This window comes from Allobosea sp. Leaf344 (genome assembly GCF_001426225.1).
GTDB lineage: Bacteria > Pseudomonadota > Alphaproteobacteria > Rhizobiales > Beijerinckiaceae > Allobosea.
In genome coordinates this window covers 185,892-234,910 of the sequence record NZ_LMRT01000015.1, presented here as the reverse complement: position 1 = coordinate 234,910, position 49,019 = coordinate 185,892, and the positions used below count along the sequence as shown (strand labels likewise).

Below are 49,019 nucleotides of genomic sequence, written 5' to 3'. Positions count from 1 at the left end.
AGCAACCCAGCTCGTAGCGCTCCACGGCCCCCTGGGTTGCTTCGTCGCTGACGCTCCTCGCAAAGACGCTGATCCGTCATTGCGAGCGCAGCGAAGCAACCCAGCTCGTCGAGCTCCACGCCCCCTGGGTTGCTTCGTCGCTGGCGCTCCTCGCAAGGACGGTGATCCGTCATTGCGAGCGCAGCGAAGCAACCCAGTTCGTAGCGCTCCACGGCCCCCTGAGTTGCTTCGTCGCGTCGCAACACTCGCAAACCTCAGGCAGACGTGAGCGGTTACAATTGTAGGAAGAAGAAATGGTGCCCAGAGCTGGAATCGAACCAGCGACACTGCGATTTTCAGTCGCATGCTCTACCAACTGAGCTATCTGGGCGCCGGGGAGGCTGTGCGCTTCCCTGTTGGTGGGCGGGGTATAATGTCTCGCTTCCGCGCTGTCCAGTCGGCTTCGGGAATTTTGCCGGACAATCGTCTCGCATCCCGCGGCGCCGGTCCGGCCCGGCGCCCCTGCCCTCGCGGACAGGCTCGAGGCGCCGCGCCACCGCGGCCGGGCGGCCCGGCCATGGCGCGGGTCCGGTCAGATCTCGCGGTCGTCCTCGGTGCCGGGCTTGCCGGCTTCCGCCTCGTCCACTGGCGCGCCGGGGATGACATAGCTGCCCTTCAGCCAGCGTCCGAGATCGATGTCGGCGCAGCGCGACGAGCAGAACGGCTTGAAGCGGGGCTCCGGCGGCTTGCCGCAGATCGGACAGGGTTTCGCCCTCGCGGCGGGGGGTGGCGTGTCGTCGTCAGCCATGGCGGAGCTTCGCATGTCCTCGCTTCGGGTCGCTTGAAATAGGGAGAGCGGCGGGCCGGGCCAAGCGGCCGGCGGGTTCAGGCGCCGATGTTCAGCCAGCCGAAGCGCACGGGGTAGCCCTCGCCGCCGAGCAGATTCACCGTCTCGTAGAGCGGCAGGCCGACGACCGCGCTGTAGGAGCCGACGAGCTTGACGACGAAGGAACCGGCGATGCCCTGGATGGCATAGCCGCCGGCCTTGCCGCGCCATTCGCCCGAGGCGAGATAGGCCTCCATCTCCTCGCCCGAGAGCCGCTTGAAGCGCAGCCTGGTCTCGACGATGCGGTCGCGGATCGCGCCCGAGGGGGTGGCGATGGCGACGCCGGTATAGACGCGGTGGGCGCGGCCGGAGAGCAGCCGCAGGCAGGCGGCGGCCTCGTCGACGATCTCGGCCTTGGGCAGGATGCGCCGGCCGACGGCGACGACGGTATCGGCGGCGACGATGTAGCAGCCCTCGAGATCGGCACGCGCCCTGGCGCCGGCCAAAGCCGCCTGGGCCTTCTCCCGCGCCAGGCGGCGGGCGAGATCGCGCGGGCGCTCGCCCTTCAGCGGCGTCTCGTCGAGATCGGCGGGCAGCAGCGCGTCGGGCTTCAACCCGGCCTGCTCGAGCAAAGCGAGCCGGCGCGGCGAGGCCGAGGCCAGAACCAGCATGGGCCGCCAGCCCGGCGGCTTGGGAGAGGAAAACAGGTTCACGATCGGCTTGGGCTCTGACGCGGGGGGCTCGGTCTAGGGTCTAGAGCAGGACGAGCCAAGTGGAAACCGGATTTGCGGCCCTGCTCGTGGCGTATGGCATGGCCCTGTTCCGTCACGCGTCCGGCGCATGTGCGGAGGTTCCATGCGTCCCGGTCATTCCGCGCGCGCAAGGGAGGAGCCGCTATCGCATTGCATCATCGGGCGCGGGAGGCCACATTCGGGGCCTGCGACGCCGCATGTCCTGCAAGGCCGTCGCGGGAGGATGGAGCTCGATCCGGCATGGCCAAGACCGCGAAACCCCTGGAGATGATCGCCGGTGCGGGGGTCGAGGCGCAGGCCTTGACGACGCGCATGCTGGCGATGCAGGCCGATGCGGGGCTGACGATCGCCCTGCGCATGCCGATGCTGGTGAAGGGTGCGCTGGGGGACCGGCGCGGGCAGACGGAAGCGGCCAAGGCGGTGACCGAGAAGGTCACGGCGGTGATGGAGAGCGGCTTCGCCGCCGGCCACGCCACCGCGATGTTCTGGTGGGGCGTGGTCTTCAACCCGCTGGCGCAGGTCGATCTGCACGAGGCCACCGCCAAGGTGGTCAATCATTCCCTGGAGCCGTTTTCGAAGCGGGCCCAGGCCAATGCGCTGCGGCTGCGCGCCCGCAAGCGCTGAGGCTCAGGCCGGCTCGGGCGGGCGCTCCGCCGGCGCCGGCACCGTCTCGGGCAGCTTCACCGCATGCTCGCGCTCGAGCTGGCGGTAGCGCGCGACGCTGAGCGGCAGCAGGCCAAGATAGGCCACCACGACCAGCGCCAGCATCTCGAACGGATAGGCGAAGAGCAGCCCGGCCACCACCACGACGGCGACGAAGATCGGCAACACCTTGTCGCGCGGCACCCGCGTGCCCAGCGTCTTGCCGGCATAGCAGGGAATCCGCGAGATCGTCAGGAAGGCGATGAACAGGATATAGAGCCCGACGAAGGGGGCGCCATATTCCTGCACCGGCACGCCGATGAAATGCAGGTAGAGCGGCAGCATCGCGGTGATCGCGCCGGCGGGGGCCGGCATGCCGACGAAGAAGTTCTTCTGCCATTCCGGCCGGTCGGGATCGTCGATCATCACGTTGAAGCGCGCCAGCCGCAGCGCCATCGCGCAGGCCAGCGTCAGCACCACGATCCAGCCGAAGGATTTCAGCTGGTGGAGGTTGAAGATCCACAGGACATAGCCGGTGGCGACGCCGAAATTCAGGAAATCCGACAGCGAATCGAGCTCGGCTCCGAAGCGCGAGGTGCCCTTCAGCAGACGCGCCAGCCGCCCGTCGACGCCATCGAGCGCCGCGGCCACCAGAATGCAGATCGTCGCGGTCTCGAGCCTGCCGTCGACGACCAGCCGCATGGCGGTGAGGCCGAGGCACAGCGCGAGCAGCGTGACCAGATTGGGGGCGATCAGCCGGAAGGGGATCGCCTTGAACCGCGCCCGGCGCGTTTCGCGCTCGGGCTCGAAGGGGGGAAAGAGATCGCTCATCCTGCCGGAATACGCGGTTTCGGCCGGGGACGCTAGGCGGCTGATCGCAGAGCCGGAGTGCGCGGGCTCGACCGTCCTCGCGAGCGGAAGCGAAGTAATCCAGCGCGGAGAGCTCTACGGCCCCCTGGGTTGCTTCGTCGCTGACGCTCCTCGCAAGGACGGATCGTCATTGCGAGCGCAGCGAAGCAACCCAGCTCATAGCGCTCTCCGCCCCCCTGGGTTGCTTCGTCGCTGACGCTCCTCGCAATGACGGTGATCCGTCCTTGCGAGCGGTAGCGAAGCAACCCAGCATCGCAGAGCTCCACGTCCCCCTAGGTTGCTTCGTTCGCTGGCGCTCCTCGCAAAGACGGTACCGTCCTTGCGAGCGTAGCGAAGCAACCCAGATCGTCGAGCTCCACGCCCCCTGGGTTGCTTCGTCGCTGACGCTCCTCGCAATGACGCTTCACCCGTCATTGCGAGCGCAGCGAAGCAACCCAGCTCGTAGCGCTCCACGTCCCCCTGGGTTGCTTCGTCGCTGACGCTCCTCGCAAGGACGCCCACCCGTCATTGCGAGCGTGAGCGAAGCAACCCAGCTCGTAGCGCTCTACGCCCACCTGGGTTGCTTCGTCGCTGACGCTCCTCGCAAGGACGGATCGTCCTTGCGAGCGGAAGCGAAGCAATCCAGACCGTCGCGCCCGCCCGCACCGCCGAGCCGGGCTCAAATCCCGCGATAGCTGCGCTTCTCGATTTCCGGCGTGGTGGCGTCGGCCAGGACCGTCTCGCCGGCGATCGCCGTCTGGCCCTCGCCGACCAGAGGCACGACGCTGGTCGGCAGATAGACGTCGACCCGCGAGCCGAAGCGGATCAGGCCGAAGCGCTCGCCCGTCGCGATCACCTCGCCCTCCTTGACGAAGGGCACGATGCGCCGCGCGATCAGCCCGGCTATCTGGACGACGCCGACCGTGCCGAAGGAGGTCTCGATCGCCAGGGCGTTGCGCTCATTGTCGTCGCTCGCCTTGTCGAGCTCGGCATTGAGGAAGAGGCCGGGCGTATAGGCCATCTTGACGATACGCCCCGGCACCGGCGCGCGATTCACATGGCAGTCGAAGACATTCATGAAGATCGAGATCCGCGTCATCGGCTCGGCCGGCAGGTTCAGCTCCGGCGGCGGCAGCGCGAGCGCCACCTGGCTGACGCGGCCATCGGCCGGCGAGATCACCAGCCCCGCGCGCTGCGGCGTGATGCGGACGGGATCGCGGAAGAAATAGCAGACCCAGAGCGTGATCAGCGCGCCGATCCAGCCGAAGGGCGTCCAGAGATGGCCCAGGACCAGGGTCGCCACCAGCGCGATGGCGATGAAGATATAGCCCTCCTTATGGATGGGCACGATCACCTTGCGGGTGGAATCGAGGAGCGACATGCGGTGTCCTGGTCGTTCTGGCGCAAACAGGGCGCGCTATGGCGGGGCCGGCGGTCGGGGCCGCCGTGCGGATGCTGGTGTTTAGGCGGTTCGGCGGTCGGGGGGAAGAGGTGCGGTGTCGCGGCAAAGCACCCGGCCCGGGGATAAGCGGCCGCCCCGCGCGGACGCATCACCGGCAATAGCGTCAACATCGCTATAGGTATAGGCGCCGAATAAACGGATCGGTAAATCTTCTAACGTAGCGTCATGCAATTAATACGGAGATACGACCAACAGTCGACGCGGCCGGATCAATGCTGGATATCAAGACCCTGCTTTTCGCCAGCATCGCGGCCCGTGCCGGTTTTGCCCTGTTTTTCCTGCTGTTCAGCATGGTGGGCGGGGCCCGCACCGCCTTCCTGTGGTGGCTGCTCAGCATCTCGCTCTCCTGCCAGGGCCTCTGGCTGCTTTACGGCAGCTCGGCGAGTCCGAGCCCGGAGCCTCTGGAAGGCACCATCATCTACCTGATCTTCGGCCTCAGCATCGCCTGCGTCTGGAAGGGCGGCGCGGCCTATTTCGACCGCCGGATCCCCACCGCCGCGGTGATCCTGGCCGCGCTCGGGCCGGCCACGGCCTATGGCGGCGTGATTCAGGTGGCGCCGTCGGAGCCCTTCGCCCTCGTCCCGGTGCTGCTGCTGATGGCGTTCAGCCTGGTGCGCGCCGCGCTGGTCTTCTGCAACCGGGCGACCTGGCGCTCGCCTTCGCAATGGGTGGTGGTGGCGGCGCTCTTCGCCTATGCGGTGGCGCTCGCCAGCTCCGCGTTGCTGCTCTTCCTCACGCTGCAGGGCGCGGATTCCACCGCCGCCCCGCCTCCTCCAGACCACCGCCAATATGCGCTGTTCGTCGACCAGTTCTCGTCGACGCTGATCTATCTCGGGCTGATCGCGATGACGCTCGAACACGCCCATGCGCAGCTCAAGGCCCATGCGGCGACCGATCCGCTGACCGGGCTCGCCAATCGCCGCGGCGCGCAGGATCGCTCGGTCGCGCTGCTCGGCGAGCGCAGCCGCGGCGGGCGGCCGATGGCGGTGCTGCTGGCCGATATCGATCATTTCAAGGCGATCAACGATCATTACGGCCATGAGGCCGGGGATCTCGTGCTGAAGGCTTTCGCCCGCCGCATGGAGAGCGTGGCGCGGCCGCAGCGCGATATCCTGGCGCGCTGGGGCGGCGAGGAATTCCTGATCATCCTGCCCGATCGCGGCGGGGCCGCCGCGCTGCGGCTGGCCAAGCGGCTGTGCCGGGCCATCGCCTGCCAGCCTTTCCTGGCAGGCGACCAGGCCATCGCGGTGACGGTCAGCATCGGCGTCGCCGCCTTCCGGGCAAACGAGACGGAGTTGAGCACCGTCGTCAGCCGCGCCGACCGGGCGCTCTATCGCATCAAGAGCGACGGCCGTAACCAGGCCCGGCTGGATGACGAGGTGCAGGACTTAAAGGATGGCGGAGCCCCGGCCGCGCCGCTGGCGCGCGCTTCCTAGAAGCGGGAGGCCGCCTGGCGACGGTCAGCGCGTCAGGCTGACGCGGACGCTGGCGCTCTCCTCCGCCGCCGCCTGCTGCAGCGTCGCCTTCGCCTCGTCGACCTGGCGCTGGCGGTTCCAGAGCGCGGCATAGACGCCGTCCGCGGCGAGAAGCTGGGGGTGGCTGCCGCGCTCGACGATCAGCCCCTTGTCGAGGACGATGATCTCATCGGCATTGATCACCGTGGAGAGGCGATGGGCGATGACCAGCGTCGTCCGGCCCTCGCTGACCCGGTCGAGCGCGTCCTGGATCTCCTTCTCGGTGAAGGAGTCGAGGGCGGATGTCGCCTCGTCCAGCACCAGGATCGGCGGGCCCTTCAGGATCGTCCGCGCGATCGCGACCCGCTGCTTCTCGCCACCCGACAGCTTCAGCCCGCGCTCGCCGACGGAGGTGCCATAGCCGTCCGGCAGGGATTTGATGAAGCGGTCGATCTGGGCGAGTCGCGCGGCCTCCTCGACCTCGGCCTGCGTCGCATCCGGCCGGCCATAGCGGATATTGTATTCGATGCTGTCGTTGAACAGCACCGTATCCTGCGGGACCATGCCGATGGCGGCGCGCAGCGAAACCTGCTGCACATCCGCGATCGGCTGCCCGTCGATCAGAATGCGCCCCTGCTGCGGCTCGTAGAAGCGGAAGAGCAGGCGCGAAATCGTCGATTTGCCGGCCCCGGACGGGCCGACGATGGCGATGGTCCTGCCCGGCGGGACGGAGAAGGAGATGCCGCGCAGGATCGGCCGCTCCGGAATATAGGCGAAATGCACGTCCTCGAAGACGACCTCGCCCTCCGGCACCCGCAGCGGCGGCGCGCCCGGCTTGTCCTGGATCTCCGGATCCTTGCCGATCAGCGAGAACATCTGCTCGATGTCGAGCGTCGCCTGCTTGATCTCGCGATAGACGGTGCCCATGAAATTCAGCGGCTGGTAGAGCTGGATCAGCATGGCGTTGATCAGCACGAAATCGCCGACCGTGTGCGTGCCGGCGCGGAAGCCCTGCACCGCCATCACCATCGAGATCGTCAGACCCGCCGCGAAGATCGTGGCCTGGCCGAAATTCAGCAGCGCGAGCGAGGTGTAGGCCTTGATCGAGTTGCGCTCGTAGCGCGCCATCGACGTGTCGTAGCGGGCGGTCTCGCGCGCTTCCGCCCCGAAATACTTCACCGTCTCGTAGTTCAGCAGCGAGTCGATCGCCTTCGAATTGGCGTCGTTGTCGCTCTCGTTCATGGCGCCGCGGATGGCGATGCGCCATTCCGTGGCCTTGATGGTGTAGGCCATGTAGGCGGTGACCATCACCACCAGCACGACGACATAGAGCCAGTCGAACAGCGTGAGCAGCACGGCGATGATCAGCGTGACCTCGACGATCACGGGCACGAGCTGGTTGAGGCCGAGCCGCACCATCTCCTCGATGCCGTTGCGGCCGCGCTCCAGCACCCGGGTCAGGCCGCCGGTCTTGCGCTCGAGATGGAAGCGCAGCGAGAGGTGGTGGAGATGGCCGAAGGTCTGCAGCGCCAGGGTCCGCACGGCATGCATGAAGACCGGCGCGAAAAGCGCGTCCCGCGCCTGGATGAAGGCCGCCGAGCCGATGCGCGCCAGGCCGTAGAGCACCGTCAGGGCGAGTGGCGCGCCGACCAGGAAGGGCAGCCAGTTCTGCAGCGTCGAGGGCGTGTTGGCGAGGGCGTCGGTCGCCCATTTGAAGGTGAAGGGCACCCCCATCAGCACCACCCGCCCCAGCACGAGCAGGACGAAGGCGAGGACGACCCGCCGGCGCAGATCCGCGCGATCCGACGGCCAGAGATAGGGCCAGAGCGCGTGGAAGGTCGCGATGAATCCTGCGCCCGGTTTCAGGGCCGCCGAACGGGCGAAGTTCTGCGCGGGCGTCGGCACGACGGAGGGCGGCATTTTGGGATGATTCCAGATTGGCTGCCTGCGGTATAAGCGCATTCGTCCGGCAATGCATGCCCGGCGACAGCTGTGGACAGATTGCGCATCACAGCCTTGTTATTGCCGCGGGGCGGGTGTCACATTGGGACGTCCGGACCAATCCGCTCCATGGGGAAGCAGCAAGCATGAAACCGGTTCACACACTCGCCCTCGCCGCGGCCACGGGTCTCGTCCTGTCGCATGCCCCGGCCCTCGCCCAGCGTGCGGCCAAGCCGCCGGCCCAGGTCAACGTCACGAACAACCGCAGCGTCGCCTTGACCAGCCTCGAGATCGCCACCACCGGCGAGCAATCGCGCCTCGTGGCCAAGCTCTCCAAGCCGCTGGCGCCGGGCAAGAGCGTCGCGCTCAAGCTGAACAAGCCGGCGGGCTGCAGCTTCTACGTGCTGGCGAAGTTCGACGACGATGTGGAGAGCGATGCCGAGAGCATGGATCTCTGCAAGGACAAGGTGATCCGCCTGACCGAATGAGCCGATCCGTCTCTCCGGCCCGGGCCGGAGAGACGGCCTCCCTCAGGCCGTGGCGCCCTCGCGCACGAGCTTGTAGGTGATGGAATCGACCAGCGCCTGGAACGAGGCGTCGATGATGTTGGCGCTGACGCCCACCGTGGTCCAGCGCTCGCCCGTCTCATCGGCGGATTCGATCAGGACGCGGGTCACCGCATCGGTGCCGCCCTGGAAGATGCGGACCTTGTAGTCCACCAGCCTGAGCCCGCCGATCAGCGCCTGATAGCGCCCGAGATCCTTGCGCAAGGCGAGATCCAGCGCGTTGACCGGGCCCGTGCCCTCGGCGGCCGAGATCAGCACGTCGTCGCCGACCTTCAGCTTCACCGTCGCTTCCGAGAAGGTGACGAGCTCGCCATTGGCGTTGTAGCGGCGCTCGACATTGACCTTGAACCGCTCGACCGAAAAATACTCCGGCACCTCGCGCAGGATGCGCTTGGCGAGCAGGAAGAAGGACGCGTCGGCGCCCTCGAAAGCATAGCCCTGCGCCTCCTTCTCCTTGACCTCGTCGAGGACGCGGCCGAGGCGCGGATCGTTCCGGCCGATGGTCACGCCGATCCGCTCCAGCTCGGCGGCGAGATTGGACTTGCCGCCCTGGTCGGAGATCAAGACCTTGCGCAGATTGCCAGTCGCCTCGGGCGGGACATGCTCATAGGTGCGAGGGTCCTTCAGCACGGCCGAGGCGTGGATGCCGGCCTTGGTGGCGAAGGCCGAGGCGCCGACGAAGGGCGCATGGCGGTTGGGCGCGCGGTTCAGCATCTCGTCGAGGGCCCGCGAGACATGGGTGAGCTCGCCGAGCTGCCGGTCATCCACCCCCAGCGCGAAACGCTCGCGATAGAGCGGCTTCAGCTTCAGCGCGCCGATCAGCGTCACCAGATTGGCGTTGCCGCAGCGCTCGCCCAGCCCGTTGAGCGTGCCCTGGATCTGGCGCACCCCGGCCTCCACGGCCGCCAGCGAATTGGCGACGGCGCAGCCGCAATCATCATGGGCGTGGATGCCGAGATGCTCGCCCGGCACGGTCTTGACGACCTCGCCGACGATCGCGGCGACCTCGTTGGGCAAGGTGCCGCCATTGGTGTCGCAGAGCACGACCCAGCGCGCCCCGGCCTCATAGGCGGTGCGGGCGCAGGCCAGCGCATAGGCCGGATTGGCCTTGTAGCCATCGAAGAAATGCTCGCAATCCAGCATCACCTCGCGCCCGGCCGCCTTCGCCGCCTCGACGCTCTCGCGGATGCCGGCGAGATTCTCCTCGAGCGAGATCTCGAGCGCGACATGCACGTGATAATCCCAGCTCTTGGCGACGAAGACGATGGCATCGGCCCGCGCCTCCAGCAGCGCCGCGATGCCGGGGTCGTTGGCGGCCGAGCGCCCGGCCCGCTTAGTCATGCCGAAGGCCGCGAAACGGGCGTGTTTCGTCGGTTTCTCCGCGAAGAAGGCGGTATCCAGCGGGTTGGCGCCGGGATAGCCGCCCTCGACATAGTCGATGCCGAGCCGATCCAGCATCCCCGCCACGGCGCGCTTGTCGTCGAGCGAGAAATCGACGCCCGTGGTCTGCGCGCCGTCGCGCAGGGTGGTGTCGAAGAGGTGGATGCGTGCGGCGCTCATGGTTTGCGCCGCAGTTTGAAGCGCAGCACCTTGGGCATCACCATGGCCAGCATGACGAGCTTGATCGCGACGGAGAGCGAGCCGGCGGGGCGGATTTTCGGGGTCATGGGCTCTTCCTACCGGTGACGAGGGGGGCGCGGGCGGAGGCGCACGCCGCCGCCTCCCGGAATGGCGAGGGCCGACGGTCCTTCATCGCCGGACCTCCCAGATCGTGGTCGGCTCGCCCGTCGCCGGGTCCTTGCCGTCCTTGAGGGCGATGCCGAGCGCGGCGAGCTCGTCGCGGATCCGGTCGGATTCGGCGAAATCTTTGGCGCGGCGGGCCGCGAGCCGGGCCGTGACGAGCGATCCGACCTGAGCCTCGTCGATCGCGGCATCGGCGATCTTCCGGGCGCGCCACGCCGCGGGATCATGCTGGAGCAGGCCCAGGATCCGCGCCGCGGCCACGGCCGCGGAGGCTGATGCCGCAAATCCTCCCGCCTCGCCCGGTCTCGCCGCCGCGGAGCGGCCGGAGCCGAACAGGGGGTAGAGCTCGGAGACCGCGGCGACGGTGTTGAGATCGTCGAGCAGGGGCTCGACCACGGACGCGACGGGCGCGGCCGCCGCGTCGATCGGCGTACCCTCGAGCAGCTCGTACCAGCCGTCGAGCGTCTTCTCCGCCTCGTCGAGCGCCTTCACCGTCCAGTCGATCGGTTGGCGATAATGGGTCTTCAGCATGGCCAGCCGCAGGACTTCGCCGGGCCAGTTGCGCCCGCCGAACCTGTCGCTCTCCAGCAGCTCGTTGATGGTGACGAAATTGCCGAGGGATTTCGACATCTTCTCGCCTTCCACCTGCAGGAAGCCGTTATGCATCCAGATATTGGCCATGCGCCCTGCCCCCTCGGCGCCGCCGAAGGCGCAGCAGGATTGCGCGATCTCGTTCTCGTGGTGCGGGAAGACGAGGTCGATGCCGCCGCCATGGATGTCGAAGACGTTCTTGGCCGGATCGTCGCAGGAGAGCCCGCCGCCGAAAGGCTCCAGCAGCTTTGCCATCGACATCGCCGAGCATTCGATATGCCAGCCCGGGCGGCCGGGACGGGTGATGCCTGCGGGCGCGCCATCCGGCCAGAGCCAGCCCGGATCGACCCCCTCGCGGCTCGGCTTCCAGAGCACGAAATCCATCGGATCCCGCTTATAGGGCGCGACGTCGACGCGGGCGCCGGCGATCATCTCGTCGAGTGGGCGGCGGGCGAGCGAGCCGTATTTCGGCGCCGCGCGCAGATGCGCCACCGCCGGAACATGGAACAGCACGTGTTCCTCCGCGACATAGGCGACGCCGCGCGCGATCAGGCGGTGGATGATCGCCTGCATCTGACCGATATGACCGGTCGCGCGCGGCTCCTCATCCGGCGGCAGGCAGCCCAGCGCCGCGATGTCGGCATGGAACTGGGCGGTGGTGCCCTGGGTGACCCGGGCGATCGCCTCGTTCAGCGGCAGATCGGAAAAATCCCGCGCCGCCCGCGCGTTGATCTTGTCGTCGACATCGGTGAGGTTGCGGGCATAGGTGACGTGGTCGGCGCCGTGGAGATGGCGCAGCAGCCGGTACAGCACGTCGAACACGATGACCGGGCGGGCATTGCCGATATGGGCATAATCATAGACCGTCGGGCCGCAGACATAGATGCGGATGTTCCGCGGATCGATCGGAGCGAAATCCTCCTTCGTCCGCGTCAGCGTGTTGTAGAGCCTGAGCTGGGGCGACATCGCACGGATTCCCGAGACAAGACGACAGAAACGACCTGGCCGCTGGCCGGGGCGCTGTTGTCAGGTCTCTTCGGAAGACGAGGACGTGAGCAGCCGGCCAGCGAAAGCTAGCGGCAAATCCGACAAATGAGGATGGCGGCGCGCGTCATCTTTTCTGCTTGCCTGTGCGCGCGCTTTGCGTCAAGAGGGCCGCCCTTGCTGCACCGCACAATCGCGGGCCCGGCGAGTTCACCCAACCTTAACGGCTTGGAACCATACTCTCGATTCGAGGGTTTGCGTCCTGTCGTCTACGGGGACTTGATACATGCGTCGCGCCATTGCCTTGATCGGTCTGTTCGGAATGGTGGGCGGCGGGCTGTCGCTCGCGGTCCTGCCCGCCTCCGAGACGGTCGCCGCTCCCAAGAGCGCACAGACATTCCTGATTCCGGCGAGCGACGGCTACGGCGTCGCCGACTGCATCTCCAGCAAGTCGGAATGCGGCAAGATCGTCGCCAATGCCTGGTGCGAGGCCAAGGGCTATCGCCAGGCGACGGCGTTCGGCATCGCCAGCCGCGAGGATTTCACCGGTTCGCTCTCCAAGGCCAGCACGGCCAGCGCGCCGGCCGAGCAGCCTCTGGCGATCACCTGCGGCCCCTGAGCCCGGGCTACTTCACCCAATCCGCGCAGCGCGGCGGCTCGCCGCCGGCTCCCCAGGGCATGATCGGGACGCTCGACGTCGAATTCTTCGGCGAACCCTCGATCAGCCGATCCGAATAGACCATGTAGATCAGGACGTTGCGCTTGGTGTCGCAGCCGCGCACGATCTGCATCTTCTTCCAGATCAGCGAGCGCCGCTCGCGGAACACGACATCCCCCTGCTCGAATTTCTCTTTGAAGCGGACCGGGCCGATCTGCCGGCAGGCGAGCGAGATGTCCGAGACCTCCTCCGCCACGCCGAACATGCCGGAGACGCCGCCCTTCTCAGGCGTGGTGTAGTGACAGGCCACGCCTTCGACGAGCGGATCGTCGACCCCGTAGACCGCGAGCTTGTCGTCCGGGGTCAGCATCTTCCAGACCGTGGATTTCTTGAAGATCAGATCCTCCTGGGCCGCGGCGGGAAGCGCGGTCGCGGCGGCGAGAGCGAGGCCGAAGAGGGCGGTGGGGATCAGGCGCATGGCAGGGGCTTCTCCGGCAGGACAGGTCTCGCCCGCGGATATGGCCCCGCGACCGCGCCGGCGCTAGGGCCTCTCACTCAGATGGCGAGGGGGCGCCAGGCCAGCCAGGCCGCGGCGACGGCACCGAGCGTACCGAGGCTGAACAGGACGAGCTTGATCTGCGTGACACGCGAGGCGAAGGCGACGTCGCGCTCGGCGATCTCGGGATAGGTGTCGAGCAGCCTCGCGACCGAGAGGTTCTCCGCGACATCGAAGAGCGCGCCCAGCAGCCAGCCACCGCCGCACAGCGCCGCGAGCCAGAGCGGCTGGCCGCGCGAAACCAGCGCATAGATCGTCAGGGCGCCGACGATCCCGTAGAAGAAGGCGAAGGCGACATCCGCCGGCAGGACACGGTTGCGATAAATGCGCCGGCGCGTCTCGCCATAGGCGTCGAACAGCTTGTGGACATCGGCGACGGTGAAGCCGTTCCAGTCGTTCTCGAGCAGGCGGGGCACGCCCGCCCGGCTCGCCCATAAACCGGCCAGCCAGAAGAACAGCATCACGCCGACCGGGGCCCAGGCGAAGAAGGCGAGCGGAATCGCGTCGGAATAGAGCGGAGCAGGATCGATCATGCCTGTTTGTCGCGGCAGCCGGCGACAGCGTCAAGGCTCGCCAGCCGCATGAGCGAGTTCCACCGCTGCACGCAAGACTGCGAGATCCCCGATCTGGTTGGCGAGGATCAGCACCAGCCGGGCATTGAGCGCCGCGCTCTGCCGCTCGTCGAGGCCGCGATGCGCCTGCGCGATCAGGCGGAAGGCCGCGTCGGGATCGGCGAGCCGCATCTCCTGCGCCAGCGCCGTGGTCTGCGAATCCGAAAGCGCTCCCGTCATGAGGCCCTGCCCTCCAGCCGCTCGATGGCGCGGGTCACGTCGGCCCGCGTCGCATGCCGGAAGCGGGCGGCGACATGCCCGTCCGGCCGCAACACATAGGCATCGCCCGGCTCGGTCCCATAGCGCGAGACGAACAGGGCGGCATCGCCGCGCTCGGCCTCGCCGCAGGGTGCATTGGCCCAATGCGCGCCATCCGGCGTCAGCGCGGCACCATCCTCGCCATGCGACAGCACGACCGGCAGGCCCGGCCGCAATGCCTCGCTGAGCCAGGCCGAGGCGGATAAGGGCGCATCGCGAAACGCGGCGCCGGGGGCTACGCCGCCCTGCCAGCCGCGATCGGGAGTGGACAGCGGCGAGTCGCGATAGCTCGTCGGCACGGAGAGCCGCCCGGAATTGACGAAGCTGCGGGCGAAAGGCGCCTTGCCCGCCAGCGCCAGCGCCGCATCCCTCAGCACCCGTTCTCCCGGGGAGCGCGGGGCGATGAAATCCGTGGCCCGCGTCGAGTTGAGGATGTTCTCGTCGGCCGCCTCGATGCGCTCGCTGTCATAGCTCGCCAGCAAGCCGGCCGGGCTCCGGCCCTTGATCACCAGAGCGAGCTTCCAGCCGAGATTATCGGCATCCTGGATCCCGGAATTGGCGCCCCTAGCCCCGAAGGGCGAGACCTGATGGGCCGCGTCCCCGGCAAAAATCACCCGGTCATGGATGAAACGCGCGAGCCGCCGGCACTGGAAGCGATAGACCGAGACCCATTCCAGCGCGAAACGGTCATGGCCGAGCATCTGGGCGATCCGCGGCCGCACGATCTCGGGGCGCTTCTCATGGTCCGGATCGGCCGCGGGCCCCAGCTGCAGATCGATGCGCCAGACATCGTCCGGCTGCTTGTGCAGCAGGGCCGACTGGCCGTCATGAAAGGGCGGCTGGAACCAGAACCAGCGCTCGGTCGGAAATTCGGCCTGCATCTTGACGTCGGCGATCAGGAACTGGTCCTCGAAATGCTCCCCGATGAAGTCGAGCCCGAGCATGGTGCGGGTCGGCGAGCGGGCGCCGTCGCAGGCGACGACCCACTCCGCATCCAGGCGATAGGCTCCCTCGGGCGTCGCGATCTCCAGCGATACGCCCTGGTCGCGCGGCTCCACCTGCGTGACGCGGTGCGACCAGCGCAGATCGATCAGCGCCTCCGCCGAGGCGGCGTCGGCCAGCGCCGCCTCGACGTAATATTGCTGCAGGTTGATGAAGGCGGGCTGCTTGTGGCCGGGCTCGGGCAGCAGATCGAAGCCATAGAGCGGCTTTTCGCGGTGAAACACCTTGCCGGTGCGCCAGGTCACGCCCTTCTCGACCATGGCATCGGCCAGGCCGAGCCTGTCGAAGATCTCCAGCGTGCGCTTGGCGAAGCAGATCGCCCGCGAGCCTGCCCCGATCCGGTCGGAATCGTCCAGCAGCACCACGGGCACCTGCCGCCGCGCCAGATCCAAGGCCAGGGTCAGCCCGACCGGGCCGGCCCCGATGATGATGACGGGGTGATGGGCAGGCCGCGGCGCATCCTGGTCGCGGCTGCGCCGATAGGCGAATTGGCGGGCAGGGTTCATGGACGGCCAGAGCCCCTCACGGCGTCAGGGCGCCGCATATCGATCGCGCGGATCCTCACCCCCGCAGCTCCGCCCACATCTGCCGGTCGCGCTCATCCGTCCAGATCCTGGGATGGTCGAGCCCCTTCGCCTCGTCATAGGCGCGGCTGACGTTGAACGGCAGGCAATGCTCGAAGATGACCCAGTCGCCATAGCCCGGCTTCAGCGTCGCATGCACCCGCTCGAAGGTCTCGCGCAGCGAGCGGCCGGCGGCAGCGTTCTCCTTCACCGCCGCGTAGAGATCGCTGAGGAAGGCGCGCGTGCCGCCGATCCCCGCCGCGACCATCGTCGCATCGGTCAGCGCCGCGCCGCGCCCCGGCACCATGGCGGCCGAGCCGAGTTCGGAAAGCCGATCCAGCGTCGCCGGCCAGTCGCCGAAATGGGCGTCGCCGCAATAGGGGGTCGCGCCATACTCCACGAGATCGCCCGCGAAGCACACCTGCGCATCGGGTATCCAGGCCACGATGTCGCCGGCCGTATGGCCGCGGCCGATCTGCATCAGCCTGACCTCGCGCCGGCCGAGCCAGATCGAGGCCCGGCCGGTGAATGTGGCGGTCGGCCAGGTCAGCCCGGGCAGGATCGACTCCGCGCCCTGGAACAGGCGCGGAAACCGGCCGATCTCGCTGGCCTTGTCCTGTTCCCCACGCTCCACGATCATCTCGCGCGCCGCATCCGAGCAGAGGATGTCGCGCGCGCCATAGGCCGGGGCGCCGAGCACCCGCACCGCATGGTAATGCGACAGCACGACATGGGTGATCGGCTTGTCGGTGACGGCGCGCACCCGGTCGATCACGGTCTGCGCCATTTTCGGCGTGGCCTGGGCGTCGAAGACGAGGACGCCGTCCTCGCCGATCACGACGCCGGTATTGGGGTCGCCCTCGGCGGTATAGGCGAAGACCCCCTGCCCGATCTCGTCGAAGGAAATCGTCTTCTCGCCGAGATCGGCGCTGGAGGCGAAGGCGGGCTTGTCAGGCTGCATGGGGAAGGATGTCCTGTTCGATGGCACCAAAGATGGAATGGCCGGCCGCATCCTTCATCTCGATGCGGATGCTGTCGCCGAAGCGCAGGAAGGGCGTGCTCGCCCGGCCGGCCAGGATGGTCTCGACCATGCGCTGCTCGGCGATGCAGGCATAGCCGGCGCCGCCCTGGGCCAGCGGCTTCCCGGGGCCGCCGGAGGGGTCGCGGTTGGAGATCGTGCCGGAGCCGATGATGGTGCCGGCCGCGAGCGGGCGCGTCCTGGCGGCATGGGCGATCAGCGCGCCGAAGCCGAAGGTCATGTCGAGCCCGGCATCGGGATTGCCGAAGGGCTTGCCGTTGACCTGGCACTGGATGGGCAGAGCGAGCTTGCCGCCGGACCAGGCGGGGCCGAGCTCGTCCGGCGTCACGGCCACCGGCGAGAAGGCCGTGGGCGGTTTTGACTGAACGAATCCAAAGCCTTTGGCCAATTCGCTGCCGATCAGATTCCGCAAGCTCACGTCGTTTGCGAGCATCACCAGCCGGATGTGAGCGAGCGCCTCTTCCGGACCGACGCCCATCGGCACGTCGCCGGTGATGACGGCGATCTCGGCCTCGAGATCGATGCCGTCCTCCTCGCTGCGCGCCAGGATCGGCTGGCGCGGCCCCAGCGGCGAATCGGAGCCGCCCTGATACATCAGCGGATCGGTCCAGAAGCTCTGCGGCATCTCGGCACCCCGCGCCTTCCGCACCAGCTCGACATGATTCACATAGGCCGAGCCGTCCAGCCATTGATAGGCGCGCGGCAGCGGCGCGGCGCAATCATGCTCGTGAAAGCGGAAGGAGGGCACCGAGCCGTGCTCGAGGCTCTCCGCGAGATCGGCCAGCCGCGGGGCCAGCCTCTCCCAATCATCGAGCGCCGCCTGCAATGTCGGCACCACCGGGAAGGCGTCGGTCGCGCGGGTGAGGTCGCGGGCGACGACGACGAGTCGGCCATCCCGACCATGCATAAGCGACGCGAGTTTCATGACTTTTCTTTCCTTCCCCGACGCGCCACAAAGGGCGCAACAATTCCTTGGGAGGAGAGCTTATGAAACGCCGCGACTTTTTGAAAACAGGGGCGCTCGCAGCCGCCGCCACGCCGATCGCCATGCCGGCCATCGCGCAGGCGATGCCGGAGGTGAAGTGGCGCCTGACCTCCAGCTTTCCGAAGTCGCTGGACACGATCTACGGCACCGCCCAGCAATTCGCCAAGCTGATGGCGGAGGCCACCGACGGCAAGTTCCAGGTGCAGACCTTCTCGGCCGGCGAGCTCGTGCCCGGGCTGCAGGCACTCGATGCCGTGACGTCCGGCACGGTCGAATGCGCGCATACCCCGACCTATTTCTACATCGGCAAGGATGCGACGCTCGGGCTCGGCACCGGCATCCCCTTCGGCCTCAACGCCCGCCAGCAGCACAGCTGGTGGTTCTTCGGCGGCGGGCAGGAGATCGTCAACGAATCCCTGGCGAAATTCGGCGCCTATTCCATCCCCTGCGGCAATTCCGGCTGCCAGATGGGCGGCTTCTTCCGCAACGAGATCAAGTCGGTGGAGGATCTCAAGGGGCTGAAATTCCGCATCGGCGGCATGGGCGGCGCGGTGCTCGCGAAGCTCGGCGTGGTGCCGACGCAGATCGCCGGCGGCGACGTCTATCCCGCGCTGGAGCGTGGCACCATCGATGCGGCCGAATTCGTCGGGCCCTATGACGACGAGAAGCTCGGCTTCGTGCGGGTCGCCAAATACTACTACTACCCCGGCTGGTGGGAGGGCGGCGCGATGCTGCACCTCGTCATCGGCCAGGAGGCCTGGAACAAGCTGCCGAAGCACTACCAGGCCATCGTCCACCAGGCCTGCGAATCCGCCAATAACTGGATGCTGGCGAAATATGACGCGGTGAATCCGGGCGGCCTGCGCCGGCTCGTCTCCCAGGGCGCGCAGCTGCGCCCCTTCCCGCTCCCGGTGATGGAAGCGGCGCTGAAGGCGGCCGAGGAATATTACGCCGAGACCTCGGCCAAGAACCCGCAATTCAAGAAGGGCTACGATTCGATGGTCGCCTTCCGCGGCGAGAACCTGCTGTGGTGGCAGGTGGCGGAGCTGTCCTTTGACAGCTTCATGAACCGGCTGAAGAGCCGCTGAGGCTCGCGAGCGCCACGCCCTCCCCGGCGCGCGCGCCGTGGAGGGTCCGGGTTCGGCGCGTCCGCGCGGCATCGCGGCGCGGCCGGGTCACCAGGCGTCCTTGCGCGTCGGGTCGAAGCGCTTCTTCAGCCCCTCCCAGCAGGCGGGGTAGTTCTCCTGCAGCTGCGGCAGGCCGGCGGCATAGCCGGTGACGCGCTGGGGAAAGCGCGTCTCGAACATGAAGGCCATGGTGCCGGTCAGTTTGACCGGCTTCAGCTCGCAGGTGCTGGCATGCTCATAGGCCTGGGTATCGGGGCCGTGCGGCAGCATCAGATTGTGCAGGCTGAACCCGCCCGGCGTGAAGCCCTCGGGCTTGGCGTCGTAGACGCCGTAGATCAGCCCCATGAATTCGGACATGATGTTGCGGTGGTACCAGGGCGGGCGGAAGGTGTTCTCCGCCACCATCCAGCGCTCCGGGAAGATGACGAAGTCGATATTGGCGGTCCCGGGCGTCTCGGAGGGCGCGGTCAGCACCGTGAAGATCGATGGATCGGGATGGTCGAAGCCGATCGCGCCCACCGGCGAATAATGCCGCAGATCATATTTGTAGGGCGCGTAATTGCCGTGCCAGGCGACGACGTCGAGAGGCGACTGCCCGAGGCTGCAGGCATAGATCTCGCCGCCCCATTTGGCGTAGAGGGTCGCGTCCTCCTCGCTATCCTCATAGGCCGCCACGGGCGTGAGGAAATCGCGCGGATTGGCCAGGCAATTGGCGCCGATCGGCCCGCGATCGGGCAAAGTGAAGGCTCCGCCGTAATTCTCGCAGACATAGGCGCGCGCCGGCCCGTCGATCAATTCGCAGCGGAAGACGACGCCGCGCGGGATCACGCAGATCTCGCCGGGTTCGATCTCGATGATCCCGAACTCGGTGAAGAAGCGCAGCCGGCCGTCCTGCGCGACGATCATCAGCTCGCCATCGGCGTCGAACAGGTACTCCCGCTGCATCGAGGCGGTGACGGACAGCATATGCGCCGCCATGCCCGCCTGGGTGTCGGCATCGCCGGCCGTCGTCAGCGTGCGCAGCCCGGTCAGGAAGGTCTGCGCCTCTTCCGGCAGGGGAATCGGGCTCCAGCGCAGCGCGCCGATCGGCAGATCGGCCTCGTCGCGGCAGGGCGCGGTGCGGATCAGCCCCTTGTCGATCTTCGTCCAGCGGCCGCCATGCTTGACGCTGGGGCGGATGCGATAGAGCCAGGAGCGCTCGTTGGACGCGCGCGGCGCCGTGAAGGGCGAGCCCGAAAGCTGCTCGGCATAGAGGCCATAGGCGGGCTTCTGCGGCGAATTCCGGCCGATCGGCAGCGCATCCGGCAGCGCCTCCGTCTCGAAGGAGTTGCCGAAGCCCGACATGTAGAGCGGCGCCGGCCGGGCGCCGGCCTGGCTGGATGGCTGCATCCGCGACTGGATGTTCATGGAGGTCTCCTGCCTCAGGGGCGGTGCCGGCTTTGACAAGCGGGCGCCTGGCGGATGATCGTCGGGGCGACGACCGAATTAGTTGCAGGTGAAACTAATGGCAAAGATCGCGCCTGTACAGGGGCCGCCGGGCCCGGATCTGCAGATTGGCGAGCAGCTGCGGCTGGAGCAGTTCCTGCCCTATCGGCTGAACGTCGTCGGCTTCTTCGCGAGCCGGGCGCTGGGGCGGATCTACGGCGCGCATTTCGGCATCGACATCCCGCAATGGCGCGTGATCGCCCAGCTCGGTGAATTCGGTACGCTGACGGCGCGCGACATCGGCGAGCTCGCGCAGATGCACAAGACCAAGGTCTCGCGGGCCGTGACCGAGCTCGAAAGCCGGGGCCTGCTGACGCGTTCGGAAAACCGGCAGGACCGGCGCGAATCCTTCGTCAGCCTGACGGCGCCCGGCCTGCGGATCTACCGGCAGATCGTGCCGCTCGCCCTCGCCTTCCAGTCACGCTGGACCGAAGGCATCGCGCCCGACGAGCTCAAGGTGTTCGAGCGGGTGCTGTCGACGCTGACCGAGCGCGGCCGCCTCCTGGCCGGGGGCTATCGCGAGGAGTGAGGCCGCACGTCGCGCCGGCGGGGTGCCGCGCGGCAATTGCCGCCGCTCGGCAAATATGCGATGCCGGTTGCAATGCCGTTCGGTCACGATTCAGGCCGGCCGCCGTCGCAACGTCCATAGTTCCGTCGTGTTTCGCAGGTCAGGTGCGTGGGTCGGAGGCGGAAGCGAAGCTCAGGCGCTCCGGCCCTACAAGCAGGTGATGTGGTTCCATCCGCGATGACAGCTCTCTTCTCACGCCGCGTCGGAGCGATCTTGCTGGCGCTGATCGGGCTGAGCGGCGCGGCGATGGCGCAATCCCCGAGTTGCAGCGCCTGGCGGGCCGAACTCGACTCCCTGCGCGGCCAGCGCGGCGGCGACCCGCGCGCGGCTGATGCCGCGCGGCGTGTCGGCAGCCAGCTCGCCCAGGCCAGCAATCAATATCGCGGCCTCGGCTGCGAGCGGGGCTTCTCCTTCTTCGGCGAACAGCCGCCGCCGCAATGCGGCTTCCTGCGGCGACAGATCGGCGATCTGCAGCAGCAATATGCGGCGCTGTCCCAGCAGGCACAGGGCGGCGGCGTCGAGCAGAGACGGGCGCAGCTGGCGGCGGCGATCCGCAGCAACTGCCAAGAGCAGCCGCGCGGCTTCTTCGAGACGATCTTCGGGCTGGAGCCGCGGCGCGGCGAGCTCGATTCGACCATGCCGGAGCTGGATCCCGAGCCGACTGAGCCGGAGAAGCCGCGGCTCGGCGGCCCCTACACCGTCTGCGTGCGCAGCTGCGACGGGTTCTTCTTCCCGCTCGCCAATTCGCCGGGCGGCCGCGAGGGCGCCGACGAGATGTGCCAGGCGCTGTGCCCCGGCTCCGAGGTGTCGGCCTTCGGCATGAGCAATGGCGGCGATATCCAGAACGCGGTCTCGCGCAGCACGGGCCAACCCTATTCCTCCCTGCCCAATGCCGGGCGCTACCAGCGCAGCTTCGATTCGACCTGCACCTGCAAGGCACCGGGCCAGAGCTGGTCGCAGGTTCTGCGCCAGGCGGAGCAATTGCTCGACAAGCGCAAGGGCGACGTGATCCTCAGCGAGCAGCGCGCCGCGGAATTGTCGCGCCCGCGCGCCGTGCCCGATCCGAAGAAGCGCGGCGGCGCACCGGCGCCGCAGCCGGTCGCCGCGACGCCCGAGCTGCCCGAGGAGAAGCCGATGCCCTCGGAGAATTCCCCGACCGCGGGCACCGAATCGGCCGGTGTCGGGCCGCAGAGCGTCGGCGAGACGGTTCTGGACCGCGGCGACGGGCTGCGCCGCGAGAGCCGCAGCGTCACCGGCGAGAAGCGCTCGGTGCGGATCGTGGCGCCGAATCTGGCGCCCAATCTCGGGGCGGCGACGACGCGCCAGTAGCGGGGCGCCGGCTCAGGCGCTCTCGCCATCCAACCGCTTCAGCGCCCGTTCGCGGCCGATCAGCGGCAGCAGCGCCGCCAGTTCCGGCCCGTGATCCTGGGCCGTCAGCGCCTGGCGCAGCGGCATGAACAGGGCGCGGCCCTTCAGCCCCGTCGCGGCCGATACGGCGGCGGTCCAGCTCTTCCAGGTGGTCGCGTCGAAAGGCTCCGGCGGTAGCAGCGCGGCGGCCTGGGCGCAGAAGGCGGCATCGGCGAGCAGCGGCCGCAGCGGGCCGTTTACGACGCGCCACCACGCCTTCGCCTCGTCCAGCCTGGCGAGATTGCCGCGCACCGCGAGCCAGAAGGCCTCGTCCCCTGCGACCCCGAGCGCGGCGAGCCGGGGCTGTACCGCCTCGAAAGGCAGCTGGTGCAGGGTCCGCGCGCTGAGCGCCTCCAGCTCGTGCTCGTCGAATTTGGCGGGCGCGCGGGAGACATGGGCGAGCTCGACCAGCCCGGCCAGCTCGTCCAGGCTCGCGACCGGGCGCACCGCGTCGGAGGAGCCGACCAGCACGGCGAGCGCCGCCACGGCCAAGGCTTCCACGCCGGAATCGCGCAGCCCGCGCAGCGAGAGATGGCCGAGCCGCTTCGACAGCCCCTCGCCGCTCGCCGTCGTCAGCAGGTTATGGTGGCCGAAGACCGGCAGCGGCGCGCCCAGCGCCTCGAAAATCTGGATCTGCACGGCGGTATTGGTGACGTGATCCTCGCCGCGGATGACATGGGTGACGCCGAGCTCGGCATCGTCGACCACGGAGGGCAGCGTGTAGAGGTAGCTGCCATCCTCGCGCGCCAGAACCGGGTCCGAGAGCGAAGCGCAGTCGACATGCGCCTCGCCGCGGACCAGATCGGTCCAGGAGACGGTGCGCGGCTCCAGCCGGAAACGCCAATGCGGCTTGCGGCCCTCCGCCTCCAGCCGCGCCCGGTCCTCGGCGGTCAGTTTCAGGGCGGCGCGGTCATAGACCGGCGGCAGGCCGCGGGCGAGCTGCCGCTTGCGGCGGCGGTCGAGCTCGTCGGCGGTCTCGAAACAGGGGTAGAGCCGCCCGGCCGCGCGCAGCCGCTCCGCCGCCGCGTCATAGATGGCGAGCCGCTCGGATTGGCGGATGGTGAGATCGGGATGGATGCCGAGCCAGGCCAGATCCTCGGCGATCGCCTCGGCGAAAGCGGCCTGGGAGCGCTGCGTGTCGGTATCGTCATAGCGCAGCAGGAAGCGCCCGCCATGGCGGCGCGCGAACAGCCAGTTGAACAGCGCGGGGCGCGCATTGCCGATATGGAGATAGCCCGTCGGCGACGGGGCGAAGCGGACGAGCGGGGCTGTCGGGGCGAGCTGGGTCATGGCTGGCTTATGGCGCTTTTGCCGCGGGGCGACAATCGCCGCCGCGGGCTCAGTAATCGAAGCCTTCGCCGCCCGGCTTGCCGACGCCCTTGACCAGAGCGCGGTCCGGCTGGTGGGGCGGCCGGGCGGTCTCGCTGAAGCGGTGGATCAGCGGGTAGCGACGCTCCGGACGCAACGCCGCCAGGCCGATCCGGATGCCGGGTGCGCTGCGTCGGCGTTGATGATGCGTCGAGGCGACACGCGCGGCCAGTGCCTCGGCGAGCGCGGCCGGATGGCCCATGGCCGCGATCTCGGACAGCCGCATCTGCCCCTCGACCAGCAGGTGCAGGATCGCGTCGATCTGCTCGACCGGCGCAGCGTAGCGCGCGGCCGCTTCCGGCGCCGACGGAGGCGGCAGGGCCATGTCTCCGGGGGCGAGCGAGCCCGGCGGCAGCCAGCGCCGGCGCAGCGTGGCGAGCTGCTCGACCTGCGTGGCGTAGAGATGTTTGAGCGGGTTGAAATCGGCCGTATCGACGCCGACCGCGTCGCAGATCGCCCGCGTCAGGTTCCGGGCACCGATCACGAAGCCGGCGCCACCCGCTGTCCCGGCGCTCGACACTCTCTCCGGGCCCAGCGCATCGCGGGCGAGTGCCATGCAGAGCGCGGCGTCGCTTTCGTCCTCGCTCGCGAAAACCAGCCGCTCGGCGCCGGATTTCTCGACGGCGTCACGCAGGGCGAGCATGCAGGCGAGGTATTCCGCCTCCTCCCCGGCCGGGATCACCGCCAGCCGACCGGGGCGGCAACGCCAGCTCCCGCCGGCACGCTCCCATTCGCTCGTCACCAAAGCCGTCTCGAAGGCCGGCAATTGCAGCGCCAGAGCCCGGTCGCCGTTCAGCACGAAAGAGGCGCCGTCATAGACATGCTCGTCCTGCCCGCCGAGCTGGTTGAGATAGGCGATCGGCAGATCGGTCTCGACGCTGCGCGCCACGATGCGGTTCATCCGCTCGTCGCCGACCCCGAGCCGATAGGGCGAGGCGTCGGCCGCCAGCAGGATCTCGCCGCCGGTCTCGGCCAGGCACTCGCAGACCTCCTCGCTCGCCAGATCCTCGCCGATGGCGAGGCCGAGACGGACCTTGCCGCGGAAAACCACGGGGCCGGGCAGAGGCCCCTGCGCGAACAGGCGGGCCTCGTCGAAGGGGCCATGGGCGGGAAGCGCGACCTTGAAGCGCACGGACTGGATCAGCCCGCCATCGAGCAGCGCATAGGCGTTGTAGAGCGCGCCATCCTCCTGCCAGGGCAGCCCGAGTAGCAGCGCGGGCCCGCCATCCGCGGTCTCCCGGGCGAGGTCCTCGCAGGCCTTGCGGCAGGCCTCGACGAAGGCCGGCATCAGCACGAGATCCCCCGGCGGATAGCCGCAGAGGGAGAGCTCGGGCAGCATCACCAGCTCCGCCCCCTGCCCCGCCGCCTCGGCCCGGATGGCCCGCACCCGGGCGGCATTGAATTCGAGGTCCCCGAGCCTGGGGTTGGATTGCGCGAGAGCGAGGCGAAGCGTGGGGATCGTCATCACGCGGCTTTAGAACATCACGTCGCAAAGCGGAATTCGCATCTCGCAATATTGCAATGTGAAGCCGAAAGCCTTGCTTGCTCGGCGCCCGGCCCGCCGCCGCTTAACCGGTCGGTAAGGTTAATCCGCCATAAACATCGTGTCGGGCGGCGTTGCAGGCCGGTCCGGTTTGGAGAGACACGATGCGGACCCGCTCCACCATGCTCACCGGCGCCCTCTGCGGCGCCTTGGCGCTGACCGCGCACGGTGCCTTCGCCGCCGACTATCCGGTGCTCCGGGGTTCGCAATTCGACGATCCGCCGCCCTCGCGCGAGATCGAGACGCCGTTCAACTGGACCGGGTTCTATCTCGGCGGCACGGCAGGTTATACCCAGTCGCGCTTCCGCACGGACAAGGGCGTGCTCGACCTCGCCAACGGCGTCTTCAACGGCACGAGCGTGCTGGGCGAGCTGTCGCCGGCGCAACTGGTGCTGACGCAGCCGCGCGACGATACCGGCGTCACATTCGGCGCATTCGCCGGCTATAATTTCGCCTTCGGCGATGCGGTGATCGGCTTCGAGGGCGAATATTCGCGGATTAACCACGGCACGCGCGCCAGCACGCTGGAGGCGAGGCTCGTCGGCAGCGGAGCGGTCGCGATCGCATCCCGGCAGGATGCGGAGATCAAGGATTACGCCAATTTCCGCATGCGCCTCGGCTATGCCTATGGCCGCCTGATGCCGTATTTCACCTTCGGCGCGGCCGCCGGCCGCTTCGACACCAATGTCGCGGTGGCGGCGAACTGGGTCAACACCGCCAACCCGCCCGTCAGCTATTTCGGCTATCCCCGCGTTCTCGGCGGACCGAAGAAGGATGTCTGGGGCTATGGCATGAGCCTGGGCGGCGGCATCGAGGCCGCTCTGGTCGACAATTTGACCGTCCGCGCCGAATATCTGTTCACGCGCTTCAACAATGTCGAAGGGGTCACGGTCAATCTGAACACCGCCCGCGTCGGCGCTGCCGTGAAATTCTGATCAGGGGGCATCCCCCTCATGAAAAAAGCCGGGCTCGCGCCCGGCTTTTTCGTTTGACGCTGCTGCGGCGCCCTATTCCGCCGCCTCGACCTCCGGCCGGATACGCCCCGCCCGCTCGCGCTTGACGAGTTCGGCGACGAGGAAGGCGAGTTCCAGTGCCTGCTCGGCATTGAGCCGCGGGTCGCAGAAGGTGTGGTAGCGGTCGTTCAGATCCGCATCGGTCATGCCGCGGGCGCCGCCGGTGCACTCCGTCACGTTCTTGCCGGTCATTTCGAGATGCAGCCCGCCGGCATGCGTGCCCTCTGCCTGGTGGACGGCGAAGAAGTTCTTCACCTCGGCCAGGATCAGGTCGAAGGGGCGGGTCTTGTAATTGCCGGCCTTGACCGTGTTGCCGTGCATCGGATCGCAGGACCACACGACATTGCGACCTTCGCGCTTGGTGGCGCGCACCAGCGCCGGCAGATTGTCGAAGACTTTGTCGGCGCCGAAGCGCGCGATCAGCGTCAGCCGGCCCGGGGTGTTCTGCGGATCCAGCACCTCGATCAGCTTCATCAGCCCGTCGGCGGTCATGGACGGCCCGCATTTCAGGCCGATCGGATTGCGGATGCCGCGGAAGAACTCGACATGGGCATGGTCGAGCTGGCGGGTGCGATCGCCGATCCAGACCATGTGGCCGGAGGTGTCGTACCAATCGCCGGTCGTCGAATCGACGCGCGTCATCGCCTGCTCATAGCCGAGCAGCAGCGCCTCGTGGCTGGTGTAGAAATCGGTGATGCGCATCTCCGGATGGGTCTCCGGATCGATGCCGATGGCGCGCATGAAGTCGAGCGCCTCGGTGATCCGCTCCGCCACCTCGCGGTAACGGCTCGAGGCCGGGGCGTCCTTGACGAAACCCAGCATCCAGCGATGGGCATTGTCGAGATTGGCGTAGCCGCCGGTCGCGAAGGCGCGGATCAGGTTCAGCGTCGCGGCGGATTGCCGATACGCCTCCAGCTGGCGTCGCGGATCCGGGATGCGCGCCTCGGCCGTGAAGGCGTTGTCGTTGACGATGTCGCCGCGATAGCTCGGCAGCTCGACGCCGTCGATCGTCTCCGTATTCGAGGAGCGCGGCTTGGCGAACTGGCCGGCGATGCGCCCGACCTTCACCACCGGCGAACCACCGGCGAAGGTCAGCACCACCGCCATCTGCAGGAAGAGGCGGAAGAAATCGCGGATGTTGTCGGCGGAATGCTCGGCGAAGCTCTCCGCGCAATCTCCGCCCTGGAGCAGGAAGGCTTCGCCATTTGCGACTTTGGCGAGGGCCTTTTTCAGCTTGCGCGCCTCACCCGCAAAAACGAGCGGCGGAAAACCGGCGAGCTGCTGCTCCACCGCCTTCAAGGCTGCCTGGTCCGGATATTCCGGCATCTGCTGGACGGGCTTGGCCCTCCAGCTCTCGGGCGTCCACCGCTCGGACATGGGTTCTCTCCTGCACTTCCGCGCCTGCGTTAACGGGAAATTGGCGCGAAGGGGGGCCTATACACCGATCGGCGCGGGCTGGCCACCATTCAAGCCGACGCCGCCTTCGCAGCCTCCGATGCGTGCGCGGCGCCGGATTGGCGAGTCGCCTCAGGGCCTTGCGCGGCGGCGCTGCGATCTCGATTCAGATCCTTCACGGATCGATTCAAGCCGCTGACGTTCCGATTCAAGGCGAGGCCGGCGCCAGGGCTAGCCCGCCCGCGCCGTCCGCATCGTCACCAGCTCTTCCGCCGCGCTGGGGTGCAGGGCGATGGTGCGGTCGAAATCGGCCTTGGTCGCGCCCATCGTCACGGCGATGGCGACGGCCTGGATGATCTCGCCGGCATCATGGCCGATGATGTGGACGCCGAGGACCCGGTCGGTCTTGGCGTCGACCACCAGCTTCATGTAGATCCGCTCTTCGCGGCCCGAAATCGTCGCCTTCATCGGCCGGAAGCCGGCCTCGAAGACCCGCAGCTCATATCCCGCCGCCAGCGCCTGATGCTCGCCGAGCCCGACCGTGCCGATCTCCGGCGTGGTGAAGACGGCCGAGGCGACGAGGCTGTGATCGGTCGTCCAGGGCTTGCCGCCGAAGACCGAGTCGGCGAAGGCATGGCCCTCGCGGATCGCCACGGGAGTGAGATTGACGCGGTTGGTGACGTCGCCGACGGCGTGGATCGAGGGAATGCTGGATTGGGAGGTCTGGTCGACCACGACCTCGCCGAGCGGTCCGAGCGCGACCCCCGCCTCCGCCAGGCCGAGGCCCACCGTGTTGGGCCGCCGGCCCGTGGCGACGAGAACCACCTCGGCATCGATCGGCGCGCCGCTGGCGCAATGGGCGCGGCGCGCCCCGCCCTCCAGCAGCTCGATCCGCTCGACGGTGCAGCCCAGCCGCAGCGTGATGCCGGCATGCTCCAGCGCATCGCGCAGCCGGTTGCGGATATCCTCGTCGAAGCCGCGCAGGATGTTGTCGCCGCGATGCAGCACCGTGACCTCGACGCCGAGCCGGACGAAGAGGCTGGCGAATTCCAGCGCGATGTAGCCGCCGCCGACGACGAGCATGCGCTTCGGCAGGCTGGGCAGGTGGAAGATCTCGTTCGAGGAGATGCCGAGCTCGCCACCGGGGATCGGCGGATCGAAGGAGGGATAGCCGCCGGTCGCGACGAGGATGTGGCGGGCCCGGATCGTCTCGCCGCTGCGGGCGAGCCTGACGCTGTTGGGGCCGGTGACGACGGCGCGATCCTCGCGGATCGCGACCTTCGCCCCTTCGAGCCCCTTGCGGTAGAGCCCGGAGAGGCGGGTGACCTCGTTGGCGACGGCGTCGCGCAGCGTCAGCCAGTCGAAGCTAGGCTTGGCGAGCGTCCAGCCGAAGCCGGCGGCGTCCTCGAACTCCTCGGCGAAGCGGCTGGCATAGACGAAGAGCTTCTTCGGCACGCAGCCGCGGACCACGCAGGTGCCGCCGATCCGGTCCTCTTCCGCGATCATCACGCTGGCGCCGTGGCCGGAGGCGATCCGCGCCGCGCGGGTGCCCCCGGACCCGGCGCCGATGACGAAGAGATCCACATCATAATCGGTCATCGGCCTGTCCTGCTCAACGGCAATGGTCTGGTGGTAGCAATGGCGGGCGAAGGCGCCCGGAGCCATAATGTGGCGACGACGAGGGTGGCGATCCACCAGCCCTGCCATGCGCCATGGGCGACCGCGGCGATCGCGAAGCCGGCGGCGAAGAGGGCCAGCCGCGGCGCCAGCTGCCGCGCGTCCAGCCGCCGCAGCCGCCACAGCAGCTGCAGCCCGGGCAGGCTCAGCAGCAGCACGCCGACCACCCCGGTCTCGGCCCAGGCCTGCATCGGCGCGCTGTGCGGATGGCCGACGGCCAGCATGGCGCGGTGCTCCGGCGGCACAAGCTGCGCCACCGGGCTCCGGTCCAGGCTCGCCGAGCTGGCGAAGCCGCTGCCCGCGAGCGGGCGCGCCCGGATCGCCTCGCCGAAGCTCAGCCAGATCTCGGCGCGCTCGCGGCTGTGGGATTGCGCGAGGCGCTGATGCATATCCGCCGGCAACAGCCGCTCGACGATCAGCCCGGTGACCGGCGCCAGCGCCATCGTCGCCGCGAAACCGATCGCCACCGCCGCCAGGGTGAGCCGCGGCGCCAGCCGGCCCATCAGCCAGATCAGCGCCAGGATCAGCATGCCGAAGGCCGCCGCCCCGCTATCCGAGACCAGGATCAGTCCGAGCACCGACAGCACCAGCAGCGGCCCCAGCGCGCGCTGCCAGAAGCCGTCCTCCGGCCCAGGCCTGGCCAGCAAGGCCGGCAGGATGGACGCCGCGACCAGCAGGCAGACCAGCGCCGGCCGGTTGAAGATGAAGCCGTAGGGACGGCCGATGCCGAGCGCCGCCCGCTGCGACACTCCGCTGAGCAGCTCCACCGCCATCAGCGCACAGGCCAGGATGATGATCGTCGCGGCGACCCGGCTCCAGGGCATCCGCGCCGGGAAACGGCCGCTGGCGGCCAGCAGCGCGCCGCAGGCGAGCGGCAGCGCGGTCTCGCCCCAGGCCGCGAGGCCGGCGGGGAGCGGACGGTGGCTCCAGCTCAGGGAGAGCAGCGCCCAGCCCAGGAACAGCAGGAGCGACAGTCCGATCGGGCTGGCGATGACGGCACGCAGCCGCTCCAGCACCGGGCGGAGGCCGCTCTGCCCCAGCGCGGCGCCGACGAAGCCGAGCGTGGCGAGGCCGAGCATCAGCGGCGCCGAACGGTTGGCGAGCCACATGGCGAGCGGCAGCAGCAGGAGGCCGCTAAGCCCGAGCCAGTCTCCCAGCCGCACCAGACCGTCTGCCGCCGTGGCGTCAGGGGCTGATCGGGGGCGCTTGCCGGTCTCGCTCGTCATCCCCCTGCGCTTACGCGATCGCTCGCGGCAAGCCTAGGGGGCTGTTGCGCGATGCCGCCGCGGCGTATCTGATCGCTCGGACCGGCGCCGACGCGCCAAAGAAGCGGCGTCGCAGCGCGCGGCGACGGAAAGACCTTGACTTGAGATTATGCAATCAGGAGCAATTGACGGCGGGAACGGCGTCGCGCGACAAGCGGTCGCGCCTTGCACAACAATCACGCGGAAAAGCCGCGAACGGAGGAAGACAATGCTGACATCCATTTTGAGGCGCGGCGCGTTCGCAACCCTGGCGCTGGCCGGCCTGACCACGGCCGCCTTCGCGCAGATGGAGTTGAAGATCATGGCCCCGGCGGCGCCCGGCGGCGGCTGGGACGGCACGGCGCGCTCGATGCAGCAGGCGCTGACGGCATCCGGCATCGCCAAGAGCGTGCAGGTGACGAACGTCCCCGGCGCGGGCGGCACCATCGGCCTGGCCCAGCTCGTCAACAGCTCGAAGGGCGACGGCTCGACGCTGATGGTCAACGGCTTCGTCATGGTCGGCGCCATCCTGCTCAACAAATCGCCGGTCGACCTGACGCAGACGACGCCGATCGCCCGGCTCACCGCCGAGGCGCTGGTCGTCGTGGTCCCGGCGGAATCGCCGATCAAGACGGCCAAGGACCTCGCGGACCGCGTCAAGGCCGATCCGGCCAAGGTGATCTGGGCCGGCGGCTCGGCCGGCGGGGCGGACCATATCCTGGCGGCGCTGTTCGCCGGCACGGTCGGCGCCGACGCCAGCAAGATCAACTACATCCCCTTCTCCGGCGGCGGCGAGGCTCTCGCTGCGATGCTCGGCGGCCGGGTCACGGCCGGCGTCTCCGGCTATGGCGAGTTCGAAGGCCAGATCAAGGCGGGCAAGCTGCGCGTCATCGGCGTGACCTCGCCCAAGCGCCTGACCAACGCCCCGGATGCGCCGACCTTCAAGGAGCAGGGCGTCGACCTCGAACTGCTCAACTGGCGCTCGGTCGTGGCGCCTCCCGGCATCAGCGCCGAGCAGCGCAAGGCCCTGGCCGACGCGATGGACAAGATGGTCAAGTCGAAGGAATGGGCCGAGATCCTCAAGGCGCGCGGCTGGGACGACGCCTATCTCGCGAGCGCCGAGTTCGAGACCTTCCTGAAGGCCGAGAAGGCCAGGGTCGAGGGCGTGATGAAGACCGTCGGCCTGATCAAGTGAGCGCGGCGCAGCCGCAATGACAGCGAAAGGGCCGGGCGACCGGCCCTTTTTTGACCCCGGCGAACAGGCTCGCCGGATGGCGACAAGCGGGACGAGCAGCCATGGCCAATGAGAAGACGCGCAGCGGACCGGACCGGGCCGCTCTGGTGGCGGGAGTGCTCCTGCTGGCGGTGGCGGCGCTGGTGGCGCGCGATGCGGCGAGCCAGACCATCGTCTCGAGTTACGGCGTCGGCCCCACCGCCATGCCCTATGTCGTGGCCTCGGGCCTCGGCCTGCTCGGCCTCGCCCATCTCGTCGTCGCCTTCCGGGACGGGCTGCCCGCGCCCGACAGCTCCGATCCGCGCGCTCTGGGCTGGATCGTCGCCGGGCTCGTCGGCTTCATCGCCTGCGTCGCCCTCGGCGGCGGCTTCATCGTCGCCACCGCCCTGCTCTTCGGTTTCACCGCGCGCGGCTTCGGGCGCGAGGCGCTGGTCACCGACCTCGTCATCGGCTTCGTGATGGGTCTCGTGATCTACGTCGTGTTTTTCAAGCTGCTGACGCTCTCGCTGCCCGCGGGTCCGCTCGAGCGGCTGCTGGTCTGAGGAACGGCCGCCATGGACACACTCCTCGCCCTGTTCAACGGCTTCTCCGTCGCGCTGGAGCCCTCGAAGCTGCTGTTCTGCCTGATCGGCGTGTTCCTCGGCACCGCCGTCGGGGTGCTGCCCGGCATCGGCCCGGCGCTGACCGTCGCGCTCCTGCTGCCGGTCACCTTCAAGCTCGATCCGGCGGGCTCGCTGATCATGTTCGCCGGCATCTATTACGGCGGCATGTATGGCGGCTCGACCACCGCGATCCTCTTGAACGCGCCGGGCGAATCCGCCTCGCTGGCGACGGCGCTGGAAGGCTCGAAGATGGCGAAGGCCGGGCGCGGCGGGCCGGCTCTGGCCACCGCAGCCGTCGGCTCCTTCGTCGCCGGCCTGATCGCGACGCTGGGCCTCGCCTTCCTCGCGCCCTGGCTGGTCGAGCTCGCGGTGAAGTTCGGCCCCTGGGATTATTTCGGCCTGATGATCCTGGCCTTCGTCACCGTCTCCGCCACCTTCGGCGATTCGCCGCTGCGCGGGCTCACCAGCCTGTTCCTCGGGATCACGCTCGGGCTCGTCGGAATCGACAAGCTGACCGGCCAGGCGCGCCTGACCTTCGGCGTGCCGGAGCTGCTGAACGGGATCGAGGTGACGACGCTCGCCGTGGGGCTGTTCGCCGTCGGCGAAGCGCTCTACGTCGCCTCCAAGCGCCATCGCGAGCCGGAGGAGATCATCCCGATCAAGGGCTCGCTCTGGATGACGAAGCAGGATTGGAAGCGCTCCTGGGCGCCCTGGCTGCGCGGCACCGCCTATGGTTTCCCGATCGGCGCGCTGCCGGCGGGCGGCGCGGAGGTGCCGACCTTCCTCTCCTACGCGACCGAGCGAAAGCTCTGCAAATATCCCGACGAGTTCGGCAAGGGCGCGATCGAGGGGGTGGCCGGGCCGGAGGCCGCCAACAACGCCTCGGCGGCGGGCACGCTGGTGCCGCTGTTGACGCTCGGCCTGCCGACCTCGGCCACCGCCGCGATCATGCTGGCCGGCTTCCAGCAATATGGGCTGAACCCGGGGCCGCTGCTGTTCGCCGAGAAGCCGGATCTGGTGTGGGGGCTGATCGCCTCGCTGTTCATCGCGAACGTGATGCTGGTGATCCTGAACCTGCCGCTGATCGGGCTCTGGGTGAAGCTGCTCGCCGTGCCGCAGCCCTGGCTCTATGCCGGCATCCTGGTCTTCGCGACCATGGGCACGCTGGCGGTGAACCCCTCGCCGGTCGAGCTCGGCATGCTCTTCGGCTTCGGCTTCCTCGGCTATCTCATGCGGCGCTATGATTACCCCGTCGCGCCGATGGTGGTCGGGCTGATCCTGGGGCCGATGGCGGAGGCGCAGCTGCGTCGCGCGCTGCAGATCAGCCTCGGCGACCCGATGATCCTGCTGGAGAATCCGGGCTCGGCGACGCTGCTGGGGCTCGCCCTGCTCGGGCTCGTCGCGCCCTTCGTGATGAAGGGGCTGAACCGGTTCAAGGCCTCGGAGGACTGAGGCCTACGGGGAGAGCCTTTTCGGCTCTCCCGCGCGAGACGGCCCTGCGTGCCGCCTCGGGACGACGTGGCGTCAGAGATTATGGCCGCGCTTGCGCATTTCCTGGGAGAAGCGGTCGAACAGGAAATTGCTGGTCTGCAGGCTCCAGGGCTCCAGCACCGTGTAGAGCTCCTCGATCGCCTTGGCGCGGGTCGTGTTGTAGCGCTGGCCGGCCGGGGATTTGAAGAAGGCGACCGTCTCCTTCAGATCCGCCTCGCTCATCGCCTTGGCGAAGATGCCCGTGGCAGTGCCGGTGATCTCGGCGATCTTCTTGTCGGCCTCCGGCTTCAGCGCATCCACCACCTCGTTGAGGTCCTTGACCAGCTCCGGCCGGGTGACGCCGACCATCTGCCGGGTGCGGTCGCGGAACTCGGTGTAGATCGAGCCGAAGGTCGCGGTGACATTGGTCAGATCCATCAGCTCGCGGGCCAGGGCGAGATGGGCGGCGCTGGGCGACTGGGTCTGCGGCTGGGCGGGCGCCGCCGTCTGCGCGAGAGCGGGCGCCGACAGCACGAGGGCGACGCCGAGGGCCAGGCTGGCGAACTGGGTTTTGAACATGCGGTCGCGTCCTTCGATGATCCGTTCGGCCCCAGCCGCGCAGTCAGACCCGCGACGGGAGCGTTTGTCCTGCGCGTCGCCTATCAGGTCCGCCCGATGACGCCAAGCGTCTTGAGCCGCGCGGAGCGTCTCGCGCCGCGGTCCGTCTTCGCGCCCGTCCTGCGTTGCACGGCAATGCCGGCCGAAACATGTCGGCTCGGCGCGACGCGCTCAGTCGACCTCGCCCATCAGCCTGATGCCGTCCGCGCCGGCGAGCACGGCCCCGGTCGCCAGACCGAGGAAGAGCCCGTGCTCGACGACGCCGGGCACCGCGTTGAGCAGGGTGGCCAGCCGGTCCGGCAGGTCGATGCGGCCGAGATGGGCGTCGAGCAGATAATGCCCGCCATCGGTGACCAGCACCGCGCCGTCCGGGCGGCGGCGCAGCACGAGCTCGCCCGAGGCGCCGGCGTCGATGATCGCCGCCTCGACGGCGCGCCGCGTGGCGGCGAGGCCGAAGGGCACGACCTCGATCGGCAAGGGAAACTGCCCGAGCTGGCTCACCAGCTTGCTGTCGTCGGCGATCACGATCATGCGGGCCGAGGCCGCCGCCACGATCTTCTCGCGCAGATGCGCCGCACCGCCGCCCTTGATCAGCCGCAGATCATGGTCGATCTCATCGGCGCCATCGACGGTGAGATCGAGCTCGGGCGTCTCGTCCAGCGTCGACATCGTGATGTTCAGCGCCGTCGCCTGGGCCTGCGTCGCCTCCGAAGTGGCGACGCAGACCACGTCGAGACCATGGGCGACGCGCTGGCCGAGCAGCGCGACGAAGTGTTTGGCGGTCGAGCCGGTGCCGAGGCCGAGGCGCATGCCCGGGCGGACCATTTCGAGGGCGCGGGCGGCGGCGAGCTTCTTCAGATCGTCGGGGCTCACCGGCTCACGCTCCCAGCCCGCCCATCAGCATGTATTTGATCTCGACGAACTCATCCATGCCGTGCAGCGAGCCCTCGCGACCGAGGCCGGATTCCTTGACGCCGCCGAAGGGCGCGACCTCGGTGCCCAGCATCGCCGAATTGATCCCGACCATCCCGTATTCCAGCTCCTCCGCGACGCGGAAGGCGCGGCCGAGATCGCGGGAGTAGAAATAGGCGGCCAGCCCGAAGGGCGTGTCATTGGCCATGGCCACGACCTCCTCCTCCGTCTGGAAGCGGTAGATCGGCGCGACGGGGCCGAAGGTCTCCTCATTGGTCACCAGCATCCGCGTGGTCACGCCGGCCAGCACCGTCGGCTCGTAGAAGGTGCGGCCGAGCGCGTGACGCTTGCCGCCGACCATGATCTTGGCGCCATTGGCGACGGCGTCGGCGACATGGCGCTCGACCTTCTCGACCGCGCGCTCATTGATCAGCGGGCCCTGGACGACGCCGATCTCGGTGCCGTCGCCGACCTTCATCTTGGCGACCTCCCCGGCGAATTTCGCCGCGAATTCGTCATGGACCCCGTCCTGGACGAAGAGCCGGTTGGTGCAGACGCAGGTCTGGCCCATATTGCGGAACTTCGCCGCGATGGCGCCCTGCACGGCGGCGTCGATATCGGCGTCGTCGAAGACGATGAAGGGCGCGTTGCCGCCGAGCTCCAGCCCGACCTTCTTCACGGTCGAGGCCGCCTGCTGCATCAGCAGCTTGCCGACCGGGGTGGAGCCGGTGAAGCCGATGAAGCGCACCGCCGGATGCGAGGTCATCACGCCGCCGATCGCCTTGGCGTCGCCGGTGACGATGTTGAGCACGCCCTGCGGGATGCCGGCCCGCTCCGCCAGGACGGCGAGCGCCAGCGCGGTCAGCGGCGTATCGGGCGCCGGCTTGACCACGAAGGTGCAGCCCGCCGCCAGGCCCGGCGAGCATTTCCGCGTGATCATCGCCGCCGGAAAGTTCCAGGGCGTGATCGCGGCGCAGACGCCGACCGGCTGCTTCTGGACGATGATCCGCGAATTCGGGAAGGGCGAGGGAATGGTCTCGCCATAGATGCGCTTGGCCTCCTCGGCGTAGAACTCGACGAAGGAGGCGGCATAGGCGACCTCGCCCCGCGCCTCGGCCAGCGGCTTGCCCTGCTCGGCCGTCATGATCTGCGCCAGATCCTCCTGGTTCGCCATGATCAGCTCGAACCATTTGCGCAGGATGACGGACCGCTCCTTGGCGCTCTTGCGGGCCCAGGGCTTGAAGGCGCGCGACGCGGCCTCGACCGCCCGGGTGGTTTCCGCGGCGCCGAAATCCGGCACTTTCGCGAGGACGGCCCCGGTCGCCGGGTTCTCGACGGGGTTGACGCCCTCGCCGATCCAGGCGCCGTCGACCAGGCATTGCGATTTCAGCAGCGAAGGGTCGTTCAGCTTCAGCATGGCGAGCCTCATGAGAGCGGTGAAGGAAGTGGCCTCCGCTCTAGCACGGTCTTCCCCGCCGGTTCGACCACCATGTCAGCATGGCGACGGGCTGGGCAGCGCAAGGCGCCGCGGCCGCCGCCAGCTCATTTCGCCTGCGGGGTGCAGACCGTCTTGTCGTCGAAGACGTAGCAGATGCTCATCTCGCCGGTGCGGACATTGACGCGGAAGATGCCGCCTTCCCGTTCATGGCGCGAGGGCATCAGCTGGTAGTCGCTCGGCGCCTGCGGGCCGGCCCCCTCCCCGGCGGGGAAGCAGATGGTGACGCCGACGCCGCCATCCTTCAGCTGGAACTGGCAGGCACCGACCTCGCCCGTCGCCTTGTCGACGCGATAGACGCGGTTCAGATCGGTCTGCGGGGCGGGCGCGAACTCGAAGGACGCGGCCGAGGCGAGGCCGGGCGCGGCGAGAGCGGCACAGCACAGCGCCAGCAGCCTGAGGCGGGACTGGCCTCGCACGGATCGGGACATGGTCGGCTCCTGCAGCGAATCGCGTCGCGAACTTACACCATGAGCGGCGCCGCGTGGCGTGGCCGCTGCGCCACGGCGGCAATTTCAGGGCGCGCTTGCCAAAAGCCGGGGGAGCGCCTTTAAGCGGCGCGTCACGGGAAATCCATCATGAGCCTGCCGCCCATCGTCGTCTTCGATCTCGACGGCACCCTCGCCGAGACCGCCCCCAACATCATGGCGACGCTGAACGTCATCCTGCAGCAGGAGGGGCTGGCGGCGCTGCCGGTCGAGCGGGCGCGGGAATTGGTCGGCGCCGGCGCCCGCGCGCTGATCGAGCGCGGCTTCAAGGTCTCGGGGCGGCCGCTGGACGCGCAGCGCCTGGAGGAGCTGTTCGAGGAATTCCTGCTGATCTACGCCGAGGATGTCGCCTCGGCCAGCTACCTCTATGACGGGGCGCTCGACGCCATGGACGCGCTCGCCGAGGCGGGCTACGCGCTCGCGGTCTGCACCAACAAGCCGATCCTGCATACGCGGCTGATCCTCGAGCATTTCGGCATCGGCGGCCGTTTCGCCGCGGTGGCCGGGCGCGACAGCTTCCCCTTCCACAAGCCGGACCCGCGCCATCTAACGATGACGATCGAGACCGCCAAGGCCGATAAGGGCCGGGCCGTGATGATCGGGGATTCGCGCACCGACATCGCCACCGCCAGGGCGGTCGGCATCCCCTGCATCTGCGTGCCCTTCGGCTATACCGACGTGCCGATCGAGACGCTGGAGCCGGATCTGGTCATCCAGCATTTCGCGGCCCTGCCGGAGGCGGTGTCGCGCATCCTGGGCAAGGGCTGAGGGCGGCGGGGCTGAGGGCGGCGGGCCCGCGACGTCCGCCGGCACGCCCTGATCGAGGCGGCCTCACCCGCTTCGGAGCGTTCTTGACGCCGGCCGCCCCTGCGACTAGGAGAAGCGCCGGTGCGGGCGACTAGCTCAGCGGTAGAGCACTCCCTTCACACGGGAGTGGTCACAGGTTCGATCCCTGTGTCGCCCACCATCCCCCATCGCACCATCCTTATCCGACAGCGACAGGCCTCGTCGCGCCCCCGCCCTCAGACGTCGTTCGAGGAGTTGAGTTCGGCCGTCGTCAGCGAATCATCGGCGTCGAGCCCGGCCAGCTGGCGCAGAGCCGCGTTGATGCGATCCTGCCAGCCCGGCCCCTCGGCCTGGAAATATTCAAGCACGGCGGAGTCGATCCGCAGGGTGACCTGCTCGCGCGCACCGGGAATCGCGGCGCCGGGCGTAGCCGCGACCGGCTTAGGCGCCGCCTTCTTGAACAGCGCCTCGGCATTCTTCCGCGGATCCGCGGGCCGGCGGGTCGTCCTGTCGTTGTTCATGCGCCCTGCACTTTCATCACCGGCTTTTCAGCCATCCACCGCCAGGAAATAGAAGGCGGTCAGGCCGGAGCCTACCGCGCCATGCCCGGAAAAAACACCGAGCAGGGCCAGGAACAGCTCGGTCTCGCCTGGCTCGACCGCCAGCATCGCGCCGATCGGCCCGAGATCGAGGCCTGCTATGAGCAGGAAGGCGGCCGCGCCGAGCACGGCGCCCAGCCCAACATGGACAGGCACCGTGCGGAACCGGCTGCGCTCGCGATGCTCGGGCATGGCCCTGTTCCCCGCTGTTTCCTGCGGGTGCAACGAGGGGCAGGCGCCTGCGGTTCCCGCCCTCAGGAGGTCGGCGTACCGACGCGGCGGCCGCGCGGCAGCGCGATCGGCTTGCTTGGCGCGAGCGGCACCATCCGCGCGAAGACCGGGTTGGGCGAGTGGTCGAGCGTCGCGCCGGTCGAGGCGTCGACCGCCATGCCGATCAGGCCGCCCGCCACGACGTTTCCGGCGAAGCCGGCCGCGCCCGTGCCGCTGACATTGGTCTGCACCGAGATCTGCTGGGGCTGGTAGCCCGGCAGCATGAAGGTGGCGACGAAGGCCTGTTTGCGGCTGATCGGCAAGGTGCAGGGCGTCGACGCGCAGGTCACGCCGATGCTGGTCTCGACATAGGCGCCCCCGGGCTCGGAGGCGAAGGTGACGTCGTTGGTGGTCCCGCGGGTGACGGTCCCGCAGGCTCCGAGGGACAAGGCGATGCCGCAGACCAGTAGCTTCTTCATGATATCCTCACAGCCATGCCGTTACGCGAGGTTGCGTCGGCGGCTGCGATGTAACAGGTTTCGCGTGACGCTTCGCGGGGTTCGCAGGGCTGCCAGCCGGGTTTTCCACGGGGTTTGGCGGTGCCTTTCAGTGAGCCCGCGCGGGCCCTCCCCTTTCGGGCGGCGGAGCGCCGCTCGGCCGGACCCACGACATCGCGACAGGAGCAGCAGATGGACATCGAACGCACCGGCATGACGGCCCGCTACAGCGATTCGGCCGCGTTCAGGGGCATCGTCTTCCTCGCCGGCCATGTCGCCGAAAAGACAGAGGGCGCCTCGCTGGCCGAGCAGACCCGGGAGGTGCTGGCGCTGCTCGACGAAACCCTGGCCGCGGCCGGCAGCAGCAAGGAGCGGCTGCTCAGCGTGCAGATCTTCCTGACCGACATCGCCCGCATCGGCGAGATGAACGAGATCTGGGATCGCTGGGTCACGCCGGGCCATGCGCCGCCGCGCGCCACCGTCCAGGCGGCGCTGGCTTCGCCGGGCTATGCGATCGAGATCACCGCCGTCGCCGCCAAGACGGATGGCTGAGCCATGCCGATGGCGGCGGCCCGCCTCGCAGTGCCGCTTCTCCTCGCTCTCGTGTCCCAGCCCCAGGCGGCACGGGCGCAGGAGCCGGCCTCGTCCGGCATCGACGCGGCGCTGTGCCGGCTGATCGATGAGGCCGCGCAGGCGCATGGCGTGCCGCCCGGCTTCCTGACTCGGCTGATCTTCCAGGAATCGAGCTTCCGCACCGGCGTCACCAGCCCGGCCGGCGCGCAGGGTGTCGCCCAATTCATGCCCGGCACCGCCCGCGAACGCGGCCTCGCCGATCCGTTCGATCCGGAACAGGCCGTGCCGAAGGCGGCGCATTTCCTGGCCGAGCTGAAGGCGCGCTTCGGCAATTGGGGCCTGGCGGCGGCGGCCTATAATGGCGGACCCAACCGCGTCGCGGCCTGGCTCGCCGGGCGCGGCGGCCTGGCTTTCGAGACGGAAAACTATGTGAGCCGCATCACCGGCGCGCAGGCCGAGAGCTGGGCTGAGGATGCGCGCGCCAGCCAGGCGGGCGAGACGCCGGCCAATCGGCCCGCGGCGCCGGAGGCCGCGGCCGCCTGCTCCGTCACGCTGGTGTCGATCCGGGCCGGACGCGGCGGGCCGAGCCTGCCCGAGGCGCCGTTCGCGCCCTGGGGCGTGCAGCTCGCGGGGAATTTTTCCAAGGCGCGGGCTTTGGCCGCCTTCCAGCGTGCCGGGAGCCGGCATGCGGCGATCATCGGCGAGCTGACGCCGATGGTGATCGGCACGCGGCTGCGCAGCCGCGGCACGCGCGCCTTCTACAGGGTGCGCATCCCGGCGCAGTCCCGGCAGCAGGCGCAGGCGCTCTGCCGCCGCATCCAGCAGAATGACGGCGCCTGCATCGTGTTGAAGAGCTAGGCGGGCGCAGCAGGAGGCTCCGCGGCCTCAGTCCCTGTCCGGCGCGCCGAGCGGGAAATAGGACCGGTAGCGCCGCCCCTCCTCCACGGCCCGGGCGAAGGAGGGCCTGGCCAGCAGGCGGCGGCGATAGGCGCGCAGCCCCGGATGGGCCTCGCCGATCGGATGCACCCAATCGGCATAGAAGAGCGCCGGCGCGGCGGCGCAATCGGCGAGCGAAAAACCGCTCCCGGCCGCCCATTCGCGCCCCGCCAGCCGCTGTTCCAGCCAGGAATAGGCGGTCTCCAGTGCCTTGGCGGCGGTCTGCTTCGCCTCCTCCAGCCGGTCGGGCGTCTTGCGCAGCGCCTCGTTCACCGCCCCCTGCATGGCGTTCATGACATGCTGGTCGAAGAACCGGTCCAAAAGCCGCGTCTCCAGCGCGAGCGCGGGATCCGCGGGCAGCAAGCGCAGCCGGCCGGGATGATACAGGTCGAGATGCTCGATGATGATGCTGGTCTCGACGATGGTCTGCGCGCCGTCGACCAGCACCGGGAATTTGCGCAAGGGCCAGAGCCTCGCGAGCTCATCGGCCGCCCCCGCCTCCTCCATATGGCGGTAGGCGAAGGGCGTGTCGTTCTCCCAGAGGGCGATCAGCACCTTCTGGCTATAGGAGGAGAACGGGTGGGCGTAGAGCGTCAGCGACATCGGCGTCTCCTTGGATCAGCGCGAGGCGGCGAGATGCGCCGCCAGCTTGTCGAGGGTCTGGCCGCCATAGGCGACCGCGCCGAAACCGATCGCCGCCTCGCGCCGGGCCCGCGTCGGGTGCATCTGGCGCAAGGTGAGCACCGTGCGCCCATCCGCCTGCGCGTCGAACGTCACCAGCATGCGGAACCGGCCGGGATCATCCTCGACATCGGCGCCATGCTCGACCTCGATCAGCCGCGGCCGCTCGATCCGCAGGAAGCTCATGCGGTTGTCGTAGCGCGTGCCGTCGGCCGCCACCATGTCGAAGCGCCAGCGGCCGCCCTCGTGCAGCGCGATCTCATGGGTGCGGATCGCCATGCCCTCCGGGCCGAACCAGAGGACGATCTGCTCCGGATCCGTCCAGGCATCGAAGACGCGCTCGCGCGGCGCATCGAGCAGGCGGGTGAGGACGATCTCCCGGTCGAGCGGCCAGGCGGCCCAGGGGGAATGGCGAGCGCCGTCAGTCATCTTGGCTGCGATCCCTTGCGATGCGGGACAGATGAGTCTCCAGCCGGTCGAGGCGGCTGTCCCAGCTGGCGATATGCGCGCGCAGCCAGTCATCGGTGCTGCGCAGCCCGGCCGGGGTCAGCGAACAGGTCCTGACGCGCCCCGTCTTGGCGGAGGCAATGAGGCCGCCGCGCTGGAGCACATGGATGTGCTTGAGCAGGGTCGGCAGCCCGATTTGGAAGGGCTGCGCCAGCTCGCCGACCGTCGCATCGCCCCGGCACAGCCGCGCGACGATGGCGCGCCGGGTCGGATCGGCAAGCGCCGTGAAAGCGAGGTCGAGCCGGTGCTCATGGTTTTCCATGTGGCGAAGTATGCAGGCCGCGGCGGTGGCCGTCAAGAACAGTTTGCCGATCGGCGAAGCGTGCCCCGGAACGGCCGCCATTCCGCCCGGTTTGGCCCGCCAGACGGCGAAATGTGGCGCTCGGGCCACGGAGGCCCGCAAATCGGGGCCGCTCGCATCGATGTGATGGCCACAGAATTGCCAGGAATATTGGAGTCTGACAGGAACTTGAGACGTTGTTGACGATTATCTGTCAGCTTCCCGATCCCGCCCCCCGTCAGATGTCCGTCCGAGGTTCCGATGAATCGTTCTCTCCGCATCTCCGCGCTCGCCGGCCTCGGCCTGCTGGCTGCGGTGTCCTCCGCCCATGCCTATGAGATCGACCCGCTGACGCGCCAGCCGCTGGCGCAGGACGCCGACCCGACCAAGGCGCAGGCGACCACGATCCCGCGCGAGATCGTCAGCTATCCCACGCGTCACGCGCCCGGGACGATCGTCGTCAACACCCAGGAGCGCCGGCTCTATCTGGTGATGCCCGATGGCAAGGCGATGCGCTACGGCGTCGGCGTCGGCCGCCCCGGCTTCGACTGGGCCGGCTCGCAGAGCATCACCCGCAAGGCGGAATGGCCGAGCTGGACGCCGCCCTCGCAGATGCTGAAGCGCCGCCCCGACCTGCCGCGCTTCATGCCCGGCGGCCCGGAGAACCCGATGGGGGCGCGCGCGCTTTATCTCGGCTCGACCCTGTACCGGATCCACGGCTCGAACGAGCCGGAGACGATCGGCCAGGCCGTGTCCTCCGGCTGCATCCGCATGCTGAACGACGACGTGATCGATCTCTACGAGCGCGTGAAGGTCGGCACCCGGGTGGTGGTCGCGCGCTGAGCGCAGCCTCACCGCTGCAGAAACAGGGCCGCCCCCCCCGGGGCGGCCTTTTTCATGCGGGAAGGTCCGCGGCCGGCGCCGCGTTCAGCGCCGCCGCTCCCGCGACAGGCCCTTCGCCGCGAGCTCGTCGAGATAGGCCTGCATCTTCGCCTCGCCTGTTTCGCCGAGTTCGCGCAGATAATCCCATCCGAAAATACCTGTGTCGTGCATGTCGTCGAAGGAGAGCTTGACCGCGTAATGGCCGACCGGCTCGACCTTGATGATCTCGACCTCGGCCTTGCCGGGCACGGTCTTCTTCTGCGTCGGGCCATGGCCCTGGACCTCGGCCGAGGGGCTCTCCACCCGCAGCAATTCGGCCGGGAGGGCGAAGCTCTTGCCGTCCTCGAAGCTGACATGGAGGGTACGGCGATCCTTGGCGAGGCGGATCTCGGTGGGCCAGGGGGTCGGCATGGTTCATCTCCTGCGAGGCTGCGACCGCAAACGCGCTTGACCTCTGCCGCCACGATGCCGATCTGTTGAGCCAGCGCAATGGCTGCAGCGCCATGGCATGTGCTATAGACTGCTGCATCCCCCGGCAGGTGAGGCCAACCGCGTGATCCTTGAGCAGACCAACCCGCTGGCGCGCGCGCCGCTGATCGACCCGTTCGGGCGCGATATCTCCTATCTGCGCATCTCCGTGACGGATCGCTGCGATTTCCGCTGCGTCTACTGCATGTCGGAGGATATGAGCTTCCTGCCGAAGCGGGACCTGCTGACGCTCGAGGAGATCGACCGGGTCGCCACCGCCTTCGTCCAGCGGGGGACGCGCAAGCTGCGCATCACCGGCGGGGAGCCGCTGGTTCGGCGCGACATCATGAGCCTGTTCCGCTCGCTGTCGCGGCATCTCGCCTCGGGCGCGCTGGAGGAGCTGACGCTGACCACCAACGGCTCGCAGCTCGCACGCTATGCGCAGGAGCTCGCCGATTGCGGGGTGCGCCGGGTCAATGTCTCGCTCGATACGCTCGATCCCGACAAGTTCCGGGCGATCACGCGCTGGGGCGATCTCGGCAAGGTGCTGGAGGGGATCGAGGCGGCGCAGAAGGCGGGGCTGCGGGTCAAGATCAACGCGGTGGCGCTCAAAGGCGTCAACGAGGACGAGATCGAGCAGCTGATGCGCTGGGCCCATGGGCTCGGCATGGACCTCACCCTGATCGAGGTGATGCCGCTGGGCGAGATCGAACCCGGCCGCATCGACCAGTTCCTGCCGCTCTCCATCGTCCGGGCGCGGCTGATGGACAGCTTCACCCTGGTGGACGACCCCTACCGGACCGGCGGGCCGGCGCGCTATGTCCGCGTCCAGGAAACCGGCGGGCTGATCGGCTTCATCACGCCGATGACGCATAATTTCTGCGAAAGCTGCAATCGCGTCCGCCTGACCTGCACCGGCACGCTGTATATGTGCCTCGGCCAGGAGGACGCCGCCGATCTGCGCGCGCCGATCCGGGCCTCGCGCGACGATGCCGCTCTGCACAGGGCGATGGACGAAGCCATTTCGCGCAAGCCGCGGGGCCATGATTTCGTCATCGACCGCCGGCGCGGCAAGCCGGCCGTGGGCCGCCATATGAGCGTCACCGGCGGCTAACAATTTCGCTTCATGTCATTGCCCCTTCGCGATCCGCTATTTTAGCGGCACCGCCCTCTGCTTACCCTAGGTCATCGACTCCAAGGGGGGCTTTGGTGGCATGGGCAGGCGCGGACGACGCAAACGGGCGGATCAGGGGGCTTCGACGAGCCCCTCTCGGCTGATCGCGGATCGCCGCCATGCGGCATGAGCCGGCCCCTTCGATCCAGCCGGACCTCGCCGCGGTCCCGGCCCGCCAGCTCTCGCAGAGCCTGCAGGCCGGAGCGAGAGGCGCGCGCGACGCGCTGGACAATTACCCTCCGGCCTATTCCGCCAGCCCGTCGCCGATGGAGGCGACGCTGCGCGCGCGGGTCGCCGAGTTGCACGGGGCGCTGCGCCTCGAAGTCTCGAAGCGGCTGGACCGCGTCGCCGGGGAGGTTCTGGCCCTGCGCGAGACCGTGACGGAGGAACGTTATCTCGCGGAGCTGCGCAACATCGACAGCGGCATCCGTGCGGCGCTCGCGCAGAAGGGCGGGACGCTGCAGCGTCGCGTTCACGAGGCGCTGAAGGCGCGGCGCGACTATGTCTATTTCAACTACGCCAACGGGCTTTCGGGCGATCCGCGGGTGCTGCCGGCGGGGATCGCCCTCGCCTGCCTGATCGCGACCCTGCTCATCGGGAGCTTGCTGAACGCCGTCGTCTTCGCCCAGGCCGGCGGGTCCGGCCTGCCGGGTGGCGTCATGTCCGCGGTGCTGGTCTGCGCGGTCAATATCGGGCTCGGCTTCCTGCTGGGATCATGGCCGGCGCGCTATTGCCGGCACGCCAGAGGGTCGCACCTCGTCTGGGCGCTGCCGCTCCTCGCCGCGATGATCTCGCTGATCCTGATGGTCAACCTGGCCGTCGGGCATCTCAGCGCGCTGCTGCCGGGCGCTCCCGCGACCCTGGCGCATCATGTGGCGGCGCGGATGGTCGAGACGCAATGGGCGGTCCAGGATCCGGCATCGCTGGCGCTGATCCTGATCGGCTGCCTCGTGGCTTGCGTCGCAGCATCGATCGGCTATCGCGCCTTCGGCTCCTATCCCGGCCAGTCGCGCCTCCATCGGCGCTGGCAAGAGAGTTCCGCGGCGGTGGAGGCGGAGCGGCGCCGTCTCGACGCGGATCTGACGCCCGAGCTGGAGCGGCTGCGCCGGTCCATCGACGGCTATCGCGACGGCTGCGCTGTGGCGGTGCTGAAGCTGCAGCGATCGCGCGCTGCGGCCGAGGCCCTGCGCGAGCAGTATCAGACGCGGCTCGCCCAGCTGCGCACCGCGCGCGACGCCGTGGCGAGCGAATATCGCGAAGCGAATTTCGCGGTGCGCACCGATCTGCCGCCCCCTTATTTCGGACGTCGCCTCAGCATTCCCGGGATCGACGAGCCGGAGGCGCTGTCGGCGCATCGCAATGTGATGCAGCTGATCGACGAGGTGGAGGAGCAATTGCAGCAGATGCCGGCGCTGATCGAGGCCAAGCTCAGGGAACAGCTCGCGCTGCTCAACGGTCTCGACCTGATCGGCGAGATCGAGCGCATGAAGCTGAAGGCCATGGAAGCGGGCCGCGCCGCCTTCATGCAGGAGGAGGCGGACAGGCGCGGCGCGGAACGGGGGATCTAGACGGCGCGGGCCGCGGCCTCACATCGAATAGGCCATGCGCACGCCGCCCCAATGGCGCCCGCCGATCCGCAGCGGCGCATCGACCTCGCGCATCAGCTGCGTCACGCCCCCGCCCATGTCGCGCAGATAGGATTGCACCAGGAAGGGCCGCACCGAGCGCGCCGCCATGATGCCGGCCCGGTCATCGAAGATGCGGCGGTTGCGGCAGTGCGCCGCGTTCCAGAGCGGCTCGCCCGGGCGCTGCGGCTGGTTGAAGCCCTTGTTGTGGACGGGGATATAGCCGTTGCGGTCGATCGCCAGCGCGAAGATCAGCCGCGTATCCTCGGCCATGACGCGGGCGTAGAGCGGCGGCAGGATCTGGTCCAGCACCGGCAGGGCGAGATTGGTGAATTGCTGCGGGTCGGTGCCCTCGACCGGCCGGTAGTCGATGTCGAACAGCGCGGCCTCGCTGAGGCGGCGATCGCGCAGGGCCTTGCTCATCAGCGCCTCGACCTCTCGCGCGAAACCCTGCGCCCGCTCGATCAGCGGCCCGTAGCCGCGCCGGATTTCCGTCAGCAGCTCCTCGAGCTGGGTACTCGCCTGCCCCGCGTCGAAGGAGACGTGCAGGCCGAGCTCGCTGATCGCCGCGAGCCGGCAGCCGAAAGGCGGAAGATCGGCGATGGTCAGCCGGCCCTTCGAGCCCGCCGGGGGCAGCGGGCCGGAGGGGCGCGCCAGCAGCGCCCCGCCCAGGCCGACATCGACGGTATGGGTGACGATATCCTGGTTGCCGATGGCGAGCGTCGCCTTGTGCTCGGCCGGATAGCGATCATGCTCCCGGCGGTCGGCGAAGGCGGCATGGCGCAGGGTCGGGACGAAGCGGCGCAGCAGACTATCGGCCTGGGTCGCGCCCTCGGCCAAGGCGGTGCGGGCGGCGAGGCTCTCGCGGGCCGATTCCAGCGCGACCTGGTCGATTTCGTTGACCCGCTGCATCAGCATGTCCATGAAGCCGGCGGTTTCCTCGGCGCTGCGCGAGAGCTCGATCGCAGCGGCGGCCTGTTCCTGCGAGGCGGCGCCGATCGTCGCCATGACCGGGTTCACGTCGCGCACCATGGCCAGGGCCTCGGTGACGATGGCGGCGGAGCCCTGGGCCGTCTGGGCGAGGTTGTCGACCCGGTGGCGAATGTGATCGACGGCGTTGCGGACCTCGACCGAGAGCTCCTTCACCTCCTTGGCGACGACGGCGAAGCCGCGCCCGGCATCGCCGGCGCGAGCGGCCTCGATGGTGGCGTTGAGCGCCAGGAGATTGGTCTGCCGGGCGATCTCGGCGATGGAATCGACGATGCTGCGGATCTCGACGCTGGCCGCCGCGAGCCCGGTCATCATCTCCGTCGCCTCGGTGGCACGGATAGCCGCCTGGTCGAGCCTGTCGCGCGCATTGCAGATGGTGACGCCGACCTGCTCGGCGGCGTCCGAGACCTGCTGCGTCGCGCAGGCCAGCGCCGCGGAATTGGTGCTGGCCGTGAGCGTCGCCTCGCGCACCGCGCCGACGCGGTTATGAATGTCGCGCGCGCAGGCTTCGGCATGGCTCGACGCGTCATGAGCATGGCTGAGCCCGCCCGAGAGACGGCGCATCGCGGCCGCGACATCCTGCTCCAGCTCGGCGACGGCGTCCGCGAGACCGGGCTCGGCCGGCTCGGGTGCCGACGCTGACGCTGGGACAACTTCTGGCTGTGCGGGGACGATGTTGCCGAGGGAAGACGGCATGACACGGCGAGCGAGCAAGCGCTGGAAATTGCCGAGCATGCCTGTTCCTGAATCCGGCCGGAGTGTTCGTTGCGAACTAATTTCAGGAGCATCGCCGCAATTGGTTAACAATCCGGCGCATCGCCGGACCACCCCCCATGTCGCGGGCGACATGGACCGTCTCACGAGGGCGCGGTACAGCATGCGGTCTCACGCCACGGACGGATTCCCCATGCCGCAGCCCAGCTATGATGTGATCGTCTCCGGTGTCGGGGCGATGGGCTCCGCCGCCTGCTGGCATCTGGCGCAGCGCGGGTTGCGGGTGCTGGGGCTCGAGCGCTTCGATCTCGGCCATGGCATGGGCTCGTCGCACGGGCTCTCGCGGATCATCCGGCTCGCCTATTTCGAGGGCTCCCATTACGTCCCGATCGTCAAGCGGGCGCATGAGCTATGGGCCCGGACCGGCGAAGAGGCCGGGCTCAAGCTGCTGCATGTCACGGGCTCGCTGGATCTGGCGCCGATCGGGGCCGGGCCGGTCGAATCCTCGCTGCAATCCTGCCTCGACCATGGGCTGGAGCATGAGCAGCTCGACAGGGCCGAGATCAGCCGCCGTTTCCCGGCCTTTCAGCTCCCGGAGGGGCATGTCGGCCTCTGGCAACCCGGCGGGGGCTTCGTCGCGTCGGAGAAGGCGATCTACGCCCATGTCGGGCTGGCACAGTCACGCGGGGCCGATATCCGCACCAATGAGCCGATGCTGGACTGGGCTCCGACGGCCGATGGCGGGGTGACGGTGAGGACCGAACGCGGCAGCTATTCCGCCGGGCGGCTGGTGATCACCTCCGGCGGCTGGATCTCGGACGCGGTGCCGGCCCTGGCGCGGCAGGTGCATACGGTGAAGCAGGCGATCGGCTGGTTCACCACGCGCCGGCCGGAGCTGTTCCGCGAAGGCGCCTTCCCCGTCTTCATCCTCACGGCGGAGGAAGGCAGCTTCTACGGCTTCCCGCTCTACGAGCATCCCGGCTTCAAGAT

At 68.8% G+C, this 49,019-nt stretch carries 49 protein-coding genes and 2 tRNA genes (1 of these 51 only partly in view); 19 read left to right on the top strand and 32 right to left on the bottom strand.

The features are described from left to right. Nucleotides 1-294: 294 nt before the first annotated feature. The 3 genes from ASG72_RS18230 to ASG72_RS18220 form a co-directional block, all read right to left on the bottom strand. Nucleotides 295-370, bottom strand: a tRNA-Phe gene (locus tag ASG72_RS18230). A 201-nt stretch (nucleotides 371-571) separates the two neighbouring features. Next, nucleotides 572-787, bottom strand: a complete 216-nt coding sequence (gene yacG, locus ASG72_RS18225) for a DNA gyrase inhibitor YacG (protein WP_056715515.1) — start codon at nucleotides 785-787, stop codon at nucleotides 572-574. A gap of 77 nt (nucleotides 788-864) precedes the next feature. Next, complete coding sequence (locus ASG72_RS18220; protein ID WP_082540465.1) at nucleotides 865-1,476, bottom strand: Maf-like protein; 612 nt, start codon at nucleotides 1,474-1,476, stop codon at nucleotides 865-867. Between the two features lie 321 nt (nucleotides 1,477-1,797). Between ASG72_RS18220 and ASG72_RS18215 the strand changes: the two genes are divergently transcribed. Further along, nucleotides 1,798-2,181, top strand: a complete 384-nt coding sequence (locus ASG72_RS18215; RefSeq protein WP_056715510.1) for a hypothetical protein — start codon at nucleotides 1,798-1,800, stop codon at nucleotides 2,179-2,181. Nucleotides 2,182-2,184: 3 nt separating this feature from the next. Here the strand turns inward: ASG72_RS18215 and ASG72_RS18210 are convergent, their stop codons facing one another. Further along, nucleotides 2,185-3,030 (bottom strand): phosphatidylcholine/phosphatidylserine synthase, encoded by an 846-nt coding sequence (locus ASG72_RS18210; RefSeq protein WP_056715507.1) that lies wholly within the window; start codon nucleotides 3,028-3,030, stop codon nucleotides 2,185-2,187. Between the two features lie 697 nt (nucleotides 3,031-3,727). Further along, a complete protein-coding gene (locus tag ASG72_RS18205) occupies nucleotides 3,728-4,429 on the bottom strand; it encodes a phosphatidylserine decarboxylase (RefSeq protein ID WP_056715506.1) in 702 nt (233 codons plus the stop codon). Between the two features lie 293 nt (nucleotides 4,430-4,722). Between ASG72_RS18205 and ASG72_RS18200 the strand changes: the two genes are divergently transcribed. After that, nucleotides 4,723-5,946, top strand: a complete 1,224-nt coding sequence (locus tag ASG72_RS18200) for a GGDEF domain-containing protein (RefSeq protein WP_056715504.1) — start codon at nucleotides 4,723-4,725, stop codon at nucleotides 5,944-5,946. Between the two features lie 24 nt (nucleotides 5,947-5,970). Here ASG72_RS18200 and ASG72_RS18195 read toward each other — a convergent pair whose 3' ends face one another. Then, complete coding sequence (locus ASG72_RS18195) at nucleotides 5,971-7,884, bottom strand: ABC transporter ATP-binding protein/permease (RefSeq protein ID WP_056715501.1); 1,914 nt, start codon at nucleotides 7,882-7,884, stop codon at nucleotides 5,971-5,973. Nucleotides 7,885-8,051: 167 nt separating this feature from the next. On the opposite strand from ASG72_RS18195, the gene ASG72_RS18190 reads away from it, so the two are divergent. Then, on the top strand, nucleotides 8,052-8,393 hold the full coding sequence (locus tag ASG72_RS18190; RefSeq protein ID WP_056715497.1) for a hypothetical protein: 342 nt from the start codon (nucleotides 8,052-8,054) through the stop codon (nucleotides 8,391-8,393). A 42-nt stretch (nucleotides 8,394-8,435) separates the two neighbouring features. Here the strand turns inward: ASG72_RS18190 and cimA are convergent, their stop codons facing one another. Both cimA and cysS read right to left on the bottom strand, forming a co-directional pair. After that, on the bottom strand, nucleotides 8,436-10,031 hold the full coding sequence (gene cimA / locus ASG72_RS18185; RefSeq protein ID WP_056715494.1) for a citramalate synthase: 1,596 nt from the start codon (nucleotides 10,029-10,031) through the stop codon (nucleotides 8,436-8,438). A 189-nt stretch (nucleotides 10,032-10,220) separates the two neighbouring features. Next, nucleotides 10,221-11,780: a cysteine--tRNA ligase gene (gene cysS, locus ASG72_RS18180; RefSeq protein ID WP_156396044.1), complete on the bottom strand. Its 1,560-nt coding sequence runs from the start codon at nucleotides 11,778-11,780 to the stop codon at nucleotides 10,221-10,223. A gap of 295 nt (nucleotides 11,781-12,075) precedes the next feature. On the opposite strand from cysS, the gene ASG72_RS18175 reads away from it, so the two are divergent. Then, complete coding sequence (locus ASG72_RS18175; protein WP_082540463.1) at nucleotides 12,076-12,408, top strand: hypothetical protein; 333 nt, start codon at nucleotides 12,076-12,078, stop codon at nucleotides 12,406-12,408. Nucleotides 12,409-12,415: 7 nt separating this feature from the next. Here the strand turns inward: ASG72_RS18175 and ASG72_RS18170 are convergent, their stop codons facing one another. From ASG72_RS18170 to ASG72_RS18145, 6 genes are all read right to left on the bottom strand, one after another. Then, a complete protein-coding gene (locus ASG72_RS18170) occupies nucleotides 12,416-12,925 on the bottom strand; it encodes a CreA family protein (protein ID WP_056715485.1) in 510 nt (169 codons plus the stop codon). A 77-nt stretch (nucleotides 12,926-13,002) separates the two neighbouring features. Continuing rightward, nucleotides 13,003-13,536: a hypothetical protein gene (locus ASG72_RS18165; protein ID WP_056715482.1), complete on the bottom strand. Its 534-nt coding sequence runs from the start codon at nucleotides 13,534-13,536 to the stop codon at nucleotides 13,003-13,005. 30 nt (nucleotides 13,537-13,566) lie between these two features. After that, nucleotides 13,567-13,794: a DUF2783 domain-containing protein gene (locus tag ASG72_RS18160; protein WP_244488868.1), complete on the bottom strand. Its 228-nt coding sequence runs from the start codon at nucleotides 13,792-13,794 to the stop codon at nucleotides 13,567-13,569. Then, nucleotides 13,791-15,380, bottom strand: coding sequence for an FAD-dependent oxidoreductase (locus tag ASG72_RS18155; RefSeq protein ID WP_056715479.1), 1,590 nt, complete (start codon nucleotides 15,378-15,380; stop codon nucleotides 13,791-13,793). Before ASG72_RS18155 ends, ASG72_RS18160 begins: the two co-directional genes overlap by 4 nt. A gap of 55 nt (nucleotides 15,381-15,435) precedes the next feature. Then, nucleotides 15,436-16,398 carry an MBL fold metallo-hydrolase gene (locus ASG72_RS18150; protein WP_056715474.1) on the bottom strand — a complete coding sequence of 321 codons (963 nt, stop codon included), beginning with the start codon at nucleotides 16,396-16,398 and terminating at the stop codon, nucleotides 15,436-15,438. Next, entirely contained in the window at nucleotides 16,388-17,401 is a 1,014-nt protein-coding gene (locus ASG72_RS18145) for a fumarylacetoacetate hydrolase family protein (RefSeq protein WP_056715471.1), read from the bottom strand. The genes ASG72_RS18150 and ASG72_RS18145 overlap by 11 nt, the downstream gene beginning before the upstream one ends. A 62-nt stretch (nucleotides 17,402-17,463) precedes the next feature. Here ASG72_RS18145 and dctP point away from each other — a divergent pair, with 62 nt between their 5' ends. Beyond that, entirely contained in the window at nucleotides 17,464-18,549 is a 1,086-nt protein-coding gene (gene dctP, locus ASG72_RS18140; RefSeq protein ID WP_056715466.1) for a TRAP transporter substrate-binding protein DctP, read from the top strand. Between the two features lie 87 nt (nucleotides 18,550-18,636). On the opposite strand, the gene hmgA is transcribed toward dctP, so the two are convergent. After that, nucleotides 18,637-19,995 (bottom strand): homogentisate 1,2-dioxygenase, encoded by a 1,359-nt coding sequence (gene hmgA / locus ASG72_RS18135; protein ID WP_056715597.1) that lies wholly within the window; start codon nucleotides 19,993-19,995, stop codon nucleotides 18,637-18,639. A 97-nt stretch (nucleotides 19,996-20,092) separates the two neighbouring features. Between hmgA and ASG72_RS18130 the strand changes: the two genes are divergently transcribed. Then, a complete protein-coding gene (locus ASG72_RS18130) occupies nucleotides 20,093-20,602 on the top strand; it encodes a MarR family winged helix-turn-helix transcriptional regulator (protein ID WP_056715463.1) in 510 nt (169 codons plus the stop codon). 216 nt (nucleotides 20,603-20,818) lie between these two features. Beyond that, nucleotides 20,819-21,970: a DUF2865 domain-containing protein gene (locus ASG72_RS18125; RefSeq protein ID WP_082540462.1), complete on the top strand. Its 1,152-nt coding sequence runs from the start codon at nucleotides 20,819-20,821 to the stop codon at nucleotides 21,968-21,970. 12 nt (nucleotides 21,971-21,982) lie between these two features. Here ASG72_RS18125 and gltX read toward each other — a convergent pair whose 3' ends face one another. Continuing rightward, the gene (gltX, locus tag ASG72_RS18120) at nucleotides 21,983-23,338 is read right to left on the bottom strand and encodes a glutamate--tRNA ligase (RefSeq protein WP_056715456.1); all 1,356 of its coding nucleotides are present in this window, start codon (nucleotides 23,336-23,338) and stop codon (nucleotides 21,983-21,985) included. 49 nt (nucleotides 23,339-23,387) lie between these two features. Further along, nucleotides 23,388-24,881: a nitrilase-related carbon-nitrogen hydrolase gene (locus ASG72_RS18115; protein WP_056715453.1), complete on the bottom strand. Its 1,494-nt coding sequence runs from the start codon at nucleotides 24,879-24,881 to the stop codon at nucleotides 23,388-23,390. Between the two features lie 182 nt (nucleotides 24,882-25,063). On the opposite strand from ASG72_RS18115, the gene ASG72_RS18110 reads away from it, so the two are divergent. Beyond that, on the top strand, nucleotides 25,064-25,894 hold the full coding sequence (locus ASG72_RS18110; RefSeq protein WP_082540461.1) for an outer membrane beta-barrel protein: 831 nt from the start codon (nucleotides 25,064-25,066) through the stop codon (nucleotides 25,892-25,894). Nucleotides 25,895-25,966: 72 nt separating this feature from the next. Here ASG72_RS18110 and ASG72_RS18105 read toward each other — a convergent pair whose 3' ends face one another. The 3 genes from ASG72_RS18105 to ASG72_RS18095 all read right to left on the bottom strand — a co-directional run bounded on the left by ASG72_RS18105 (nucleotide 25,967) and on the right by ASG72_RS18095 (nucleotide 30,270). Further along, on the bottom strand, nucleotides 25,967-27,349 hold the full coding sequence (locus tag ASG72_RS18105) for a 3-deoxy-7-phosphoheptulonate synthase class II (RefSeq protein WP_056715448.1): 1,383 nt from the start codon (nucleotides 27,347-27,349) through the stop codon (nucleotides 25,967-25,969). Nucleotides 27,350-27,598: 249 nt separating this feature from the next. Continuing rightward, nucleotides 27,599-28,966, bottom strand: coding sequence for a glutathione-disulfide reductase (gor, locus tag ASG72_RS18100; RefSeq protein ID WP_056715446.1), 1,368 nt, complete (start codon nucleotides 28,964-28,966; stop codon nucleotides 27,599-27,601). Further along, nucleotides 28,963-30,270, bottom strand: a complete 1,308-nt coding sequence (locus tag ASG72_RS18095; protein WP_156396043.1) for an O-antigen ligase family protein — start codon at nucleotides 30,268-30,270, stop codon at nucleotides 28,963-28,965. Before ASG72_RS18095 ends, gor begins: the two co-directional genes overlap by 4 nt. 325 nt (nucleotides 30,271-30,595) lie before the next feature. Between ASG72_RS18095 and ASG72_RS18090 the strand changes: the two genes are divergently transcribed. The 3 genes from ASG72_RS18090 to ASG72_RS18080 all read left to right on the top strand — a co-directional run bounded on the left by ASG72_RS18090 (nucleotide 30,596) and on the right by ASG72_RS18080 (nucleotide 33,576). Continuing rightward, nucleotides 30,596-31,483 (top strand): tripartite tricarboxylate transporter substrate binding protein, encoded by an 888-nt coding sequence (locus tag ASG72_RS18090; RefSeq protein WP_244488871.1) that lies wholly within the window; start codon nucleotides 30,596-30,598, stop codon nucleotides 31,481-31,483. Between the two features lie 101 nt (nucleotides 31,484-31,584). Next, a complete protein-coding gene (locus ASG72_RS18085) occupies nucleotides 31,585-32,064 on the top strand; it encodes a tripartite tricarboxylate transporter TctB family protein (protein WP_056715436.1) in 480 nt (159 codons plus the stop codon). Nucleotides 32,065-32,076: 12 nt separating this feature from the next. Continuing rightward, the gene (locus ASG72_RS18080) at nucleotides 32,077-33,576 is read left to right on the top strand and encodes a tripartite tricarboxylate transporter permease (RefSeq protein WP_056715434.1); all 1,500 of its coding nucleotides are present in this window, start codon (nucleotides 32,077-32,079) and stop codon (nucleotides 33,574-33,576) included. 72 nt (nucleotides 33,577-33,648) lie between these two features. On the opposite strand, the gene ASG72_RS18075 is transcribed toward ASG72_RS18080, so the two are convergent. From ASG72_RS18075 to ASG72_RS18060, 4 genes are all read right to left on the bottom strand, one after another. Continuing rightward, nucleotides 33,649-34,173 (bottom strand): DUF2059 domain-containing protein, encoded by a 525-nt coding sequence (locus tag ASG72_RS18075; RefSeq protein ID WP_056715431.1) that lies wholly within the window; start codon nucleotides 34,171-34,173, stop codon nucleotides 33,649-33,651. Nucleotides 34,174-34,383: 210 nt separating this feature from the next. Further along, nucleotides 34,384-35,085: a ribose-5-phosphate isomerase RpiA gene (gene rpiA, locus ASG72_RS18070; protein WP_056715428.1), complete on the bottom strand. Its 702-nt coding sequence runs from the start codon at nucleotides 35,083-35,085 to the stop codon at nucleotides 34,384-34,386. A gap of 4 nt (nucleotides 35,086-35,089) precedes the next feature. After that, nucleotides 35,090-36,541: an NAD-dependent succinate-semialdehyde dehydrogenase gene (locus tag ASG72_RS18065; RefSeq protein WP_056715594.1), complete on the bottom strand. Its 1,452-nt coding sequence runs from the start codon at nucleotides 36,539-36,541 to the stop codon at nucleotides 35,090-35,092. Between the two features lie 125 nt (nucleotides 36,542-36,666). After that, nucleotides 36,667-37,050, bottom strand: coding sequence for a hypothetical protein (locus tag ASG72_RS18060; RefSeq protein WP_056715426.1), 384 nt, complete (start codon nucleotides 37,048-37,050; stop codon nucleotides 36,667-36,669). A gap of 147 nt (nucleotides 37,051-37,197) precedes the next feature. On the opposite strand from ASG72_RS18060, the gene ASG72_RS18055 reads away from it, so the two are divergent. Continuing rightward, nucleotides 37,198-37,875: an HAD hydrolase-like protein gene (locus ASG72_RS18055; RefSeq protein ID WP_056715423.1), complete on the top strand. Its 678-nt coding sequence runs from the start codon at nucleotides 37,198-37,200 to the stop codon at nucleotides 37,873-37,875. 124 nt (nucleotides 37,876-37,999) lie between these two features. Beyond that, nucleotides 38,000-38,074: transfer RNA gene (locus tag ASG72_RS18050), tRNA-Val, on the top strand. Between the two features lie 55 nt (nucleotides 38,075-38,129). Here ASG72_RS18050 and ASG72_RS18045 read toward each other — a convergent pair. The 3 genes from ASG72_RS18045 to ASG72_RS18035 all read right to left on the bottom strand — a co-directional run bounded on the left by ASG72_RS18045 (nucleotide 38,130) and on the right by ASG72_RS18035 (nucleotide 39,181). Beyond that, nucleotides 38,130-38,414, bottom strand: a complete 285-nt coding sequence (locus ASG72_RS18045) for a BrnA antitoxin family protein (protein WP_056715418.1) — start codon at nucleotides 38,412-38,414, stop codon at nucleotides 38,130-38,132. A gap of 27 nt (nucleotides 38,415-38,441) precedes the next feature. Beyond that, nucleotides 38,442-38,684: a hypothetical protein gene (locus ASG72_RS18040; protein ID WP_056715415.1), complete on the bottom strand. Its 243-nt coding sequence runs from the start codon at nucleotides 38,682-38,684 to the stop codon at nucleotides 38,442-38,444. 62 nt (nucleotides 38,685-38,746) lie between these two features. Further along, the gene (locus tag ASG72_RS18035) at nucleotides 38,747-39,181 is read right to left on the bottom strand and encodes a hypothetical protein (RefSeq protein WP_056715412.1); all 435 of its coding nucleotides are present in this window, start codon (nucleotides 39,179-39,181) and stop codon (nucleotides 38,747-38,749) included. A 210-nt stretch (nucleotides 39,182-39,391) separates the two neighbouring features. Between ASG72_RS18035 and ASG72_RS18030 the strand changes: the two genes are divergently transcribed. Together ASG72_RS18030 and ASG72_RS18025 are read left to right on the top strand one after the other, a co-directional pair. Beyond that, complete coding sequence (locus ASG72_RS18030; protein ID WP_056715408.1) at nucleotides 39,392-39,751, top strand: RidA family protein; 360 nt, start codon at nucleotides 39,392-39,394, stop codon at nucleotides 39,749-39,751. 3 nt (nucleotides 39,752-39,754) lie between these two features. Next, nucleotides 39,755-40,630, top strand: coding sequence for a transglycosylase SLT domain-containing protein (locus ASG72_RS18025; RefSeq protein WP_156396042.1), 876 nt, complete (start codon nucleotides 39,755-39,757; stop codon nucleotides 40,628-40,630). A gap of 27 nt (nucleotides 40,631-40,657) precedes the next feature. On the opposite strand, the gene ASG72_RS18020 is transcribed toward ASG72_RS18025, so the two are convergent. The 3 genes from ASG72_RS18020 to ASG72_RS18010 are packed head-to-tail and all read right to left on the bottom strand — an operon-like array spanning nucleotide 40,658 to nucleotide 42,158. Beyond that, the gene (locus ASG72_RS18020) at nucleotides 40,658-41,311 is read right to left on the bottom strand and encodes a glutathione S-transferase family protein (RefSeq protein ID WP_056715405.1); all 654 of its coding nucleotides are present in this window, start codon (nucleotides 41,309-41,311) and stop codon (nucleotides 40,658-40,660) included. Between the two features lie 15 nt (nucleotides 41,312-41,326). After that, entirely contained in the window at nucleotides 41,327-41,818 is a 492-nt protein-coding gene (locus ASG72_RS18015) for an SRPBCC family protein (RefSeq protein ID WP_056715402.1), read from the bottom strand. After that, nucleotides 41,811-42,158 (bottom strand): metalloregulator ArsR/SmtB family transcription factor, encoded by a 348-nt coding sequence (locus tag ASG72_RS18010; RefSeq protein WP_056715588.1) that lies wholly within the window; start codon nucleotides 42,156-42,158, stop codon nucleotides 41,811-41,813. The genes ASG72_RS18015 and ASG72_RS18010 overlap by 8 nt, the downstream gene beginning before the upstream one ends. 279 nt (nucleotides 42,159-42,437) lie before the next feature. On the opposite strand from ASG72_RS18010, the gene ASG72_RS18005 reads away from it, so the two are divergent. Then, nucleotides 42,438-43,019, top strand: coding sequence for a L,D-transpeptidase (locus tag ASG72_RS18005; RefSeq protein WP_056715400.1), 582 nt, complete (start codon nucleotides 42,438-42,440; stop codon nucleotides 43,017-43,019). Nucleotides 43,020-43,103: 84 nt separating this feature from the next. Here the strand turns inward: ASG72_RS18005 and ASG72_RS18000 are convergent, their stop codons facing one another. Then, a complete protein-coding gene (locus ASG72_RS18000; RefSeq protein WP_056715397.1) occupies nucleotides 43,104-43,469 on the bottom strand; it encodes a DUF971 domain-containing protein in 366 nt (121 codons plus the stop codon). A 142-nt stretch (nucleotides 43,470-43,611) separates the two neighbouring features. On the opposite strand from ASG72_RS18000, the gene moaA reads away from it, so the two are divergent. Together moaA and ASG72_RS17990 are read left to right on the top strand one after the other, a co-directional pair. Beyond that, nucleotides 43,612-44,640 (top strand): GTP 3',8-cyclase MoaA, encoded by a 1,029-nt coding sequence (moaA, locus tag ASG72_RS17995; protein ID WP_244488867.1) that lies wholly within the window; start codon nucleotides 43,612-43,614, stop codon nucleotides 44,638-44,640. 179 nt (nucleotides 44,641-44,819) lie between these two features. Further along, nucleotides 44,820-46,268: a hypothetical protein gene (locus ASG72_RS17990; protein ID WP_056715391.1), complete on the top strand. Its 1,449-nt coding sequence runs from the start codon at nucleotides 44,820-44,822 to the stop codon at nucleotides 46,266-46,268. Between the two features lie 18 nt (nucleotides 46,269-46,286). Here ASG72_RS17990 and ASG72_RS17985 read toward each other — a convergent pair whose 3' ends face one another. Then, nucleotides 46,287-47,879, bottom strand: a complete 1,593-nt coding sequence (locus tag ASG72_RS17985; protein WP_056715388.1) for a methyl-accepting chemotaxis protein — start codon at nucleotides 47,877-47,879, stop codon at nucleotides 46,287-46,289. 343 nt (nucleotides 47,880-48,222) lie between these two features. Here ASG72_RS17985 and solA point away from each other — a divergent pair, with 343 nt between their 5' ends. After that, nucleotides 48,223-49,019, top strand: the 5' portion of a protein-coding gene (solA, locus tag ASG72_RS17980; protein WP_056715383.1) for an N-methyl-L-tryptophan oxidase. Its footprint extends 343 nt past the window's final position; only the first 797 of its 1,140 coding nucleotides appear in the window; the start codon lies at nucleotides 48,223-48,225; its stop codon lies off the right edge, out of view.

Excerpts from the sequence above, each read along its gene's own strand:
- ASG72_RS18060 (WP_056715426.1), bottom strand. The coding sequence starts at position 37,050 with ATGTCCCGATCCGTGCGAGGCCAGTCCCGCCTCAGGCTGCTGGCGCTG.
- ASG72_RS18190 (WP_056715497.1), top strand. The coding sequence starts at position 8,052 with ATGAAACCGGTTCACACACTCGCCCTCGCCGCGGCCACGGGTCTCGTC.
- ASG72_RS18215 (WP_056715510.1), top strand. The coding sequence starts at position 1,798 with ATGGCCAAGACCGCGAAACCCCTGGAGATGATCGCCGGTGCGGGGGTC.
- ASG72_RS18015 (WP_056715402.1), bottom strand. The coding sequence starts at position 41,818 with ATGACTGACGGCGCTCGCCATTCCCCCTGGGCCGCCTGGCCGCTCGAC.
- ASG72_RS18000 (WP_056715397.1), bottom strand. The coding sequence starts at position 43,469 with ATGCCGACCCCCTGGCCCACCGAGATCCGCCTCGCCAAGGATCGCCGT.
- ASG72_RS18150 (WP_056715474.1), bottom strand. The coding sequence starts at position 16,398 with ATGCAGCCTGACAAGCCCGCCTTCGCCTCCAGCGCCGATCTCGGCGAG.
- ASG72_RS17990 (WP_056715391.1), top strand. The coding sequence starts at position 44,820 with ATGCGGCATGAGCCGGCCCCTTCGATCCAGCCGGACCTCGCCGCGGTC.
- ASG72_RS18200 (WP_056715504.1), top strand. The coding sequence starts at position 4,723 with ATGCTGGATATCAAGACCCTGCTTTTCGCCAGCATCGCGGCCCGTGCC.
- ASG72_RS18125 (WP_082540462.1), top strand. The coding sequence starts at position 20,819 with ATGACAGCTCTCTTCTCACGCCGCGTCGGAGCGATCTTGCTGGCGCTG.
- ASG72_RS18040 (WP_056715415.1), bottom strand. The coding sequence starts at position 38,684 with ATGCCCGAGCATCGCGAGCGCAGCCGGTTCCGCACGGTGCCTGTCCAT.
- ASG72_RS18020 (WP_056715405.1), bottom strand. The coding sequence starts at position 41,311 with ATGTCGCTGACGCTCTACGCCCACCCGTTCTCCTCCTATAGCCAGAAG.
- ASG72_RS18130 (WP_056715463.1), top strand. The coding sequence starts at position 20,093 with ATGGCAAAGATCGCGCCTGTACAGGGGCCGCCGGGCCCGGATCTGCAG.
- ASG72_RS18145 (WP_056715471.1), bottom strand. The coding sequence starts at position 17,401 with ATGAAACTCGCGTCGCTTATGCATGGTCGGGATGGCCGACTCGTCGTC.
- ASG72_RS18045 (WP_056715418.1), bottom strand. The coding sequence starts at position 38,414 with ATGAACAACGACAGGACGACCCGCCGGCCCGCGGATCCGCGGAAGAAT.
- yacG (WP_056715515.1), bottom strand. The coding sequence starts at position 787 with ATGGCTGACGACGACACGCCACCCCCCGCCGCGAGGGCGAAACCCTGT.
- ASG72_RS18195 (WP_056715501.1), bottom strand. The coding sequence starts at position 7,884 with ATGCCGCCCTCCGTCGTGCCGACGCCCGCGCAGAACTTCGCCCGTTCG.
- ASG72_RS18090 (WP_244488871.1), top strand. The coding sequence starts at position 30,596 with ATGGAGTTGAAGATCATGGCCCCGGCGGCGCCCGGCGGCGGCTGGGAC.
- ASG72_RS18105 (WP_056715448.1), bottom strand. The coding sequence starts at position 27,349 with ATGTCCGAGCGGTGGACGCCCGAGAGCTGGAGGGCCAAGCCCGTCCAG.
- ASG72_RS18170 (WP_056715485.1), bottom strand. The coding sequence starts at position 12,925 with ATGCGCCTGATCCCCACCGCCCTCTTCGGCCTCGCTCTCGCCGCCGCG.
- ASG72_RS18205 (WP_056715506.1), bottom strand. The coding sequence starts at position 4,429 with ATGTCGCTCCTCGATTCCACCCGCAAGGTGATCGTGCCCATCCATAAG.
- ASG72_RS18035 (WP_056715412.1), bottom strand. The coding sequence starts at position 39,181 with ATGAAGAAGCTACTGGTCTGCGGCATCGCCTTGTCCCTCGGAGCCTGC.
- ASG72_RS18065 (WP_056715594.1), bottom strand. The coding sequence starts at position 36,541 with ATGCTGAAGCTGAACGACCCTTCGCTGCTGAAATCGCAATGCCTGGTC.
- ASG72_RS18095 (WP_156396043.1), bottom strand. The coding sequence starts at position 30,270 with ATGACGAGCGAGACCGGCAAGCGCCCCCGATCAGCCCCTGACGCCACG.
- dctP (WP_056715466.1), top strand. The coding sequence starts at position 17,464 with ATGAAACGCCGCGACTTTTTGAAAACAGGGGCGCTCGCAGCCGCCGCC.
- ASG72_RS18080 (WP_056715434.1), top strand. The coding sequence starts at position 32,077 with ATGGACACACTCCTCGCCCTGTTCAACGGCTTCTCCGTCGCGCTGGAG.
- ASG72_RS17985 (WP_056715388.1), bottom strand. The coding sequence starts at position 47,879 with ATGCGCCGTCTCTCGGGCGGGCTCAGCCATGCTCATGACGCGTCGAGC.
- gltX (WP_056715456.1), bottom strand. The coding sequence starts at position 23,338 with ATGACCCAGCTCGCCCCGACAGCCCCGCTCGTCCGCTTCGCCCCGTCG.
- ASG72_RS18220 (WP_082540465.1), bottom strand. The coding sequence starts at position 1,476 with ATGCTGGTTCTGGCCTCGGCCTCGCCGCGCCGGCTCGCTTTGCTCGAG.
- ASG72_RS18110 (WP_082540461.1), top strand. The coding sequence starts at position 25,064 with ATGCGGACCCGCTCCACCATGCTCACCGGCGCCCTCTGCGGCGCCTTG.
- ASG72_RS18030 (WP_056715408.1), top strand. The coding sequence starts at position 39,392 with ATGGACATCGAACGCACCGGCATGACGGCCCGCTACAGCGATTCGGCC.
- ASG72_RS18115 (WP_056715453.1), bottom strand. The coding sequence starts at position 24,881 with ATGACGATCCCCACGCTTCGCCTCGCTCTCGCGCAATCCAACCCCAGG.
- hmgA (WP_056715597.1), bottom strand. The coding sequence starts at position 19,995 with ATGAACATCCAGTCGCGGATGCAGCCATCCAGCCAGGCCGGCGCCCGG.
- cimA (WP_056715494.1), bottom strand. The coding sequence starts at position 10,031 with ATGAGCGCCGCACGCATCCACCTCTTCGACACCACCCTGCGCGACGGC.
- ASG72_RS18155 (WP_056715479.1), bottom strand. The coding sequence starts at position 15,380 with ATGAACCCTGCCCGCCAATTCGCCTATCGGCGCAGCCGCGACCAGGAT.
- ASG72_RS18210 (WP_056715507.1), bottom strand. The coding sequence starts at position 3,030 with ATGAGCGATCTCTTTCCCCCCTTCGAGCCCGAGCGCGAAACGCGCCGG.
- ASG72_RS18055 (WP_056715423.1), top strand. The coding sequence starts at position 37,198 with ATGAGCCTGCCGCCCATCGTCGTCTTCGATCTCGACGGCACCCTCGCC.
- ASG72_RS18010 (WP_056715588.1), bottom strand. The coding sequence starts at position 42,158 with ATGGAAAACCATGAGCACCGGCTCGACCTCGCTTTCACGGCGCTTGCC.
- ASG72_RS18160 (WP_244488868.1), bottom strand. The coding sequence starts at position 13,794 with ATGACGGGAGCGCTTTCGGATTCGCAGACCACGGCGCTGGCGCAGGAG.
- gor (WP_056715446.1), bottom strand. The coding sequence starts at position 28,966 with ATGACCGATTATGATGTGGATCTCTTCGTCATCGGCGCCGGGTCCGGG.
- ASG72_RS18085 (WP_056715436.1), top strand. The coding sequence starts at position 31,585 with ATGGCCAATGAGAAGACGCGCAGCGGACCGGACCGGGCCGCTCTGGTG.
- ASG72_RS18075 (WP_056715431.1), bottom strand. The coding sequence starts at position 34,173 with ATGTTCAAAACCCAGTTCGCCAGCCTGGCCCTCGGCGTCGCCCTCGTG.
- ASG72_RS18165 (WP_056715482.1), bottom strand. The coding sequence starts at position 13,536 with ATGATCGATCCTGCTCCGCTCTATTCCGACGCGATTCCGCTCGCCTTC.
- ASG72_RS18175 (WP_082540463.1), top strand. The coding sequence starts at position 12,076 with ATGCGTCGCGCCATTGCCTTGATCGGTCTGTTCGGAATGGTGGGCGGC.
- ASG72_RS18005 (WP_056715400.1), top strand. The coding sequence starts at position 42,438 with ATGAATCGTTCTCTCCGCATCTCCGCGCTCGCCGGCCTCGGCCTGCTG.
- ASG72_RS18025 (WP_156396042.1), top strand. The coding sequence starts at position 39,755 with ATGCCGATGGCGGCGGCCCGCCTCGCAGTGCCGCTTCTCCTCGCTCTC.